Source organism: Neobacillus sp. PVCKKU3 (assembly GCF_058323225.1).
This window is the reverse complement of sequence record NZ_JBLVQN010000019.1, coordinates 1-57,671: the sequence shown is the minus strand read 5'-3', so window position 1 is coordinate 57,671 and position 57,671 is coordinate 1. Positions and strand designations below refer to the sequence as shown.

General features: G+C 40.2%; 54 protein-coding genes and 4 pseudogenes. 38 read left to right on the top strand and 20 right to left on the bottom strand.

The window, feature by feature from the left end; genetic code table 11:
• Positions 1-273: 273 nt before the first annotated feature.
• The 9 genes and pseudogenes from ACNQGS_RS14385 to ACNQGS_RS14345 all read left to right on the top strand — a co-directional run bounded on the left by ACNQGS_RS14385 (position 274) and on the right by ACNQGS_RS14345 (position 7,817).
• On the top strand, positions 274-1,911 hold the full coding sequence (locus ACNQGS_RS14385) for an RNA-binding domain-containing protein (RefSeq protein ID WP_491487913.1): 1,638 nt from the start codon (positions 274-276) through the stop codon (positions 1,909-1,911).
• A 448-nt stretch (positions 1,912-2,359) separates the two neighbouring features.
• Positions 2,360-2,536, top strand: a complete 177-nt coding sequence (locus tag ACNQGS_RS14380; RefSeq protein WP_491487912.1) for an ATP-binding protein — start codon at positions 2,360-2,362, stop codon at positions 2,534-2,536.
• Entirely contained in the window at positions 2,484-2,948 is a 465-nt protein-coding gene (locus tag ACNQGS_RS14375; protein ID WP_491487911.1) for a transposase, read from the top strand. The genes ACNQGS_RS14380 and ACNQGS_RS14375 overlap by 53 nt, the downstream gene beginning before the upstream one ends.
• Before the next feature lie 295 nt (positions 2,949-3,243).
• Complete coding sequence (locus tag ACNQGS_RS14370; protein ID WP_491487910.1) at positions 3,244-3,402, top strand: hypothetical protein; 159 nt, start codon at positions 3,244-3,246, stop codon at positions 3,400-3,402.
• A gap of 46 nt (positions 3,403-3,448) precedes the next feature.
• Positions 3,449-3,571, top strand: coding sequence for a hypothetical protein (locus ACNQGS_RS14365; RefSeq protein WP_491487909.1), 123 nt, complete (start codon positions 3,449-3,451; stop codon positions 3,569-3,571).
• Positions 3,572-4,503: 932 nt separating this feature from the next.
• Positions 4,504-4,650 (top strand): hypothetical protein, encoded by a 147-nt coding sequence (locus ACNQGS_RS14360; protein ID WP_491487908.1) that lies wholly within the window; start codon positions 4,504-4,506, stop codon positions 4,648-4,650.
• A gap of 404 nt (positions 4,651-5,054) precedes the next feature.
• Positions 5,055-6,589, top strand: a pseudogene (locus tag ACNQGS_RS14355) (YifB family Mg chelatase-like AAA ATPase).
• Positions 6,590-7,141, top strand: a complete 552-nt coding sequence (locus ACNQGS_RS14350) for an REP-associated tyrosine transposase (RefSeq protein ID WP_491487907.1) — start codon at positions 6,590-6,592, stop codon at positions 7,139-7,141.
• A 118-nt stretch (positions 7,142-7,259) separates the two neighbouring features.
• A complete protein-coding gene (locus tag ACNQGS_RS14345; protein WP_491487906.1) occupies positions 7,260-7,817 on the top strand; it encodes a DUF7713 domain-containing protein in 558 nt (185 codons plus the stop codon).
• Positions 7,818-8,050: 233 nt separating this feature from the next.
• Here ACNQGS_RS14345 and ACNQGS_RS14340 read toward each other — a convergent pair whose 3' ends face one another.
• From ACNQGS_RS14340 to ACNQGS_RS14280, 13 genes and pseudogenes are all read right to left on the bottom strand, one after another.
• Complete coding sequence (locus tag ACNQGS_RS14340; RefSeq protein ID WP_491487905.1) at positions 8,051-9,181, bottom strand: Fic family protein; 1,131 nt, start codon at positions 9,179-9,181, stop codon at positions 8,051-8,053.
• A gap of 813 nt (positions 9,182-9,994) precedes the next feature.
• On the bottom strand, positions 9,995-10,246 hold the full coding sequence (locus ACNQGS_RS14335; RefSeq protein ID WP_491487904.1) for a helix-turn-helix domain-containing protein: 252 nt from the start codon (positions 10,244-10,246) through the stop codon (positions 9,995-9,997).
• Between the two features lie 399 nt (positions 10,247-10,645).
• Positions 10,646-11,965 (bottom strand): replicative DNA helicase, encoded by a 1,320-nt coding sequence (gene dnaB, locus ACNQGS_RS14330; RefSeq protein ID WP_491487903.1) that lies wholly within the window; start codon positions 11,963-11,965, stop codon positions 10,646-10,648.
• Positions 11,966-12,142: 177 nt separating this feature from the next.
• On the bottom strand, positions 12,143-12,469 hold the full coding sequence (locus ACNQGS_RS14325; protein WP_491487902.1) for a replicative helicase loader/inhibitor: 327 nt from the start codon (positions 12,467-12,469) through the stop codon (positions 12,143-12,145).
• Positions 12,459-13,196 carry a conserved phage C-terminal domain-containing protein gene (locus ACNQGS_RS14320; protein ID WP_491487901.1) on the bottom strand — a complete coding sequence of 246 codons (738 nt, stop codon included), beginning with the start codon at positions 13,194-13,196 and terminating at the stop codon, positions 12,459-12,461. The genes ACNQGS_RS14325 and ACNQGS_RS14320 overlap by 11 nt, the downstream gene beginning before the upstream one ends.
• A gap of 173 nt (positions 13,197-13,369) precedes the next feature.
• The gene (locus ACNQGS_RS14315) at positions 13,370-13,705 is read right to left on the bottom strand and encodes a helix-turn-helix domain-containing protein (RefSeq protein WP_491487900.1); all 336 of its coding nucleotides are present in this window, start codon (positions 13,703-13,705) and stop codon (positions 13,370-13,372) included.
• Between the two features lie 50 nt (positions 13,706-13,755).
• Complete coding sequence (locus ACNQGS_RS14310) at positions 13,756-14,325, bottom strand: competence protein ComK (protein WP_491487899.1); 570 nt, start codon at positions 14,323-14,325, stop codon at positions 13,756-13,758.
• Between the two features lie 672 nt (positions 14,326-14,997).
• The gene (locus tag ACNQGS_RS14305) at positions 14,998-15,480 is read right to left on the bottom strand and encodes a sigma-70 family RNA polymerase sigma factor (protein WP_491487898.1); all 483 of its coding nucleotides are present in this window, start codon (positions 15,478-15,480) and stop codon (positions 14,998-15,000) included.
• A gap of 346 nt (positions 15,481-15,826) precedes the next feature.
• Positions 15,827-15,964, bottom strand: coding sequence for a YvrJ family protein (locus tag ACNQGS_RS14300; protein ID WP_464567868.1), 138 nt, complete (start codon positions 15,962-15,964; stop codon positions 15,827-15,829).
• A 117-nt stretch (positions 15,965-16,081) separates the two neighbouring features.
• Positions 16,082-16,300 carry a DUF2922 domain-containing protein gene (locus ACNQGS_RS14295; protein WP_491487897.1) on the bottom strand — a complete coding sequence of 73 codons (219 nt, stop codon included), beginning with the start codon at positions 16,298-16,300 and terminating at the stop codon, positions 16,082-16,084.
• A gap of 146 nt (positions 16,301-16,446) precedes the next feature.
• Positions 16,447-16,665: a DUF1659 domain-containing protein gene (locus ACNQGS_RS14290; RefSeq protein WP_213146163.1), complete on the bottom strand. Its 219-nt coding sequence runs from the start codon at positions 16,663-16,665 to the stop codon at positions 16,447-16,449.
• Between the two features lie 117 nt (positions 16,666-16,782).
• Entirely contained in the window at positions 16,783-17,724 is a 942-nt protein-coding gene (locus ACNQGS_RS14285; protein WP_491487896.1) for a hypothetical protein, read from the bottom strand.
• A gap of 577 nt (positions 17,725-18,301) precedes the next feature.
• Positions 18,302-18,410, bottom strand: a pseudogene (locus tag ACNQGS_RS14280) (TetR-like C-terminal domain-containing protein); the annotation flags it as partial.
• 187 nt (positions 18,411-18,597) lie between these two features.
• Between ACNQGS_RS14280 and ACNQGS_RS14275 the strand changes: the two are divergent.
• The 16 genes and pseudogenes from ACNQGS_RS14275 to ACNQGS_RS14200 form a co-directional block, all read left to right on the top strand.
• Positions 18,598-19,368 (top strand): DeoR/GlpR family DNA-binding transcription regulator, encoded by a 771-nt coding sequence (locus tag ACNQGS_RS14275; RefSeq protein ID WP_491487895.1) that lies wholly within the window; start codon positions 18,598-18,600, stop codon positions 19,366-19,368.
• A 380-nt stretch (positions 19,369-19,748) separates the two neighbouring features.
• Entirely contained in the window at positions 19,749-21,104 is a 1,356-nt protein-coding gene (locus ACNQGS_RS14270; RefSeq protein WP_491487894.1) for an ABC transporter substrate-binding protein, read from the top strand.
• 135 nt (positions 21,105-21,239) lie between these two features.
• The gene (locus tag ACNQGS_RS14265) at positions 21,240-22,127 is read left to right on the top strand and encodes a carbohydrate ABC transporter permease (protein ID WP_491487893.1); all 888 of its coding nucleotides are present in this window, start codon (positions 21,240-21,242) and stop codon (positions 22,125-22,127) included.
• Positions 22,124-22,960 carry a carbohydrate ABC transporter permease gene (locus tag ACNQGS_RS14260; RefSeq protein ID WP_491487892.1) on the top strand — a complete coding sequence of 279 codons (837 nt, stop codon included), beginning with the start codon at positions 22,124-22,126 and terminating at the stop codon, positions 22,958-22,960. Before ACNQGS_RS14265 ends, ACNQGS_RS14260 begins: the two co-directional genes overlap by 4 nt.
• Positions 22,961-22,983: 23 nt before the next feature.
• Positions 22,984-23,985, top strand: coding sequence for a Gfo/Idh/MocA family protein (locus tag ACNQGS_RS14255; RefSeq protein ID WP_491487891.1), 1,002 nt, complete (start codon positions 22,984-22,986; stop codon positions 23,983-23,985).
• Between the two features lie 106 nt (positions 23,986-24,091).
• The gene (locus ACNQGS_RS14250; RefSeq protein WP_491487890.1) at positions 24,092-25,075 is read left to right on the top strand and encodes an aldose 1-epimerase; all 984 of its coding nucleotides are present in this window, start codon (positions 24,092-24,094) and stop codon (positions 25,073-25,075) included.
• 75 nt (positions 25,076-25,150) lie between these two features.
• Positions 25,151-26,056 (top strand): ROK family protein, encoded by a 906-nt coding sequence (locus tag ACNQGS_RS14245; protein WP_491487889.1) that lies wholly within the window; start codon positions 25,151-25,153, stop codon positions 26,054-26,056.
• Between the two features lie 29 nt (positions 26,057-26,085).
• Positions 26,086-27,249, top strand: coding sequence for an SIS domain-containing protein (locus ACNQGS_RS14240; RefSeq protein WP_491487888.1), 1,164 nt, complete (start codon positions 26,086-26,088; stop codon positions 27,247-27,249).
• An 82-nt stretch (positions 27,250-27,331) separates the two neighbouring features.
• Positions 27,332-28,510: an N-acetylglucosamine-6-phosphate deacetylase gene (gene nagA, locus ACNQGS_RS14235; RefSeq protein ID WP_491487887.1), complete on the top strand. Its 1,179-nt coding sequence runs from the start codon at positions 27,332-27,334 to the stop codon at positions 28,508-28,510.
• Entirely contained in the window at positions 28,507-29,445 is a 939-nt protein-coding gene (lacC, locus tag ACNQGS_RS14230) for a tagatose-6-phosphate kinase (protein ID WP_491487886.1), read from the top strand. The genes nagA and lacC overlap by 4 nt, the downstream gene beginning before the upstream one ends.
• A gap of 12 nt (positions 29,446-29,457) precedes the next feature.
• Positions 29,458-30,450 (top strand): tagatose-bisphosphate aldolase, encoded by a 993-nt coding sequence (gene lacD / locus ACNQGS_RS14225; protein ID WP_491487885.1) that lies wholly within the window; start codon positions 29,458-29,460, stop codon positions 30,448-30,450.
• 190 nt (positions 30,451-30,640) lie between these two features.
• Positions 30,641-31,156: pseudogene (locus ACNQGS_RS14220) on the top strand (ATP-binding protein); the annotation flags it as partial.
• A gap of 191 nt (positions 31,157-31,347) precedes the next feature.
• Positions 31,348-31,854 carry a transposase gene (locus ACNQGS_RS14215; RefSeq protein WP_491487884.1) on the top strand — a complete coding sequence of 169 codons (507 nt, stop codon included), beginning with the start codon at positions 31,348-31,350 and terminating at the stop codon, positions 31,852-31,854.
• Positions 31,855-32,162: 308 nt separating this feature from the next.
• Positions 32,163-32,483 (top strand): hypothetical protein, encoded by a 321-nt coding sequence (locus ACNQGS_RS14210; protein ID WP_491487883.1) that lies wholly within the window; start codon positions 32,163-32,165, stop codon positions 32,481-32,483.
• 28 nt (positions 32,484-32,511) lie between these two features.
• Positions 32,512-33,918 (top strand): amidase, encoded by a 1,407-nt coding sequence (locus ACNQGS_RS14205; protein WP_491487882.1) that lies wholly within the window; start codon positions 32,512-32,514, stop codon positions 33,916-33,918.
• Between the two features lie 465 nt (positions 33,919-34,383).
• Positions 34,384-34,476 (top strand): annotated as a pseudogene (locus tag ACNQGS_RS14200) (DUF7713 domain-containing protein); the annotation flags it as partial.
• 845 nt (positions 34,477-35,321) lie between these two features.
• Here the strand turns inward: ACNQGS_RS14200 and ACNQGS_RS14195 are convergent.
• Positions 35,322-36,140 carry a M55 family metallopeptidase gene (locus ACNQGS_RS14195; RefSeq protein WP_491487881.1) on the bottom strand — a complete coding sequence of 273 codons (819 nt, stop codon included), beginning with the start codon at positions 36,138-36,140 and terminating at the stop codon, positions 35,322-35,324.
• 153 nt (positions 36,141-36,293) lie between these two features.
• Here ACNQGS_RS14195 and ACNQGS_RS14190 point away from each other — a divergent pair, with 153 nt between their 5' ends.
• From ACNQGS_RS14190 to dat, 8 genes are all read left to right on the top strand, one after another.
• Positions 36,294-37,304 (top strand): asparaginase, encoded by a 1,011-nt coding sequence (locus tag ACNQGS_RS14190; RefSeq protein WP_491487880.1) that lies wholly within the window; start codon positions 36,294-36,296, stop codon positions 37,302-37,304.
• Between the two features lie 41 nt (positions 37,305-37,345).
• Positions 37,346-38,962, top strand: coding sequence for a glutathione ABC transporter substrate-binding protein (locus ACNQGS_RS14185; RefSeq protein ID WP_491487879.1), 1,617 nt, complete (start codon positions 37,346-37,348; stop codon positions 38,960-38,962).
• Positions 38,963-39,023: 61 nt separating this feature from the next.
• Complete coding sequence (gene gsiC / locus ACNQGS_RS14180) at positions 39,024-39,944, top strand: glutathione ABC transporter permease GsiC (RefSeq protein WP_378584572.1); 921 nt, start codon at positions 39,024-39,026, stop codon at positions 39,942-39,944.
• Between the two features lie 17 nt (positions 39,945-39,961).
• Positions 39,962-40,867, top strand: a complete 906-nt coding sequence (locus tag ACNQGS_RS14175; protein ID WP_378584574.1) for an ABC transporter permease subunit — start codon at positions 39,962-39,964, stop codon at positions 40,865-40,867.
• Positions 40,868-40,885: 18 nt separating this feature from the next.
• On the top strand, positions 40,886-41,878 hold the full coding sequence (locus ACNQGS_RS14170) for an ABC transporter ATP-binding protein (protein WP_491487878.1): 993 nt from the start codon (positions 40,886-40,888) through the stop codon (positions 41,876-41,878).
• Complete coding sequence (locus ACNQGS_RS14165) at positions 41,879-42,850, top strand: ABC transporter ATP-binding protein (RefSeq protein ID WP_491487877.1); 972 nt, start codon at positions 41,879-41,881, stop codon at positions 42,848-42,850.
• 30 nt (positions 42,851-42,880) lie between these two features.
• Entirely contained in the window at positions 42,881-44,623 is a 1,743-nt protein-coding gene (locus ACNQGS_RS14160) for a sigma 54-interacting transcriptional regulator (protein ID WP_491487876.1), read from the top strand.
• 127 nt (positions 44,624-44,750) lie between these two features.
• Complete coding sequence (gene dat / locus ACNQGS_RS14155) at positions 44,751-45,608, top strand: D-amino-acid transaminase (protein ID WP_491487875.1); 858 nt, start codon at positions 44,751-44,753, stop codon at positions 45,606-45,608.
• 114 nt (positions 45,609-45,722) lie between these two features.
• Here the strand turns inward: dat and menC are convergent, their stop codons facing one another.
• From menC to ACNQGS_RS14130, 5 genes are all read right to left on the bottom strand, one after another.
• On the bottom strand, positions 45,723-46,835 hold the full coding sequence (gene menC, locus ACNQGS_RS14150; protein WP_491487874.1) for an o-succinylbenzoate synthase: 1,113 nt from the start codon (positions 46,833-46,835) through the stop codon (positions 45,723-45,725).
• Between the two features lie 3 nt (positions 46,836-46,838).
• Positions 46,839-47,984 carry a M20 peptidase aminoacylase family protein gene (locus tag ACNQGS_RS14145; RefSeq protein WP_491487873.1) on the bottom strand — a complete coding sequence of 382 codons (1,146 nt, stop codon included), beginning with the start codon at positions 47,982-47,984 and terminating at the stop codon, positions 46,839-46,841.
• 17 nt (positions 47,985-48,001) lie between these two features.
• On the bottom strand, positions 48,002-48,799 hold the full coding sequence (locus ACNQGS_RS14140) for a MurR/RpiR family transcriptional regulator (RefSeq protein WP_491487872.1): 798 nt from the start codon (positions 48,797-48,799) through the stop codon (positions 48,002-48,004).
• Positions 48,800-48,818: 19 nt separating this feature from the next.
• Positions 48,819-50,240 (bottom strand): YfcC family protein, encoded by a 1,422-nt coding sequence (locus ACNQGS_RS14135; RefSeq protein WP_491487956.1) that lies wholly within the window; start codon positions 50,238-50,240, stop codon positions 48,819-48,821.
• Positions 50,241-51,304: 1,064 nt separating this feature from the next.
• A complete protein-coding gene (locus tag ACNQGS_RS14130; protein ID WP_491487871.1) occupies positions 51,305-51,832 on the bottom strand; it encodes an NUDIX hydrolase in 528 nt (175 codons plus the stop codon).
• A gap of 460 nt (positions 51,833-52,292) precedes the next feature.
• Here ACNQGS_RS14130 and ACNQGS_RS14125 point away from each other — a divergent pair, with 460 nt between their 5' ends.
• From ACNQGS_RS14125 to ACNQGS_RS14110, 4 genes are all read left to right on the top strand, one after another.
• Positions 52,293-53,060, top strand: a complete 768-nt coding sequence (locus ACNQGS_RS14125; protein ID WP_491487870.1) for an IclR family transcriptional regulator — start codon at positions 52,293-52,295, stop codon at positions 53,058-53,060.
• Between the two features lie 100 nt (positions 53,061-53,160).
• Positions 53,161-54,171 (top strand): 2-keto-3-deoxygluconate transporter, encoded by a 1,011-nt coding sequence (kdgT, locus tag ACNQGS_RS14120; protein ID WP_491487869.1) that lies wholly within the window; start codon positions 53,161-53,163, stop codon positions 54,169-54,171.
• 51 nt (positions 54,172-54,222) lie between these two features.
• Positions 54,223-55,143 (top strand): dihydrodipicolinate synthase family protein, encoded by a 921-nt coding sequence (locus tag ACNQGS_RS14115; protein WP_491487868.1) that lies wholly within the window; start codon positions 54,223-54,225, stop codon positions 55,141-55,143.
• 383 nt (positions 55,144-55,526) lie between these two features.
• The gene (locus ACNQGS_RS14110) at positions 55,527-55,766 is read left to right on the top strand and encodes a hypothetical protein (RefSeq protein WP_491487867.1); all 240 of its coding nucleotides are present in this window, start codon (positions 55,527-55,529) and stop codon (positions 55,764-55,766) included.
• Positions 55,767-55,834: 68 nt separating this feature from the next.
• Here the strand turns inward: ACNQGS_RS14110 and ACNQGS_RS14105 are convergent, their stop codons facing one another.
• Positions 55,835-56,773, bottom strand: a complete 939-nt coding sequence (locus ACNQGS_RS14105; RefSeq protein WP_491487866.1) for a LysR family transcriptional regulator — start codon at positions 56,771-56,773, stop codon at positions 55,835-55,837.
• Between the two features lie 116 nt (positions 56,774-56,889).
• Between ACNQGS_RS14105 and ACNQGS_RS14100 the strand changes: the two genes are divergently transcribed.
• A complete protein-coding gene (locus tag ACNQGS_RS14100) occupies positions 56,890-57,666 on the top strand; it encodes a class I SAM-dependent methyltransferase (protein WP_491487865.1) in 777 nt (258 codons plus the stop codon).
• Positions 57,667-57,671 lie beyond the last annotated feature (5 nt).

Here is a 57,671-nt window from a genome sequence, read left to right as displayed (position 1 = left end):
AGATAAAAAACATAGTTTTGAGAAACAAAAATATTATAGTTGTTTTACAAATTTGATTGATTTTCAATAAGAACAGTCTTCCGCAAACGGCCAGATTGTGGAAGAAAAGTTCAAGAAATTTATTGGTAATTCATTTAAAGGTTGTTTGGGATTAATTGGACTGAACCGTACCATAAGTAAATGAGGTTTTTATTTATTGTGTAGGTAAGTATTATTTCTGTTTTGCCTTCTAAACTTGATATAATAATTATATCAAGTTAGGAGGTGTATTTAGTGGATATTAAAGAAGTAATACTACAGGGAGAAACTAAATATGTAGAGTTTAAAAGTTGGGTTAAAGCAAATAAGAAAGAGCTATTGAACATCATAACAAATGAAGCGGTAGGTTTTGCCAATACAGACGGTGGAATTATATTAGTCGGTGTCGAGGACAACGGCGAAGTAACCGGATGCACTGATTACGATGAACAGAATATTATTGAGAGCATATATGACAAGACTATACCAAAGCTGTTTACCGATATTGAGGTAATTAGAATTGATGCTAAGGATATTTTAATAATAACAATTCAAAAGTCTCCTGAAATTGTAGCTACTTCAAAGGGGGTTGTATTTAAGAGATTAGGGAAAAATACAAAGCCATTTTATCCATCAGAATATACATCAAACAATATAAAAGGATATAAAGGCGACTACTCCGCTAAAATTATTGAGCCTTCTTCTAAAAATGATATTGACTTTACTGAAGTGGAACGATTAAAGCTAAAAATACAATCCCGTGACAAGGACTCTACTTTATACCAATCAGATAATATTACGTTTCTAAAGGATTTACGATTGATAGATGTTGTAGGTGAAGATATTCACTTAACAGTAGCAGGATTATTGTTTATCGGAACTAAAGAAGCAATTGCCAAGTATATGCCACAAGCAGAAATAATTTTACTTACATATAATGATGGGCATACCGAATATAGTAAGCGACTTGAGTTAAAAATGCCTTTGATTCAATCCGTAGATAGAATTCAGCAGTTTTTTGAAGATAGAAATGGAATAAGGAATATTCAAATGGGGCTATTTAAATTAGAAGTTCAAGACTACCCTATTAATGTTTTTCAAGAAGCGCTACTTAATGCTATCTCACATCGGGATTATGAAAGTAATTCTTCAATATTTGTTAAATTTTATCCTAATGAAATAATTATTGAAAATCCTGGCTCATTTCCAACTGGGGTTGATAGTACAAATATTATTACGCATCCTTCCTCACCGAGAAATAAATTGATTGCTGAAACACTTCAAAAACTAAAATATGTACAACGTTCTGGGCAAGGTGTAGATATCATATTTAAGGATATGCTTTCTTTAGGAAAATCAGCTCCAGAATATAATTTGTATTCTGAAGCAGTAAGTTTAACTTTAAGAAGCAGTTTGGAGGACATAGAATTTCTGAAGTTTATTACTAAAGAGGAAGAAAATAATGGCGAATTTTCAGTTTCAGAAATCTGTATTTTAAAATACGTTAAATCTAATAAAACCATTACGCTAGGAAAGGCTGCCGAGGTGGCACAAATTACAACTCAATCGGCGGTTAATGTTTTAACCAAGCTTTGTCAAAAAAGAAATATTCTGCAAAGGGAAGCAAGAAATAAATATATGTTTACTCATCGAGTATACGAAGGTTTAGATGATAATATTGAATACACAAAAGATAAGGATTTTGATGAAATACAAGCTAAAACAATGATTATTGATTATTTGAATAAAAATGGTTTGATTACTCGCTCCGACGTGGAAAGATTATGTGGATTTTCATCTACAAGTAGTAAACGTATTTTACAGCGTTTAAGGGATGAGGAAATTATTGTTTTAGAAGGAAGAGCAAGAGCAAGTTATTATAAGTTGAAATAATATGGACCAATAAGTGGATTAATACCACAAGATTTGGACCGATTCTGGACCGATAAATTAGGGTTTGGACCGATTCTGGACCGATAAATTAAAGTTTGGACTGATTCCGGACCAATAATGGACTGATACAATAAAGTTTGAACCGATTCTAAAAACAATTTCAGATGATTACCAGATTGCAGAAAACCATAGCTGCGTAAGGAAGTTATAACGTTTAATTAAAACCTCATTTAGATACGTGACGGTGAACCGTATCACAAATAGTGGTAAAACAGAAAGCAGATAATGTTCTTAATAAAGAGTGGCTAGAGAAGATATAGAAAAAAGACAGGGTAACCTGTCTCAGGCTGTCGACAAATCCGAAAAACTTCGGGTTTGCCGGCAGTCTTTTTTGTATAATTAAGGTATCGAGATTTTTATGGGGTGAATGAAATGCAAAAATACACAGATGAATCGTGACCAGATAGAAATGATAGTGCGACAGCCAATGGAAAGCGGACGTATTACTATCAATCGGGCCAAACAATCTGTCACCTATCCAGCTAACTTTGTTCTAATTTCTGCTCAAACCCATGTCCTTGTGGATACCAGGGCTCTTCCCGTCATTACTGCGTATGTACTCTAATTGTGCTTTTTGTTTTATGACAAATCACTATCACCTACTTTTGAAAACGGAAGTGGTATCTATTTCTAAAATCATGGGGATCTTTAATAAACGCTATACTGATTATTTTAATGGACGATACCGCCATGTAGGACATGTTTTTCAACAGCGATTTAATAGTTCCCCTGTTCCATATCCACAGGATCTTCTCCAAGTAAGTAAATATATCCACCGCAATCCAATCAGCACCAAGAAGCCAATGGTAGTCCGGATGGAATACTACCCTTACAGCAGCTACAAATTTTACAAAAATGTCAAACTATTACCCTTACCATTTCTGAACCTCCATGACCTGCCAAAGAGCTTTATCCTGCAAACTCAGAAAACGATTGAATATTATTGCGAGTTTGTTGAGGAGGAACAATATTACTAAACAAGCTGTTAATTGGAGATTTTCTGGAAGGTGCCTGTCACTCAATGTCATTTTTTAAAACAATCCTTCCCAATTATAAATTTAGTATGGCGAATAATTATTTACTTATGTACTTTAGTCAGTTTCCTTTAACTTCCACTATAAAGGAAAAAACTTTTGAAAAGACTAGTGTATGAAAACAGCTCTAAACGCTTCAAAACGAGGATGTAAATCAAGGATAATGAAGAATTTGGCCACAAAAGTCTGAATTAATAATTGCGTACTAACACAGTTTTATAAAAGGAGATGGCTAAACATGAAAAGTAAGAACAGGAATAGAAATACTGAGCCTTTTATCGCTCCGGGAATGGATGACAGCGAAGAGCTGGAGCAGGATGCTACCAAAGCTGAGATTGAAAAAGGCGAATATACACGTGTGACTACACTTTCATTTGACGAAGTAGATCCAAGTTGAGAATGATAAGTGCCCAAGCATACTTATAATTATGGAGGAATAATGAATGACTGAGCGAAATCAATCTGCCATTGATCAGGGGCGTAACAAAACAACAATGGCGTTGAAGCAGCAGGAGATGCAACAAAAAATGCAATGGATGCTGTTGAAGATGCTGGAAAAGCTATAGTGGACAGTATTTCGGACGTAATTAAAGATGTTACAGCAAGATGATTGTTATATGTCTATATAGTAATAATTAAGCAAAGTAGAACGAAGAATTGGTTTGAGCGCAATCCACTGTCACCACCCGAATAATCTTGTTTCACAGGTTTGTTCCAAACTAGAGACTGGGTGGTTTGTTTACCATGTAAATGTTGAATATTACTGCCCGAACCACTACAACCCGGAAACAGATTACGTGCAATTTGGGCCGAATATGAACTAATAAACCAGTTTTACTGGAACACTCATTTCTCTTTCTTATATCCAAAAATCATCAACATCTAAATCTTTGTAATGTTCCACAAACTGGCTATAGTGTTTAAGAATAAATTTCTCGGCTTCTTCTTTACTTGTAAAACATTCACAACTCCATAATCGAAATAAGATGCTCTTGCCCCAAACAAGATAAACTTTAATAAGTACACCTCATTTAAAACTTGAATCCAAGGTTGTTGTTATAAACCCCTTAAAGACAATAAAAGAAAATTTTAATCATTAATTTTATCCATCCAAAGAAAGAAATCCATAAAGGTATGCTCAAAAATGTACCTATCAAAAAACCCCTAAAAAAATATCCATTTTGATTAGATAACAAAATACACACCGTCCTTAAATAAGAACATAATATTAATTATTCGTTCTTAATTAAGGAATACCTTTATTTTTATACTTCTTTGTGATTTCTTCCGAATATGCATTAAGTTGAATTACTTTTAATGATGTTATAGATAAATTCCGGTGCCTGTCACCACCCGAAATCGCCCGAATTTTGTCGAAGATTGATAGATTTATTTGTGTGAGTAGAGTGATAAAATAGAGTTGCAGCTGAATATTGTTAGGGTGGATTGGTTGTCGATCTTCTTTTCCTGCATTTATTGGGGAAGGGAGGTGATAATCATGGAAACTGTTCTTGAATTCATTCGTGAAATTCTGAAGGGAATCGTGCGGGAATTTACGGCGCATTTCTTTCGGAAAAACTTCCTAGAAAACAAGACACCACCCTCGCGCCGTCGCAAGCAAAAGGGTGGTTCGCAAAAAGAATAGACACTGACAACCACCACCCTGACGGTAGCAGTTGCAGGGAGAAGTGTTAGCAGCACTTCTCTTTTTTATTATATATCTATTATAGACAAAAATATTCCCATTTGGAAGGACGAAAGCAGAACTTTCGGTGCCTGACACCGCCCGATAAATATTTAATATTTGTCGGAGTTTGTGGTTTGGTGTTTGTTTTTTAAAAAGACTTTTTGTTGTTTTATCAAATTATGAAGGATTAGCAAAGTTTTTGTAGAAATATTTAAGAGAATTTCCAGTTCAAGCCAATGTATGTTTTTTACTCTTCTATTTCCACCGTTGATTCAATATTTCCTCATAAATCTTTTAATATTCCTAGTTTACTGTTTAAGTTATATCCTATTATTTATATAAGCTTTTTAGGAGGTTTTTTTATGACTGTTAAAGTATCGAGCATAGGTTTAAAAGGGCTCGAGGGCTATCTTGTTCAGGTGGAGGTGCGGATAACACCTGGTACGGAGTCGATGGTCATTGTTGGCTTGCCGGATGCATCTGTAAAGGAATCGAGAGAACGGGTAATCGCCGCACTGAGTCATTTTGATATGGATATCACTGACCAGAAGGTGGTGGTAAATCTATCTCCGGCTGAAGAGAAGAAAAATGGGCCACTTTTTGATTTGTCTATCGCGATTGCAGCTTTAAAGGAATTGAATGTAATTAAAGGAGTAATACCGATTGAAACGGCCTTTATCGGTGTCTTGTTCCTGGATGGAACCATTGTAAAAGCGGAGGGGATGTTGCCAGCTTTGGTATCAGCGAAAGCATTAGGGCTAAAACGGGTATATTTTCCCTATGATCCTGCTATACCCGTTCATATGCTGCAGGGCTTGGAATGTATTGTTGTTAGCATATTGAAGAAGCCGTAAATCACCTAGAAGGGCAAGAAAGTTTTTCTCTCCTTCCCAAACTAGCGCCGCACAGCCAAGAACCACTTTTTCCAAACCCGCCACAGAAAGATTTCTGTCATGTCATTGGCCATGAGCAAGCGAAACGAGCGTTAGAAATAGCTGCTGCCGGCGAACATAATGTGCTAATGAGCGGTCCTCCCGGCTGTGGAAAAAGCTTGCTGGCTGAGTCTTTCCCTTCCATTCTTCCTGCCCTTACCAATCAAGCCCAGCTGGAAGTCCTCAGTCTTTATCAGCTTGCAGGAGAGAGAAAGATATTTCATCAAACAGTCCCATTCAGATATCCACACCACTCTGCCTCATCCGTTGCCATTATTGGCGGCGGTTCGACTCCCCGGCCTGGAGGAATTTCCCTTGCACATCACGGAGTTTTATTTTTAGATGAGATGGAAGAGTTTCCTAAAAAGACACTTGATATGTTGAGGCAGCCACTTGAGACAGGAAAGGTGACAATCAGCAGAGCCCATTCCACCGTTACCTATCCGTCTTCGTTTCTATTAATTGGTGCTATGAATCCCTGTCCTTGTGGGTATCTGGGTTCCAACAGCCATTACTGCACCTGTACTGATAAACAAATACAAAGCTATCGAAATCGCCTATCTGGGCCGGTCTATGATCGGATTGATATACTATTGACTTTGCAGTCTGTAAATCTAGATCAGAAGGCAGGACTTCAGGAAACATCCGAGAAAATTCGAATGCGGGTCGAACAAGCCCGTACACTTCAATATAATCGCTATAAAATGGAAATGTCGAATGCAAAAGTCCCATTTGAAATTCTAATGGAAACAAGTCCGTTAACAAACGAGCAGCAAAAAACGTTGACAAACGTTGCTGTGAAGCAAAATTGGAGCAATCGAGTTCAAATCAAAATTATCCGTTTGGCCCGTACGATATCAGACCTTAAAGAGGAGGATGTTATTAGTGATTCAGCTATCTGGGAAGCGATGACTTTAAGACGATGGAGTTTGAACAAATCATATGCAATTGCGAGGGAAACGTAAATGTCACGGGAGAAAAGAATTTGGTTACCAAACCACTTTTACCACATTGTCTGTAGAGGCAACCGTCGCGACCCGTTGTTCCGTAATGCCTCCGATTTTGAAGCCTTTTTCCACATCCTCAGGCAACTCCATGAAAAGATTCCCTTCGAAATCGCCTCATATTGTTTGATGACCAACCATTATCATTTACAAATGCGCTCAAAAGAAATTCCGTTTTCAAGATTGATGGCACTCATTAATAAGAGGTACGCCAATTACTATAATACAAAATATCACTTAACCGGCCATGTTTATGAAAAACGCTATTTTGATCAAATGATTGACGATGAGGAAGGGGTGTTGGAGGTCAGCCGATACATTCATTTAAATCCGGTAGAAGCCAGGATGGTCAGAAGGCCGGAATTTTATCCGTGGAGCAGCTTTCATTTATTTATGTACCATAACTCCCAACCGCCAAGTTTTATGAATATGGATAGTTTATTAAACTATTACGAAGGAACAATGGAGCAAAAGCGGGAGAAGTATTGTCTTAGTTTGTTTGCAAGACAGTGACGGGTACATGCAAGTAAACTTTCCAGTTGATTATAGTCCTGTATTGAATCCTATGGTGTATTAAAGAAAACAGCAATCATGATAAAATATAGTCAAAAATGGTGGTGGATGTATGATTTTGTGTGAACGATGTGAAAGTAATGAAGTAAAAATTCATTTAGCGATGGAGCCCGCTACTCTGCATTTATGTAATGATTGTTATAACCAAATGATGGCGGAGGAGCTTGAAGTAGACTTAGATGAGTTGATAGAAACTTTCTCACTGAAGGATGGTCAAGGTGTCATTCGTACCTTTCATGTGGACCGACGATTACATCCAATAGGAATTTATTTGGAAGCCTCGGAAAACATAGAATTTGGTTATAAGTTTGCTGTACATGGTGAATTAAATTGTAACCAACCAGAACTGCTTAACAAATTAATAGAAAAGGTACGAAAAGGGATCAGAGAGCAGCACGTTAAAGCAGGCGTTTTTCCTAATGGACAGGCATACAATACCGTGATCAATGATCAACTCAAAGGTCTTATAGAGCATGATGAAACTTCTGAAGGAACCCCACTAGTGATTATTGATGGGAAGCCCTTTTCATGGGAAGAGGTCGGCAAGATGATTATGTCGTACGAAGGCTTTCAGATAAAAATAGAGATGTGTGATATGACGGATGAGTTGGAGTAAGGTGAGGGAAAAAAATCCCCCTCCTTTATTAATAAAAAAGGTGGGGATTTTTAATTGACAAAGACTGTTGAGTTTTGTTTTTCAAAAACTTTACATTCTACTTGACGGTACATTTCTCTTAGGTGTCACTGAATTTGGCAGGGCTGTCACTTTTTCATGGCTGTAACCTTTGTCAAACCCAAATAGGGCAAATGACTGCGATTTTCCGAATCCATCATTTCAATTTTTATCAGTTAATCACGTAATATTCTCATCAAATCGTAGTTACGGTACTTCTTATTCCTTTTAACTTCAGGATCAGAAAATAATAATTTTTTTTCGGCTAATGAATTTAATGCGTTCCTTGCGGTATTGGGTGATAATCCAAGTTTGTTTCTTACCATGACCGTATTTGTAAAAGGATCGGAAAATGTATATAGCCATACTTTTTTTTCAGATTCCGTTTCACATTGGGTTAATCCATGTTTTGCCAGTTGTTCGGCATCATCCAATTTACGATGGATTCGTTCCGCCATCCGGTTACATGCATGTAAGAAAAACAAAATCCAATCTCCCCACTGAGGATTCTTTCCTCTTACACCATTTAACATATCGTAGTAGCGAGGCCGCTCCTTCTCAAGTTCTTCGCTTACAAAGAAAAAGGGTTGGGTAATAATCTTGGACTGAACTAAGTTTAAAACTATTAAAATTCTGCCTAAACGTCCATTACCATCTAAGAATGGATGAATTGACTCAAATTGAGCATGTATAATAGCTGTTTTTATTAAAGCATCGGCATTCTCTGTAAAAATATAATCGTCCTTCTTTAAATGACTAACGGGTAATGGTTCATTATAAGGATGCCGATTAATAAAATACTCAAGATTTTGCATGTATTCATCAATTTTGTCCGCAGATATTGGAATATAGGATGCATCTTCCATACGGTTAGAAGGGCCAATGAAATTTTGTATTTTTCGAAATTGACCAGCAGCTTGTGTAGATCCTCTTGCCCCGACCATTAACATCTCGTGAAGTTCTTTTATTAATCTTGAGGATATCGGATATCCATTCCTAATTCGCTCAAACCCATCCATTAGGGCCTGATGGTAGTTTTGAACTTCGATAATTTCCCAACGGGGGTTTTTATCATTCTTCTCTTCAACCATATCAGTAAATGTCACCTGGGTTCCTTCGATCCTTGTTGATTCTACAGATTCACTTAATGAAAGTATTTGAACCAGCGCTTGGCTAACGACAGAATGACGAAACTTTTCTTCTAAACGGCCAAGTTTATTGTTAACCTTTGCAAGCAACTCCATAATTTTTAAGGCATCAGTAGTATTGACACCTATTGGAAGTTTGGAAATTCCTTGTTTGACCATTTTTAACTCCCCCTTTTTAAATTATTAATTTAATTTAAATACAATTGGAATATTAGCGCAAAAATATAAAAAAAATGATTTAATTTATTAACATTATATCCTACATTTAATGTTTTAGACACAACTAGTTTTATATAAATGTGAAAGTGAATTAAAAAATAGAAATAATGAAATGAAAGATGATTTGGACTAGATGAGGGAGGAGGGGGATAGAACAACTCAAGATTCATTATGATTCTTATTAAAAGCTTGAGTCCTAAGAATTCCTCACTCCTCTGCTGTCAAAATCAATAAAGATCCAATTGAAGCAAAGGTTCAGACAGATACTAAACAAACGTTTAGGTAAATGACAAAATTTTTTGCGGGATTGGGAGTAAAAGTCTATTAAATCAGTAGTTTTTTAGTTTTTAACCAAACGTTTGAGTGGGAAAAGTAGAGTTGAGTTAGATGGAAATTTAGCAGATTTCCGAGTTTGTGATAAACATGCCGGAAATGAACCACAATAATATGGCAAAATTCATCAAATTTTTCACAAGAATAGGGCCAGAAACGTTGATTTATCAACATCTAAGGGTAATCCAATCAAACGTTTGTCTGACCGACAAGCATTTTGGTGTTAGACGAAGAAGAAATCCGCCAGCAGCAAGGCTTTCAATCGGTTTACACAAACGTTTGATTAGGTTGCACAGGAGCAACATTTTGTTGAAATCAATCGAACAATCACTGTTGTGAACGATAACTTCCTATTAAGATTGTGGAGTATGTGGCGGTTCTCTTGTGATGAAACAAGAAAATCGCCACTATGTCACGGGGCTAATCTGAATCATCCTCTTCAGAAGTGTTATAATCCTCTAATGCTTCACGGACCTCTCTGACAAACTCATCAGGCTGAATTTCCAGCACTCTTGAGATTTTAAAGACTGTATCCAGAGAAGGTGACTTTTCATTCCTTTCGAGATCCCCAATATAGGAGCGATCCAAACCGGATTCAAATGCAAGTGTTTCTTGTGATAGCCTTTTGGCTTTGCGCCGTCGTCTTAATACTTCACCTATGTAAATGGCCAAGGAAATTCTCCTTTTTAAGACCATTAGATAATTAGATGAAATATCACTCTACAGGCTACAGTCCGCATTTGGACGTTGTTCGAAAAAATAATTGAAAAAGAGATGCGAGGGGGCTATTTTTCCTGTCCCACGGCATCATGATTACCAAATTTGTCACAATGATAATGACCTTGTTTGTTTAATTGTATTTGGTGGAAAGGAGGGGAATCCCGCAAGGGATGAATGCGGGACACTAACCCCTCTTTTTCTGCTGGCATCATGAATCGTGTGGCTGTTCGGATTTCTTGCGGAGACACTCGGTCATGAATGTCAAACATTGTACAGGACAAGCCAGGTTCACGCCGCCACCCTGAGTTCCTTATTAAAAAAAGCCCTTCGCTCTTCGATCTTTGTCCTTCGTTATGTTTCCAAATGGGTGAACAGCCCATATTCCTTGTGGAAGGCGAGTTCGATAGTGCCAGTGGGGCCATTGCGGTGCTTGGCGAGTATGATTTCGATTTTGTTCCGGTACGGTGAGTCTTTGGTGTAGTAATCATCGCGATATAGGAAGGCAATCAGGTCGGCATCCTGCTCGATTTGCCCGCTTTCGCGCAGATCGGAAAGAACCGGATGCTTGTCGTGGCGGCTTTCGACGCCTCGGCTCAGCTGGGACAGGGCGAGAACGGTCACGTTCAGTTCCCGCGCCATGGTTTTCAGGGCTCTTGAGATTTCGTTGATTTCAGCTTGGCGGTTTTGCCGGAAGCTGCGGTCGCCTTCAATCAGTTGAAGGTAATCAATCACGACGAGGATGCGCTGTTCTTGGCCGTATTCCCGCCGCGCTTTGCGAACCTTTGACCAAATATAAGGCATGTCCATCCCAGCTTTGTCAAAAATATGGAGATTCAGTTTGGACAGCATGCCGAGGGTATCGGTAAAATGCTGCCAGTCTTCCTCTTGAAATTCCTGCTTTGGGTTCTTCATTTTCCGGCTGTCAATCAAACCAGTGAATCCGGCCATCCGCTTCAACAGCTGCTTTTTGGACATCTCGAGGGAAAAAATCAGGCTGATGTCCTGTTTGGCCGCATGGTGGGCCACATTCAAGGCGAAGGCTGTTTTCCCCATACTCGGGCGGGCGCCAATGATGATCAGGTCGGATTCCTGGAAGCCGCCGGTGAGCATGTCTAGATTGGGAAAGCCGGAAGGGATGCCGACAATCTCGCCCCAATCCTTTTCACAATCCATGAACAAATCGACCAAGGACGGGGTAATGCTGCCTGTATCTTCGTCTGTGAGATGGTCATCAATTGCCATTAGCTCTTGAATCCCATTATGGATGGTCTTTCGGATGTCTTTGCCGTTTGCCTGTTCGATGAGGCGGGAGGCAATTTGAATCGTCTTTCTTTTTTGCGCATATTCTTTGACCGTTTGCTCATAAAAGTGAAAGTTTGCGGTGGTAGGCACGCTCCCGGACAGTCGATTCAAATAGCTAATTCCGCCAATCCACTGCAGGCGGTCAGTGCCAAGCTCATCAATCAGAGAAATATAGTCAACCGGCTTTCCCTTTTCATCAAGACTACGCATCGCCGAATAAAGCCTCCTCAGCTGCGGAAAATAAAGCTGCTCCGGAAGAATCGTCGTCTCCTTCACCAGCCCATTATCCATAAAAAGCGCCCCAACAAAAGCCTCCTCCGCCTCCTGACTGAAACATGACGGTTCTTGTGTTTGTGTTTGATTAATCATAATCGTGCCTCCTATCGGTGATGCATGGGGACGGTTCTCGTGCATCACTATTTCGTAGTAGTGACGAACTGACTGGGGCTGCTCCCGAGTTGAGATTTGCGCGCCCGTCATGATTTTTTGATAAAGGGGGACGGTGACATGCCCGTTCCGACAGGGACTTTGAAGTCTGCTGACCCACTACCTCTGAATTCCCAGAATGGCCCTCATGCTGGCCAGTTCCCGCTGGATCACTTCTTCACTCGCCAGCTTTTGCCTGGTGGATATGATGAATCTGGTCTCCATAGCATTAGGGACGGTCATGGCGACGGACGATTTTGGCAATAGGTCGGCGATTTTGGGCGGGTAGGGTGATTCTTTTACGAACGAAAACAGTCTTTCCTGCACGATGCTGTGTTCATAGCTTTTGAGCACTTCATGCCACAGGTTCACCTTTTCCTGATTGACGATAAATTGGTCGTAGAAAGTGTTGATTGCCTTTAATAGCTCAAACGTCTCACGCTTCATCATCTAAATCGAAGTCCTCCTCGCTAAGGGTCTGTTTGATGCTGGTTTGGCCCCTTCGTTTTTCGAAGAGGGGATTCGCTTGCAGCTTTTGGTTGAGATAGGATTCAAATTTGGTTCCAAACAATGTTTCCGGTCTCAGGTATGTACTCATATGTGGATCATCGAGCCATTGTGAGGTCTTTAAGTCGATGACTTTCTTAAAGTCCTCCACGGTAAAGCCTTCTCGTAATCTTGCTTGAATCAGCTGGTTTGTTTTCTTTGTTCCTGATTTGTAGTTGGCACCGGTTTTGGTGTTGAGGTAGTCGACGATGTCGACAATAGGTTTTTTCTCTGTTTTAGTCTCTGTCGTAATCTCTGGTATTGCTTGGGTCAGACTGGCTTCTTCGATGGTCCAGTCTGACTCTTCCGATGGGTCATTTTGGTCCGACGATTGGCCAGAAGCTGCGAGGGGGTCAGCCTGCAACGTTGGTTGGCCGGATGTTGCAAAGAGTTCAGCTTGAACCTGTGATGGGACGGATATCGGCATGGAGTCCGCTTGAACCTGTGTTGACCGGTTTGTGTCGCTGGATGCTAGGCCTTCCTCGAGCGATTCCAGTCGTTGATAGTCGATTGTGTACCATTTGGTTTTATCCATTTTTAGCTTATTCCAATTGGCCGAGATCAGGAAACCCTGTTCTTCTAGCGACCGAATGATGCGTTTGAGAGTAGTGGTTGACCAGAAAGGCATTTGTTTCTGCCACTCTTTATAGGAATTGTAGATCCATTTGCGCCCCTCAATCACATGGGAACTAGTCTGGAGCCAATAGTGAATCTGCTGGAGCACGATGGATTCGTTCAGACCCATTTTGACAGCGAGGGAAGGGATGATCATGATGGGCGCTTCGTTAATCAATAATTTCGTCATAGATTTTTTCCTCCTGTGTGGTGTGAACCAAATCTTTGGTCACAAGGACAACCCCCGTGTTTCAGGCCGAATTTTGAGGCAGAAGAACCGTCCCCGTGCATCACACCTGAGTGCTCTTCTATTTTTCTTAGTAATTCTGAAGGCATCAGTTCGAGTCCTTTTGCTAGGGCACAGATGGTATTAAAGCCTGGTTTTTTTCGTTCTCTTTCTAGTGAACTGATATAGGAAGTTTGTAGTGAGCAGCGAAAGGCTAGTTCCTCTTGGGTGAGATCCAGGTCGTCCCGCAATTGTTTTAGGACCTTGCCATAATAATAATTAAATGAATTTTTCAATTGACATTCTCCTTTGAACCATGAAGTTGTATTGTTAGAAGTTTGGTAGTTTAGTTATTTTCCAAGGTGTCAAAATTGTATTTTCCGGATTTCTCAATGGTTAGTTGATGGCCCTTCGGTGGGGTGTGTTCATAGATGCTGGTATCTGGCTGGTGGCCTCGTTTGGTTGAAAGACGGATTAATTGCCTGGCTTTTTCAATTTTGTCATTAAAGGCTGCTAGCTTCGAATCTACTACAATCGAATAGCCGTTGCTTAATTCGACGACTGTTTTGTGGCCATTGGCAGTGGCGGTGGTTTTTACAATATGCTCCGGGTTAAACCACATGCAATCCGCCTTTTTAGGGGATGTGGTTGGAAATAGGCAAATTCCCAAATACGGGTTCACAATAATGGGGCATTTGGACTTCTTGTCGAGAACCATTTTGGCTCCCGTAACGGCGCCCCTTAAATCAAATCCTATGTATGTCAGAGTATCATCCAATACCTGCAACGGGGCTCTGTCGACAAGAAACGCCGAAGTACCGGCCATGACCCGCGCGCACAGCTTTCCGAATCGATTATATTCCCCCAACATCAAAATCATCTTCTTCTCAATGAAATAGTTTTTTTGCTCTACCAACTGATCATCCACTCCTTAAAGGTATGTGACGTGTGACAGGTGAGGCATGGGGACGGTTCTTATGCATCATTTGCTTGGATTTTGTGTGACACCTCCATTTCTGCTCTGCCCTTTTTGGTTAAGATTTATCAGGAAAATACTATTCTCATATGACTAATATGTAAAATAATGGTTGTTTCTATTTGATTTTATTAAATAATATATTTGTAAACGTTACCACGTACTAAAGTACAAATTTCGCTATAATTCGACCTTATTCTTGACGAAATTTTGACAATGTGGGGGATTAGGACTTCTCTTAAGTAATATTTTTTTACAAAAGTTATTCTAAGATGAAAGTTCGTTGTTTATTGCTATTCTTCGTGTCCATGATTCTAGCACTTTTAAGATATCGGGTTTGGCAGAATTAGTCGAATCGCCTCATTTCCAATTTGGAGCGAATTTAGGGTAGGAAAATGCGATTTTTCGCTTCAAATTGGAAATAAGGAGGGGGTTTTCGTGATTTTCGTACCAATTTGATAGTTTTTTAGTTGGGGAGGACAATGGTAAAAGAGAGGGGGAAATTCGAGATAAGAAACCGTTCATCCGTAACTAAGAAGGAGAGGGAATAGGGATGATTCTCTCTCCATGATTGGTGTTGTCTAAAGATATCATTGCCTAATGTCTTGGAGGTCAGTTCATGATTAAATCTTTCAATCTCTTCCGCGAACCTTCCCGCCATTGCTTGACTGCTGATACCGTTACACCTTCTCTTTCGGCAATTTCCTTGACGGATAGCCCAGTAATGAGAGTGTACTGAAGCCATTTCCGCTGATTCGGGGTCAGTTTTCCCGAATAGGATAATAGGATTTCTTTTTCTAAATATTGATCTGGCCGGCCAGATGCTGCGGTCTCCCAGAATTCCTCCTCTGGACAGAAACTTCTTTCCTGGGCTTTCGTGATTTTTCCAAGCTCGCTCAGTAGGCAGCCTTTAATATACGTATAGGCATAGTTTGTAAAATTCCCTTTTTTGGGGTCAAATCTTTGGCTGGCCTCCCAAAGGGCAATGAGACCTTGCTGATAGAATTCATCCAAATTATTGTAGAGATGAAGAGAGTGCATGATCTTATGGATCATTGGATTGTATTGTTCTGCTAACTGATCGAAGCTTTCCAACGGTGGGTCCTTTCAGGAAAGCGCGCTTATGCCTCTGTATTCCCGGGTATCTCTACCATAACGGGAATTGCTTAGTTCATCGAATGACCAGAATTCAAATTTGGTGCGAAAAACGGCTCCAAAACGATTCATTTGGCTTCTAAAAATCAAATATGAAGCCGATTTTTAGAATTTGGAGCGAATCTTATAAGAATTTAGAGAATAAAAGGGGCATTACTGGTGTGCCTCGCCTAAAACAGTAAAAGAAGTCATTGGCTGAAGGGAAAACAAAAAAATAAAGCCAACTATCTAAAAAAATTAGTAGTTGGCTTTCAGCATGTATGGGTCCTGGGTGGCTGCATTACCATCATCCCTTCATCCGCTCAGGCAGACTCTGTATCGATTCGACGACTAAATCTAGCTTAGATTCTATTCGATATAGCAGATAGAGGGTCACAACGATAGGGAAACCGACCTCATTGATAAATGAGATGATTTGTTCCACGGCAAATTCTCTCCTTTCCGAATCATATAGTAAGAGGCCGGCTTCGCTTAAGAATCCGGCCACCGCCTTAAACGTATTGGTTAAACTAGGTTGCCCAGCAAATTCACTACCTAACTATTAAACAATTTCATACTCTACTACATTGCGGTCAATCACTCTTGCCCCTTTTGAGGACACATATCTACCGCTGGCCGATGTAAATACATCCGCAGCAATGATCTGTTCCATCGCCTGCTTGACAGCAGCCTCATCAACCGGCTCCTTCGGATTATCCACCGCAATACGAGCGGTCTTGCCAAACTCAGTGCCAAACACCAATTCCAATGTCTTTGCCATTCTATTCACCTCCTTTCTTTGAGGCATGGGGACGGTTCTTTTGCCTCATTTTCAAATACTGCTTACCTCCTATTTAGATTTGCAGCTTGGTCATTTTATAACCTCAGCTATTTTGATGCATTAGAACCGTCCCTCTGCATCATTCGTTACGCCGTTAGTTCTGTGCTGTCGCTGCGTTCGACCTTGTTTAGCGGGTCATTACATAAAGCAGAAATGGCGGTTGCCACCTGGAATAACTGGTCAACAGTTGATTCCATTTTGATGTTGCTAAATGTTTTGGTTTTTAAAACAGGATTTCCCTGCTCGTCCAGATCCACCTGGAATGCCAAGCGAAGTTTTGAACCTTCTAACAATGCTTGTGCCATTGTCCCTCACCTCCTTTCACCCTTTATTTATAGTTTTTGGAGGGAAAAGGACAGGGTGAGGAATATTTTTTTTTGAAAATCATCAAGGCAAGATCAAGAACAAGATTGAGTGGGAATTCAAGATAAATGATTGAAATTGCCCATAATATTGGCTGTTAACCACTCAAACACAGGGTTCATACTGGGTGCAACTCTCCGAGAGTTGTATGCCGACTCTTTATCCTCAGAAATCATTTCATTTAAATCCTCATAAAAAAGGCTTCTTTGTTTTTGAAAGGCAATCCCATAAAAATAGGCAAGCGGATTTTTGATAGACTGTGTGAACTTTAGTTTCCGAACCAGTTGTTTAAAGGATTGGATGGCAACATCCAGAATGCGTTCCAATTTATCCTCGCTGTTATTGCGATAAGCAGCAATTTGTGCCATTCTCCAGTACTCTTCAATAGTACTTGCCTCTTGAAAAAAGCACCTTACCAGCTGAACAAAGGCTTGAGGTATATTGTCGCTTACAAAGGTATGGTCCAATTCCTGCTGATTTTCGTTTGTTTTGATGCATGGGGACGGTTCTTTTGCCTCATTTTTTTGTTGTAATTCAGACGCGTCTTTACGTTTATTAATCTTTTGATTATTGGTTTTTAAAAGATCAATGGTTTCTTTATGGTGGTTCATTTTTGTGGCAGTGGGTGGTTCATTTATTGGAAAACGGTTAAAGACATAGAGGTTGCTCGACTGGGAACCGTTTTTGCGTTCAGTTTCATAAACAGTAAGGATGCCAAGCTTTATTGCTTTTTGGATCATCCGTTTAAACGTAGAGCGGGAAATGCCGTTTTGGTTGTATTCCTCATGTATGGCCTTTAACATTGTCCCGATTTTGGCATTGGCCACCCCTGGAATCTTGGCAGCAAAGCGTGCTAAGCGCTTTAGGCCGACTAATTCCCCTTTGGAAAAGTCATGCTTGTGCTCCAACAGCCACATTTCGAAATGAGTATTAAATTCCTTCAGACTACTAAACTGAGAATATTCTTCAAATTGAACAATTTCCCCTGATTTTAAATTCATATAATTGCACCACCCTTTTAACCCTTATTTAGGGAATAATGGGCGAAAAGGACAAGGTGGGGAGTGACAAATCTGTGAACAGTGGAGTGATGTGATGCGTAGGGATGGTTCTCGTGCATCAATTTTTGGAATGCTGGGAGTGATTACACTCTGAGGATTAGGACGGGAATTTGAGTTTTGCCTACGCGACAGGGGAGGACTGGTTCTCCAAAGTCCGGAAGCATCCCGAAAGGGATTGTGGGTTTACAGAACTAGCTTTAAAGCGAAATGGCGGTTTAGCTACCTCAAAATATCCAAAATTCTCTAGTTAAAGTTGTCCAGGATATGCTAAACAATTGACCAATCTGAAAAAATCCTGTTTTTAGAACAGAGATGGTTCATAGTTTATCGGTATAGAATGTGACAAAATGTTTTTTTCTTTTGAATTATTTCTTATAGAAAGGATGGATTTATACTAATATTTATGCTTTTTTTGGAGTTGAGTTATTGAACAAACTGGGGAGATTAGTAAAACAAGCATATATAAATAAAAGGGCAATACCTGTTTTTTCTAAGGACACTGTCCCTTTTACTTTGACTAATCTATTTTTTTAACCCCAGCGGCCAAGAAAGGGTCCATTAATTGTAATTGTTGTTAGGATTCGAGCCATTTCTTGGGGAGATTCTTTCCTGCCACTATCTAACCATTATTGAATCTGTTTTTCTTTCAATGGGCTTTTTCAGTGTTCTTGAACCTTTCCTCTGGGAATCCTTACCGAATATCTTTAATGGATTAATGGAAAATTTTAAAATTGGTTACGAAATACTTTCGATTTGGTTTATTTTTAGATATGATATGTTAAAAGGGAGATCACATTAAAAAGGGGATAAAAAATGTTTGACTCAAGTGTAATAGAAAGAAGACAAGCTATTTACGATTTAATACAAGAAAAGGGAAAAGTAAAGCTACAAACTTTATGCGATCAATTTTCTGTTAGTGAAGTTACTATTCGAAAGGATTTAGAGAGTTTAGAAATGGAAAATCTGATCAAAAGGGTGCGAGGAGGAGCAGTATTAACTAATGGTACTGTAACGGAAACGTTTTTTTCAGATAAGTTATCACTGCATCAGGATGCCAAAAAGGCTATTGCCAAAAAGGCTGCATCCATTGTAAATGATGGTGATGTGGTGATGTTAAGTGCAGGATCAACTACTACGTTTATCGCAAGAGAATTGGTAAATAAAAAAAATATTACCATCGTAACAACCGCTATTAATATAGCAAATGAATTAGCTGGTTATGAACATATAAACATTATTCCTGTTGGCGGAGTAATTAGACCAGGATCATATGCAATGGTTGGAAATATTGCGGAGCGGGCATTACAAACTCTTAATGCTGATATAGCTTTTGTTGGAGCGGATGGAGTAGATCTTCGGTTTGGGTTTACCACGCCAAATATCATGGAGGCTCACACAGATGCAGTTATGTTAGAGAGATCTGTTCGTAAAGTGATTGTTGCAGATGATAGCAAATTTGAGAGAACAGCTTTAAGCCAAATTGTTAGCATTGATAAAATTGATTCGTTAATAACCAATTCAACAAATAAAAAAGACTTTATTGAATTAATGGAAAAATTAGGTGTGAAAGTTTTAGAAAGTTAAATTATAAGTTTTTTACTATTCTTCTGAAAATTATTTAAATTACATTGACAATAAAAAGATTTTGAAATAAAATCGAAACATAAACATAATATATTTTAAATAAATACGAAATGTGATTTTAAGTGATTACTAAATAGGTTGGAAAGCAAAGCATAAAACCAGACTACTACGCTTGATAATGAACTCACAGCACCTAATATCATTTGAAGGGGAAATCTGGTTTGGCGGGGTAAAATTGCAAGCGCTTTATAGGCGGAAATGGAGCTTGTTAAATAGTTGATAAGAAGTACTTTGTAGGGGTTTTTTATATTCTTGTTAGTTTATGTTCCTATACTAAATTTATATAGATAGGTTTGTAATTCGACATTTTATAAGGGGGTATGGTAATGCAAAAAAGACGGAATAAGAGTATGACGGGGCTAATGGCCCTATTTATGAGTGCCAGCATTATTGTTGCCGGGTGTTCTAATCAATCTTCCACTCAGGAAAAAGGGGACAGTAAGGGGAAAATTAAATTAACATTTGAAACATCTGTTTATGCAGAGGCACCACATAAGAAGGCGCTAGATCAACTTATAAGCAAGTATAATGAAAAGAATCCTAACGTAGAAATTACCGTTCATGGTGCTGACTATGAAAATTTTTGGAACAAGTTGACTACTGAAGTGGTTTCAGGAACGCAAGGAGATATTGTTCAAGTATATCCTGAAAATATTGCTACCTATAATTCCTTGGTAGATGGTGGAGCGTTCGTCAAATTAGATGATTATATTAAAAAGGCAAATCTTGAAGATAAATTAGTTGGGCAAGAACTTAATAAGATAGATGGATCTTATTATGCTGTTTCAAATTATGCTTGGGGAACTACAGGAATATTTTACTGGAAATCTATGTTTGAAAAAGCGGGAATTAACCCAGATGAAATTAAAACTTTAGAGGATTTAAAAGCTGCAGCTTCTAAGTTAGGCGGTAAGAATCAATATGGGTTTGCTAGTGTTGTAGGGTCTCATCCATTCGTTTCATCTGAGTGGTATCGTTTAGTAGCAAGACCTGTTTCAAATGGAGTCTATTTTCCTAATGGAGAAACAGGACCATATGAGCCTCAGAAAATTAATGTTAACTCTAAGGAAAACGTATGGGCTGCGAAATGGTGGCAGGATTTTCTAGCTGATCCAAAAATAACACCGCAGGGTACAAGGGATAAAAAAGTTGGAAGAGAAATATTCTGGAACAAAGAAGCAGCGATGAATATGGACGGCCCATGGTTTATTGGAATGACTAAAGAACGAGATTCCTCCTTAATGGAAGACCTAGGAGTGATTCCGCAGCCAGTTGTTGAATACGAAGGAAAAGAATATAAGCCTAACCCAACGATGTATCCATTAGTGGCTATGATCTCGAAAAAAACAAAGCACGCTGACGAAGCTTGGAAGTTCCTTGAGTGGATGGCAAGCCCAGAAGCACAAGAAATTATTAATGTTTCAGGGATGATTCCTAGTAATAAAGAGTATGTAGCTACGGATAAGTATAAATCTGAAAATCAATTGGCATATAAATTTTTTGACTTTTTGGAAAATAAATATGGACAACCTGTAATGGATCCGCCAATTCCACAACAAGGGGAGTTATCACAAATTATGCTAAATGCAGCACAGGATATGTTTGTTGGTAATAAGGACGCAAAGAAAACGTTGGATGATGCAGCTAAACAGATGGAAAAGGTAATGGAAAAATAAGGTGGATTTCACTAATTACCCTAGGGGAAATTCCTCTAGGGTATATATTTAACATTTCTATATGTAAATGAAGATAATCGTACACAGATAATAAGTACATATTCTCAAAAGAATTTCCGCTAAGGAGGTGGCAAAATGATATCACATTTTAGAAAATATACAACTGCCTATCTATTTATCTCTCCTTTAATGATAGCTGTTTCAGTTTTTCTATTGTTTCCTATTATTAAAGCCGCTATTATGAGCTTTCAATATTGGTATCTTACTAAGCCTGTTGGGGGAAATCCCTTTGTTGGTTTTCAGAACTACTATGAGGTAATGAAGTATGATTATTTTTCAAGCTCGGTAATCATTACACTTGCCTATATTGTTGTGACAGTCATTTTTAGATTTTTCCTTGGTTTAGGAGTGGCCGTATTATTAAATCAGGAATTTAAAGGGAGAAGCCTTGTACGGGCTTTAGTTATTATCCCTTGGGCTATACCAGAAGTTGTTACTTGTTTAGTGTTTATACTAATGTTTGATCATTCATACGGAATATTCAATGACATATTAATGAAATTACACGTTTTGACAAGTCCAGTTGCCTTTCTTGGGAATGAGGATACGGCTTTGTGGTCAGCGATGCTCGTTAATATTTGGAAGGGTTTCCCGTTCGTAGCCATAATGCTTTTAGCTGGTTTGCAAAGTATTCCTAAAGAACTCTATGAGGCAGCAAGAGTAGATGGAGCATCTAATTGGAAACAATTTACTCATGTTACACTACCTATGCTAAAACCAGTGTCTGTAATTGTCTTTTTACTATTAATAATATGGACAATTAAGGACTTTGCCATTGTCTACGTATTGACAGGCGGAGGACCAAGTAGAGCTACTGAAATCTTTACTATCTTTATCTATAATACAGCATTTAAGAATTTCCAATTTGGTGAGGCTGCTGCCGGCGGTATGCTTCTAATGATAATTTCTATTTTATTTACCATTCTTTATTTTAAAGCGACAAAAGGAGGGGAAAATCAATGATTATAAAAAAATCATTTGTGATCTATTTTTTCGTCCTCCTTATTTTGATTTTTACTCTTTTTCCGTTTTTCTGGATGATCGTTACATCATTAAAGACACCGGATGAGATTTATAGTAAACCTCCAACTATTATCCCTCACGTTTTAAACTTGGGTGGGTATATCTCTATGTTAAATCCTAATGCAGATGCCAACCTTAATTTTATGAATTGGTTCTGGAATAGTACGAAAGTATCGTTATTAACAACATTATTTTCCCTGATTATTTCTGCTTTGGGGGGATATGGGTTATCTCGTTTCCGTTTTAAAGGAAACATGTCTGTTGGTTATATTATTTTAATTACACAGATGTTGCCAGGGTCACTTTTAATTATCCCACTTTATATCATTATGAAGGATATGAATCTATTAAACTCGCATTTAGGATTAATCCTTGCTAATACAACCTTTGCTCTGCCATTTTGCACATGGATGATGAAAGGCTACTTTGATACTGTTCCACCATCATTAGATGAGGCCGGCATGGTAGATGGGGCAAATCGATGGGTCATATTTAGTCGAATCATCCTTCCATTAACTCTGCCTGGATTAGTGGTAACAGGAATCTTTGCCTATATAACTAGTTGGAGTGAATTCCTATTCGCTTATACCTTCTTAAATGATTATGACAAATGGACATTATCCGTTGGTATTGCAAGTTTTCAGGGACAATATGTGGTCAACTGGGATTATTTAATGGCAGGATCAGTATTCACAACACTGCCTATCGTTATTATCTTTTGGATATTCCAGAAGTATTTATTAAGCGGAATGACAGCAGGTTCAGTTAAGTAATTAAACTCAAGGAGTGAAATTAAATGATTAAGTTTGGAATTGTCGGCATGGGGATAAGAGGAAGTCTTTTTGCAGAAACAATTGAACAAAACCCTTATGCACAATTAGTTGCTGTAAGTGACGTCCATGAAGGATCTTTGGAAAAGGCAAAAGATCGATTTAATACAAAAGGGTATCTTGATGTAGAAGACATGATAGCATCTGAGGAGTTGGATGGACTAGTAATTGCTACTCCTGATTTCCTTCATTACAAGCCAGTGATGCTTGCTGCAAAAAAAGGAATTCATATTATGGTTGAAAAGCCATTTTCGACTAGCATTGAAGAAACAGAAGAGATGTATAAAGCTGTAAAAGAAGCGAATATCAAATGTTTAATCGCATTTGAAAATAGATGGAATTCTCCTTTCGTTACTGTAAAGGAAGCCGTAAAAAACGGAGATATTGGAAATATAATAACGATAAATTCACGTCTTAATGACACTATCTTTGTACCAACTCAAATGTTAAAGTGGTCTAAAAATTCTAGTCCGGGTTGGTTTTTGTTCCCACATGCAACAGACATTGCTTGCTGGTTAAAAGAAAGCAAACCTACTCAGGTATATGCTGTTGGGACAAAAAAGAAGCTGATTTCAATGGGCATTGATACTTATGATTCTATACAAACAATTGTCACTTTTGAAGATCAAACCCATGCTACATTTACCACTAGTTGGGTATTACCGGAATCGATGCCATTGATCTACGATTTTAAGTATGAAATTATCGGGGAAGATGGGGCTCTTTACGTGGATTTATCTGACCAAATGGTGAGAAAGGCAGGAGCCGTATACCAGCATGTCCATACTTTAGGTACACCGATAAATAGTCAATTAACGTCAGCACCAAGTTATATGCTGAATTCGTTTATAGACAATATTCGCTTGGATACAGAGCCGACTGCAACAGCTGAGGATGGACTACTTAATACTCGACTTGTTCACGCCATCCACAAGTCTATTGAAACAGGAAGTATTCAATCTGTATAAGGTACAAAAGGGTGTCCTCTTAAGTGGAGTAAGTGGGATACCCTTTTTACTAAATATTCGATTGAAAGTATAACGATTGAGGATGTTTAGTGAGAGGAAGAAAAAGATGAATACATATGCTCAAAAGTGTAATTTTCTTGATCAGGAGGCAATTCGTGGTGGAAATGATTATCTAGAAATAATCATTGTCCCGGGGTGGGGGAGCAATGTCATATCTTTATTTGCCAAAGAAAAAGAAACACAACTATTAAGGGTTCCTGAAACAGCTGCTCATTTTTATCAAGAACCAATGTTATATGGAATACCTATCTTGTTTCCGCCGAATCGAATTAGTGATGGGACTTTTACATTTAGAGATAAAACATATCTGTTTGATATTAACGATATTGCCACTAACTCATCTATTCATGGGTTTGTACATTCAGAGAAATGGCGAATAAAAAGGTATTTAGCTACAGAAAAAAATGTTGTTATTGAAACAGAATTTGATTCTATGGATTTTCCTCATATTCAAAGGCAGTTCCCGCACCATTTTAAGTTGGGGATGACTTTCATCATAGAAGGGAGAACTTTTCGTAAGCAAGCCACGGTTGAGAATCTAAGCCCAGAACCATTTCCTTGGGGATTAGGATATCATACTACTTTTTCTCTGCCTTTTATAAAAGAAGGCGAGAAAGAACAATGCTCTTTCTCGCTTACCGTGGATAAAAAGTGGAGACTAAATAACCGATTTTTACCTACTGGGGAATTAGAACCTTTGGAAGAACACAATAGATTGTCGGATATCGCTTTATATGGACAGGTTTATGATGATGTTTTTTTATCCTCTGTTGTTCAAGGGGGAAAAAATGAGGGATCTCTTAGGGATAACAAAATAGGAATTGAGCTTACCTACCAATGTGATGAACATTTTAAAACTTGGGTTGTTCATAACGGGAATGGAAACCAGGGGTACTTCTGTTTGGAGCCTTATACATGGGTAACAAACGCACCTAATCTAGTGCCTCCATCTTATCTAACAGGAATGCAAGTTATTGAACCAATGGAAAAGAAATCTATCGAAAGTGACATTACTATAAAAAGTTTCTGATAGTTAAGTTACCATGTGAAATAGAACCCCGTTTGCTTCAAAAGGTTCAAATAGAGTGGTAGAGGTGCAAATGTAATGAAAAAAGCAATTGGTATTGATATTGGAGGGACCAAGATTGCAACGGGCATCGTTTCGGAAACAGGGGAGCTCGTTAAGCGGGCCGAGGTCAAAAGCGATCCTTCGGATAGAGAAAAAATGTTTGGCAGAGTCGTAGAAGCAGTTGAACAAGTTTTACAAGATTCCTCTTTTGCCCTAACCGACATTGCCGGCATAGGCGTAGGGGTCCCCGGCAAGGTGGATCAGGATCGGGGGGTGGCGGTTTTTCAAAACAACTTGCCGTGGTCCCAATTTCCGTTAGCAACCCGCCTTCGTCAGCATTTTGGACTCAAGCGAGTGATAATCGACAACGATGTCTACACTGCGGCGTTTGCCGAATGGATGGCGATCGGTGGAAACAGAGAGGAAACGTTCGTCTATGTAACGATCAGCACGGGTATCTCCTGCGCAATCGTTCATCAAGGTTCTTTTTTCAGAGGAGCAGGGTTTGCCGGCGAAATTGGCTTAATTCCAATACCCTCCAAATTCGCTGAATCAAGCTGGGGCCGCCTGGAAAAATTAGCGTCCGGACCAGCGATTGCCCAATTAGCCGAAAAGCAATTGCGGATGTCCCCACTGTCGACAAAGGACGTTTTCGACCGGTATCGGGCTGGGGTAAGTGAGTACCAGGTGATTGTCGATGAAGCGACAGATAATTGGGCCCAAGGACTTTACTCGATTTCCAGTCTACTAGACCCGCATCAAATCGTCTTTGGCGGCAGCGTGATTGCTAACAACCCGTTCCTCTTGGAAATTATTAAAGAAAAACTGAAAACCTATCAAATTCCTGAACAGCAGCATCTATTAAATCGGATGTTAATCAGCACGATTAAGCAGGATAACGGTGTCGTTGGTGCAGGCCTGCAGGTGTTTGAGGGAATCTAATCGTGATTATTAAAAAAGGAGTGTCGTGAATGTTTATGTTAAATAAGGAACTATTAGTGCCGTTAGGAGCAGAAATTACCACGGCGGAAATCAAGCAGCAGCCGGATCTATGGGGCGAAACGTTTGCCCTCTATTCGGAGAAAAGAGAGCAGATTGCCAGCTTTTTAAAGGACATCATGGAAAGGCATGAGCGGGTTCGGGTGATTTTTACAGGAGCAGGTACTTCTGCATATGTCGGAGACACGGTTATCCCTTATTTAAAGGGGCAAATCGATGAACGTAAGTGGGATATCCAGGGTGTTCCAACCACTGCCATCGTCTCCAATCCTTATCAATTTTTGAAGGCGGATATCCCGACCCTGCTCGTTTCTTTTGCAAGAAGCGGCAACAGCCCGGAGAGTGTGGCGACCGTGGAACTGGCGCAGCAAATCGTTACGGATCTTTACCAAATCACGATTACCTGCTCGAAAGAGGGGAAGCTTGCACAACGGGCTGTGGGAGATGAGGAGAATCTACTATTACTAATGCCTGAAAAATCGAATGACCAGGGCTTCGCGATGACCGGCAGCTACACTTGTATGGCGTTGACGGCTCTGCTCATTTTCGATTCCCTATCAGATGAAGAGAAGGGCAAGGTTGTTCAAATGATTCGCCGTATGGGTGAAAGTGTCATCAACCGGGAAGCGGAAATCGAAAAAATGGTGGGAGTCGACTTTGAGCGAATTATTTATCTTGGTTCCGGGGGCTTTGAGGGGCTGGCTAGAGAAGCGCAATTGAAAATTTTGGAGTTGACAGCTGGGAAAATTGCTACTGCTTATGATTCATCGCTCGGATTCCGCCACGGTCCGAAGTCATTTGTTAATGAAAAAGCCGCTGTATTGGCCTTTGTTTCCAACAATCCTTATACCCGTCAATATGATTTAGATATGTTAAATGAACTGCAGTACGACCAGATTGCAAGCCTGGTTTGTGCGGTCTCTGTAGACGGGCATAGTAGTTATTCGGGCCATTCCTTCTTATTTAACGGAGAGGCTGCTGATGTGCCAGACGGGTATTTGTCTCTGCCGTTCGTGATGGTCGGACAGACAATCGCCTTGTTTACGTCAGTAAAAGTCGGGAATAAACCGGATACTCCGTCGCCGAGCGGTATCGTTAACCGCGTGGTAAAAGGGGTCACCATTCACGAATACTAGTAAATCCAATCCAAGGAAAGGGTGCTGGTGCCGCACGCTATTGCATTAATGCCCTTTCCCGTATCCAAACAGAGGTGCAGGTATGGAACAATTTATTTATGCAGATCGATTTTTTCTCGAGGAGGGCGTGGCCGGGCCTGGTTATCTAGGAATTAAAGGTGGGAGGTTTTCCTATTTTTATCACAATCTCCCCGATTCGTCGGCTCATGTCATGGATTATTCCGGTTATTGGATTGCACCGGGGCTGGTGGACACACATATTCATGGTTTCCGCAACCATGATGTTATGGATAATGACCTTGAGGGCTTGAAGGCAATTTCAGAAGGTCTGCTCTCGTGTGGAGTGACCTCGTTTTTGCCGACTACGTTAACCGCTTCTCCCGAGTTGTTAACCGAAGTGGCAGCAATGATTGGTGAAAACTATGGGAACGTCACTGGTGCGAAGATTAAAGGGATTTTTCTAGAAGGGCCATTTTTTACTGAAAAACATAAAGGGGCGCAAAATACGAAATATTTTCGTGACCCTTCCGTGGAATTATTGGAAACCTGGCAGCAGCATTCCCGCCATTTTATAAAAAAAATTGCCTTGGCTCCGGAACGAGAGGGGGCCGTGGAATTTATTAAACATGCCATCAGTGATGGCGTGCAGGTGGCACTGGCCCATAGCGATGCGACCTATGAAGAGGCGAAACGGGCTGTGGAGGCGGGCGCGTCGGTCTTTGTTCATACTTTCAATGGCATGAGTGGGCTGCATCACCGCGAGCCGGGTATGGCCGGTGCGGCGATGAGCCTGCCGAATGTGTTTGCCGAGATTATTTGTGACGGGCACCATGTCCATCCTGCGGCGGCTCAAATCTTAATGAATGCCCGTGGCCGAAAGGAAACAGTCCTCGTGACCGATTGCATGATGGCGGGCGGCATGCCTGATGGCCGATATCAGCTTGGTGAATTCCCGGTCAAAGTGAAGGATGGGGCCGCCCGATTGGAGAGCGGCAGCTTGGCGGGCAGTATTTTGCAATTAATTGATGCGGTAAAAAATGTCGTTGACTGGGGAATTGCGCCTCCGGAGGAAGCGATTTATATGGCCAGCACCGCAGCGGCAAGAAGCGTGCAGCTGGACGAGGAATGCGGCCGGATTGCTGGCGGACTTGATGCCGATTTTATTGTGCTGACCCCTAAACTGGAGCTGATGGCAACTTATCTTGATGGTATTTGCCGATATCAAGCGGAAAACTTCAGGGAGAAAGAGGGAATACGATGATTTTAGCGGTAACAATGAACCCATCTGTGGATATTTCTTACCCCATTTCTGATTTTAAACTGGATGATGTCAACCGTGTCGATAGGGTTCGTAAAACCGCTGGTGGAAAAGGCTTAAATGTCGCTCGCGTCGTGAGGGCAATGGACGAAGAAGTTCTCGCGACAGGCGTGCTAGGCGGAACGCTCGGCAGGTACATTGTGCAGGAATTGACGAAAGGCCAGATTAATAGTGACTTTTTAAATGTAAATCAAGAATCAAGGAATTGTATTGCGATTCTCCACGATGGTAAGCAAACGGAGATTTTAGAATCAGGGCCAACATTGACGGCTGAGAATGGGGAGGCCTTTCTAGTCAAATATGAAAGATTGCTATCTAAGGTTTCATTGGTGACCATCTCAGGCAGTTTACCTAAGGGATTGCCGTCTGGTTTTTACCGACAAATGGTAGAGATTGGCCGGGAAAAGGGGATTCCGGTCATTGTTGATACTTCTGGGGAATCGCTGCGACAGGTTTTATTACATAAGGTTAAACCATTTGCGATTAAGCCGAATATCTCGGAGCTGTCACAGCTCCTCGGCTGTGAAGTGGAACAAAGTACCAGCAGCCTGAAGAAGGCGATATCTGAAGAGATGTTTCAAGGGATCGAGTGGATTGTCGTTTCGTTGGGCGGGGAAGGTGCCTTTGTCAAGCAAGGTTCCAATTTTTACAGAGTTACCATCCCTGCAATCGACGTGGTGAACCCTGTCGGATCTGGTGATGCCACGGTAGCTGGATTGGCTGTTGCTTTGAAGGAGAATCTCTCAATTCAGGATGTGCTGAAAACGGCCATGACTACTGGGATGTTAAATACGATGGAGGAAGCGACAGGTTTTATTGATAAGACGAAATTTAGCCGTTTTTTTGAGTTAGTTCAGGTTGAAAAAATAGATTCATAGAGGTGATTGTATATGTTACAACTAACAAGCAACAAACTTGCAGCTCTTAAACGTTTATCGGATAAAAATGGGATTATCGGAGCATTGGCGATTGATCAGCGGGGTTCTTTGAAGAAAATGATTGCGGCTGGAAGCTCTGCTCCTGTCGGAGATGAGGGTATAATCCGCTTTAAAAAATTAGTTTCTGAGGAGCTGACACCCTATGCAACTTCGATTCTATTAGACCCGGAATATGGGCTTCCTGCTGCGAAAGCCCGCCATCCAGAGGCAGGATTATTAGTGGCCTATGAAAAAACAGGCTATGATGCGACAGCTGTGGGCCGCTTGCCTGATTTATTGGAGGAATGGTCGGTGAAACGCTTAAAGGAAGCGGGAGCCGATGCGGTGAAGTTTTTACTGTATTACGATGTGGATGAAGATGAAAAGATTAATGAGTATAAGCATGTGTATATGGAGCGTGTGGGTTCCGAGTGTGCGGCTGAGGACATTCCGTTTTTCCTCGAGATTGTCACCTACGATGCCAACATAGATGATGTGAAAAGCTTAGAGTATGCGAAAGTGAAACCGCATAAGGTCATTGAGGCCATGCGGGAATTCTCTAAGCCGAATTATCAAGTGGATGTTTTGAAGGTTGAAGTTCCTGTTGATATGAACTTTGTCGAAGGATATACGGATGGGGTGACTGCCTATAGCAAGGAGGAAGCAGCTGGTTATTTCAAGGAACAAAGTGAGGCGACCGAGCTTCCGTTTATCTTCTTAAGTGCGGGCGTGAGTTCGGAATTATTCCAGGAGACATTGAAATTTGCCAAGCAATCCGGATCCACCTTTAATGGTGTTCTGTGCGGTCGTGCCACTTGGAAGAACGGAGTGGTTCCATTTGCTGAGAATGGCGAAGAAGCAGGACGTTTTTGGCTAAAAGATACTGGCAGTAAAAATATTCAAGAACTAAACGAGGTCTTGAAAGAAACAGCAAACTCGTGGTTAGAAAAAATTGAACGGAAATAAGAGGGAAATGGGGACAAGTCTCAATTTCAGCAAGTTTAATAGAGAATGACAGTGAAGAATTGTCTTCCTGTCATTTTTTTTAATTACTTTTCTTTTTACTATAATATCCGTGGTCTATCAGTTGGGGAGAGAGGAACTTCCTTTTGTGAAGCAGCCACCAATTAGACATCCGCATTAATCTGCTTCTGCTGCCTCACTACTTAGAGGAGGGACGTATCCGAGACCTGGAGAAGTCTCATTGGCCCATTATGGCATTTTATTTCTTGATGAAATGGGGGAATTTTCGAAGAAGACAATCGATATGCTGCGGCAGCCAATGGAAAGCGGACGTATTACTATCAATCGGGCCAAACAATCTGTCACCTATCCAACTGACTTTGTGCTAATTGCGGCGACAAACCCATGTCTTTGTGGCTACCAGGGATCCTCCCATCATTGCTGCGTATGTACTCCTAAGCAGATTGCCTCTTACAAACAGCGGATTTCAGGACCAATTATGGATCGGATTGATTTTTACCTGACATTACGAAATGTATCCTTTAAGCAGGAAAATAGAGTGGAAGAAAGTTCCCATTCTATAAAAGAGCGGGTAACAAAAGCGCGAGAACGCCAATATGAACGTTATGGGGAAAGAATCTTAAATAATCGTGTCCCATTTCAATTAATCCAAAGCAAAAGTCCCATCACCAGCGACCAATTGGGTTAATTACATCAAGTTTGCTGGGATAAGTGGAGTAATCGTACTCAGGTGAAAATCATCTGAATAGCCCGCACGATTAGCGACCTTCAACTTGAAACCAAAATATCAGATCACTCTTTAAAAGAGGCAGTACAATGGAAGATACAATCCCAAACTGAAGCTGTGCAGCCAGTCGGAGTTTGATAAGGGGAATCGCCATGGGGAGAAAAAGACGAGAGTGGATTCCGCATGCCTATCACCATATTTATTCAAGAGGAAACAACCGGCAAAACATCTTTTGTGATGAGACTGATATGCAAGAGGCTTTCCGGATATTAACAATGATCCATAATGAAACACCGATTTCCATTTGTGCTTTTTGTTTTATGACAAATCACTATCACCTACTTTTGAAAACGGAAGAGGTATCCATTTCTAAAATCATGGGGATATTTAATAAACGATATACGGACTATTTTAATGGGAGATACCGTCATGTAGGACATGTTTTTCAACAGCGATTTAACAGTTCCCCTATTCCATATCCCCAAGATCTTCTCCAAGTAAGTAAATATATCCATCGAAATCCAATTAGCAGCTACAAATTTTACAAAAATGCCAATCTAATACCCTTACCATTTCTGAACCTTCATGACCTGCCAGAGAGCTTTATCCTACAAACTCAGAAAACGATTGAATATTATTGCGAATTTGTTGAGGAGTAATAATTTTAATAAACAATCTGTTAATTGGAGATTTTCTGGATGGTGCCTGTCACTCAATGCCCACTAAATTTCTGCATCATCCCGGAAAGGAAGGCAAGTAGCGTTACTCCCTTTTTTAAACCCCCACTTTAATAGGTGCGAATTATTTTTTGCATAAATAGAGAATTGACCAAGAAAGGTGAGCCAAGGTATTAGAGAAGACTGGTTCAAGGACAAACCAAGGTTCCTTTTTCAAAAATATAAAGGTAAAAGCTCTGTGAAATATTGTAAAATAGTAGATGGCGCTTTCTATAAAAGGAGGGCTGTTTATGCTGGCGGAAATTAGGGGGAAGATTAGTCGTTCAGGTTCTAATTTAACAGAGCGTTTGGAGGATAATTTAACAGGTAATGTGTTTGGTGCTTTGCGCTATGTTCCGTTCTCGGCAGCCTTTGGCAAGGTGCTTGCGGAAGGAGTGTATCCTCCGTCGCTTGGAGAAAAAATAGGCAAATTTGATTTCGACTTTTGGGCGGATAAAGTGGAATTTTGGCCGTATGACCGCGAGGGTGAGATTGATGCCTTGATAGAATTTGAAAATGCCATTCTGGAATGTCAACTATGTTCTTTGTTAAACCAGGTCAACGGCAAGTAAAAATTGAGTTAAAAAGGATGGGTGCATAGTGGATATTGTTTCTACCTCATTATTGTTTAAAAATAAAGAATTGTCCCCTGTTGAATTAGTCAAGAAAACGTTAGACAAAATCTCGGAAGAAAATCCGAAGAATAATGCCTTTATTACAGTTTGCGAAAAAGAATCATTGCAGGCTGCAAAAGCATTAGAAAAAGAATTACTCGCAGGGGAAATAAGAAGTCCGCTCCATGGCATCCCCATCGCTGTTAAAGATTTAATTTTTACAAAAGGGATTCGCACAACCATGGGGTCGAAAGTGTATGAGCAATTTGTCCCCGATGTTGATGCAAGAGTCGTTCAAAAATTAAAGAATGCAGGAGCTATTATTATTGGGAAAACGAATACCCATGAATTTGCCTATGGCCCGATTGGCGATCGTTCTTATTTTGGTCCATGCCGTAACCCGCATAATTTAGATAAAATTACTGGAGGATCTAGCAGCGGATCGGGTGCAGCAGTAGCTTCTGGGATGGTTATGGGTGCTTTAGGGACGGATACAGGTGGTTCCATTCGGATTCCAGCAGCTGCCTGCGGAATAGTTGGAATGAAACCAACCTTTGGATCGGTAAGCAAAAAAGGAGCTTTTCCTTTAGCCTATACGCTTGATCATATTGGCCCTATGACCACAAATGTGAGGGATAATGCATTAATGCTGAACATACTGGCTGGCTATGATGCCGAGGATCCCTATTCGTTACATACGGAAAGCAGGGACTATTCCAGTCTAATCGGTCATGGCGTTAAAGGGAAAGTGATTGGCATCCCATCTGTTTATTTTGAAATGATTGATGAAGAGGTGCATGCAGCGGTCATGAATTGTATTCATCTTTATGAGCAGGCAGGAGCGGTCATCAAGAAAGTGGATATTCCTAATATGACTAAAGTGGCAAAGGCCCAGCTTGTGACGATTCAATCGGAAGCAGCGGCTGTCCATGTTGATACTTTAATTCACCACAAAGATGATATTGACGATGAAGTTTATGAAAGATTAGTAGCAAGTCAAGCAGTCAAAGGCTTTGAATATGTTCAATCTCAAATGGAAAGGAAGCAAATCATTGCAGATTTTAATCAAGTCTTTGATAAAGCCGATATCTTATTGACACCTACCCTGCCCATTCTTCCTACGGATATTGGGCAGCGTGATGTTGTTATACGAAATCAAACCGAGGCGGTCCGCCACGCATTGTTAAGGTTAACATCGCCAACAAACTATACGGGTAATCCATCATTATCTGTTCCGTGTGGACTGTCATCTAGTAAACTTCCAATTGGTGTCCAACTAATCGGAAAACATGGTCATGAAGCTGAATTATATCAATTTGGGTATGTTTTAGAGCAAATATTGAATAAGGCTCATTTTTCGATGCATGGGGACGGTTCTCTTGCTTCAATTTAGGGAAAATGGGCTATGGTGCCTGTCACCACCCGAAATCGCCCAAATTTTGTCGAAGATTGATAGATTTATATGAGTGAATAGAGTGATAAAATTGAGTTGCAACTGAATATTGTTAGGGTGGTGGTTGTTGCTCTTCTTTTCCGTTTCGGGAAGGGGGTGATAATCATGGAAACATTTCTTGAAATGCTACGAGAAATCCTTTAGGGAATTGTGCGGGAAACTACTGCATTTTTCTTTAGGAAAAACCTTCTAGAAAACAAGAATACCACCCTGCGCCGTCGTAAGCAAAAGGGTGGTTCCCGCAAAAACTAAAACATAGACAACTACCACCCTGACGGTAGCAGTTGCTGGGAGAAGTGTTCGCGCACTTCTCCTTTTTATATATACCCATTATACACAAAAAGATTCCATTTTAAAAGAAGGTGAGTCTAGTGCTCTGTCAACACCCGATTTGATGGGAAGCCCTTTTCTTGGGAGGAAGTTGGCAAAATGATTATGTCGTACGAAGACTTTCAGATAAAAATAGAGATGTGTGATATGACGGATGATTTGGAGTGAGGTGTGGGAGTCGGGGGTGATTTCATCTTAAGTCTTTTTACAAGACTTCGACACTCTGCTGCTGCCAAAATCAATATAAATCCAGTTGAGGGGAAGATTCTCGCCGTTACTAAATAATCGTTTGGTTAAATGACAAATTTTTTACCGAAATTGAGAGTAAAAGGTTATAAGATCGATTGTTTTTTAGCTTTTAACCAAACGTTTAAATGGGAAAAGCAGTGGTAGACAATGGTGAAAATTAACGATTTCCTGAGCTTGTGATACACGTGCCAGAAATGAACCGCCGAAATCTGGCAGCATTCATCAAAGTTTTTATGAGAGTAGAAGCATAAACATTGAATTAACAACGTTGTGGCACAATTTACGCAAACGTTTGTCTGAACGACACGCATTTTTGTGTAAGCGGAAGAAAAAGTCCGCCAGTGGCAGGACCTTGAATCAGTTTACATAAACGTTTATTTAGGTTGCACAGGAGCAACAATTTGTTGAAATCCAACGAACGAGAGTAGTTGTGAACCATAACCGTAAATAGATTTTATAGAGAATGAGGGCGGCTCTCATGTGATAAATCATGAAAGCCGTCCCGATATCTGAGAGTTAATCTGCCTCATCTTCAAAATTTTTATAATCCTCTAATGTTTCACGTGCCTCTCTTACAAACTCATCAGACTTTATTTCCAGCGCTTTTGAGACTTTAAAGACTGTATCCAGGGAAGGCTACGGAGTTTCACACTAGAGTACTTAAACGCATAAAGGAAGAAACATTGTTATTTCCTTGTGGTTGCTTCAGTGGAGCAATACAAATTCATTAATTGACTTACTAACTTATATTATCCAATACTATCCTATTGCAAAGCCCCGGCTATCGCTATTAGGCTTCGAATATACCGAAAAGCAGTGATAAAATCATTCGTCTCAAAACGATGGGTTTTTGGATTTGTCTTCTCTACGATTGGCAAAATTCCTGCAGCATCTGCTAATCCCGAATTTAGATAGGAAATTTCAACTACAAATGGACCTTGCATTAATACAGGTTTGATTTCTGGAATACGTGAAAGAGATTCCATGGTCTTTTCTCTTATTAAATCCCGTGCTCTTTGTGGACTTAAATTTCGTGCAGATTGCCGGTTAATAGTACGTTTTACGATTGCAGTTTCAATTCCAGGAATGAAACCCGTGGCCTCGCTAGCTATATGTTGACATCCTGTAACAAGGACAACAGGTACACCAAAATATCCAGCAATCCCTGCATTTATTGCGAATTCTCCCATGTCTTTATTATTAATTTTTATGTTTTCGATGACACCTCCATGAAAGGTATGATTCAATATACCGTCATTTCCCATTCTTGAATGGTAACCTAAAAAAATGGCAGCATCATAATTTGAACTAATTCCTTCCATCATCGCAAGAGGTTTTGGAGAACCAGTAATATATTCAGCAGATTGGTGTATAGCCTCTGGAATTAAATTACGCATCGTCCCATGTGAATCATTTACAACAACTTCTGTTGCACCTTGGGCTAATGCTCCGTCTATACACGCATTTACTTCTTCCGTCATTAATATTCTTGCCCGGTCGTGTTCCCGTCCATCGCGTGAAGTATGCTCGCGGTGAACAACTCCAGCAACACCTTCAATATCCGCAGAAATAAAAACTTTCAAACTTAATCCCTCCTAATTAAACCTATTAATTATATTTCCTTTTATATACTGTGCTTCCTACTTTCGTAAAAATAGGTTGAAATAGGTTCTTAGCTGTAATATACTATAACAAAAGATTCAGAAAAGTACAACAAATAGAAAGGGTGATCGATTTTGTATCCTATTAAACTAGTAGATGTATATCGAGGAAACAGAGTGGAAAGTTCACATTTTGGACATATAGCCGTTGTTGACTCAGAAGGTAAATTACTTTTTTCAGCTGGCAATCCGTATCGGGTAACTTATGCCAGGTCTTCTGTTAAGCCGCTGCAAGCAATACCAATAGTAGAAACAGGGGCTGCAGACCATTATGAGCTAAGTGAACAGGATTTATCGTTATGCTGTGCCTCACATAGTGGGGAAGCCCAGCATACCGATCGGGTACTGGAAATTCTCGGAAGGGCGGGTATTAAAGACTCTTCTTTGCAATGCGGCACACATATTCCTCATGCGCACGATACATACAAGAACTTGATTGCAGCCGGAAAAGAACTCACGCCTTTATATAACAATTGTTCAGGAAAACATACCGGGATGCTGATTACAGCTAAACACAATCATGAGACGCTAGAGGACTATTATTTACTTAGTCATCCCGTACAGCAAAGAATACTGAAAACGCTATCCGAGGTAACGGATTTCCCAATTGAAAAGATTGAAATGGGAGTAGACGGATGCGGCGTTCCCGTGCATGCCTTGCCACTGGAACGATTGGCTTATGGATTTGCAAGAATGGCACGGCCGGATTCATTAGGGGAAGACCGAGCTAAGGTGGCTAACCGGATTACTGCTGCCATGATGAAATATCCGGAAATGGTTGGAGGCACAGGGCGTTTTTGCACCGATTTTATGAAGGCAGCGAAAGGCCGTTTATTTGGCAAGGCCGGGGCCGAAGGAGTCTATCTGGCAGGCGATAGAGTAACTGGCCTTGGAATTGCGATAAAAATAGAAGATGGGAATGGGCGTGCAGTCTACCCGGCAGTTATTGAGACGTTAAGACAGCTTGGTTTCTTGGAGGAGGAACAGATTAACAGCCTCATGCATCACTATCGTCCTGTATTAAAAAATGCCCGCCAAGAGAATATTGGCGAACTGGTTCCATCATTTACGTTGCAAACGTGCTAAAGCACTATTGTAAAAAAAATTTTTAGTAAGGGGGAAACGATTTGTTAAAGAAAAAATATCTATCTGCTTTTCTAACCGCTTTTATTGCATTAATTTTGGTACTAGCAGGATGCTCCGGAAAATCTAGTACGGATGCAGACAAAAAGACCAAGACAGAGAATAATCCTAAAGAGCAGCCGCTTGCGAAAAAGGAGGGTAATTCCCTAACCATTGCAGTTTCGGCTAACCTTATCAGCATGGATCCGCAAGATACAAATGACACATTGTCAGGATCCATCCAATCGACTATGTTAGAAGGACTTGTTGGTTTTGACAAGGATATGAAAATGATTCCTGTATTAGCAGAAAGCTACGAAGCTAGCGATGATGCAAAGGTATTCACTTTCAAGCTAAGACAGGGGGTCAAGTTCCATGACGGTACCCCGTTTAATGCAGAGGCTGTAAAAGTAAATATTGACCGGGTAGCAAATCCGGAGAACAAATTAAAACGTTACAGTATGTTTGAGCTTGTTGAAAAAACAGAAGCAGTTGATGAGTACACATTCAGAGTTACATTAAAGGAACCATTTGGTGCCATGCTGAATAACTTTGCTCACCCAGCTGCAAGACTCATGAGCCCTGCGGCTATTGAAAAGTATGGAAAAGATGTAGCTACTCACCCAGTCGGAACGGGTCCGTTCAAATTTGCTGAGTGGGATCAAAGTGATCACTTATCGGTTGAAAAGAACCCAGACTATTGGCAGAAAGGATTGCCAAAAGTGGACGGTATCAAATTCAAGCCTGTACCTGAAAACGGTGCCCGTGTAGCCATGCTGCAAACAGGTGAAGCTGATTATATTTACCCGATCCCTACTGAACAAGCGGAATCGATAAATGGAAAAGATGGAATCGTAGTAGAAAATAAGCAATCCATTGTGGCGCGCTATATGACGATGAATACTACGAAGAAGCCTTATAATGATGTGAAGGTACGTCAAGCTATTAACTATGCCATAAATAAAGAAGCATTTTTAAAGGTAGTTTATAGTGGATACGGCAGCAAATTGGATTCTATTATTCCGGAAAAGCTTCAATTCTATTCTAAACAGACGCCATATCCTTATGATCCCGAAAAGGCTAAAAAGTTGTTGAAAGAAGCAGGATATGAAAATGGTTTTGAAACGACGATATGGGGCGCAAATAGCTCGACTACAATGAAGGCTATGGAGTTCATCCAACAGCAGCTATCACAGGTAGGCATCAAAGTAAGTGTTGTTCCAATGGAGTCCGGTACACTCTCAGATAAAATTTGGAATGTTCAAAATCCAAAAGACGCTGAAGTGGAACTCTATTATGGCGGCTGGTCTTCTTCCACAGGGGATGCGGACTGGGGAATCCGTCCATTGTTAGCTGGACAATCTGCACCTCCAAAATCCTATAACACTGCCTATTATGAAAATAAAAAAGTAGATGAATTGATTAAGGCAGCACTACAGACAGCGGATTCAGGAAAACGCAAAGAGGCCTATGCTGAAATTCAAAAACTCGTTTGGGAAGATGCACCTTGGGCTTATTTGGTTGTCGATGATACGATTTCAGGGAAAAAGAATTACGTAGATGGTATTTACTTGCTTCCTGATGGGGCGATGAACGCAAACAACGCTGAAATAAAAAAATAGAAAATAGTAGTGGGCGCTAATGATGAATTAGCGCTCACTATATATCGGAAGGAGGAGGGTTATGTTTCGTTATATTGTAAAACGCTTGTTGGGGGTTATCCCTACTCTATTCATTGTTTCGATTTTCATATTTATGTTTGTCCATATGATACCGGGCGATCCGGCACGGCTCGTAGCAGGACCTGATGCAAGCCATAAGGATATTGAACTTGTCCGTCAAGAACTTGGTTTGGATAAACCTGTCGTGACACAATACTTTACATATGTAGGAAACCTCTTTCAGGGAGATTTGGGTACATCTATGAAAACAAAGCGCCCTGTATACGATGAGATTGCCGTCAGATTCATGCCGACATTTTGGTTAACAGTTTGGAGCATGGTCTGGGCAATTGTATTTGGGCTGTTAATTGGTGTTATATCCGCAACAAAGAGGAATAAGTGGCAGGACTATACGGGTATGTTTGGTGCGGTATCCGGAATTTCGCTGCCATCTTTTTGGCTCGGTTTGATGCTGATTCAATTATTTTCGGTCATGTTAGGCTGGTTCCCGACAGGAGGAAATGACTCTTGGAAGAGCTATATTTTGCCGTCACTCACTTTGGGGGCAGGGGTAGCAGCTGTTATTGCTCGTTTTACTCGTTCTTCCTTGATGGATATTTTAAGAGAGGATTATATCCGTACTGGGAGGGCCAAAGGCCTTAAGGAAAATGCAGTAGTTTGGAAGCATGCTTTAAAAAATGCAATGATTCCTGTTGTGACCATGACGGGATTGCAGTTTGGGTTTTTATTAGGAGGATCCATTGTGGTTGAGACTGTATTCAGCTGGCCCGGCCTTGGCCGCTTGTTAATTGATTCGGTATCTTTCCGCGATTATCCATTAATTCAAGGTGAAATGTTGCTTTTTGCCTTAGAGTTTATTTTGATTAATCTGATTGTAGATGTTTTATACGGGGTCATGAATCCGCAAATTCGTTATGAGTAATGAGAGGGGGAAGAAAATTGGAAAATGGAACGATAGTTGTTCAATCGACTGAACAAGTTACCCATCAAGAAGTTGAAAAGGTACGAACCCCGTTTAAGGAGTTTTGGCGGAAATTTAAAAAACAGCGGCTGGCATTGGTTGCCGGATGTTTTGTTGGATTCCTCTTTATTATAGCTATTTTTGGCCCGATTATTACTCCCTATTCTTCGGTAGAGCCAGACTATGAAAAAATTTTAAGTCCGCCATCAATGGAGCATTTTGCTGGAACGGATGCTTTTGGCAGGGATATATTCAGCCGGATTATTGAAGGAACAAGAATTTCTCTTTTTGTTGGTTTAAGTTCCGTACTTGTGGGAGCTTTGGGAGGAACGGTCCTTGGTCTCATAAGTGGATTCTATGGTGGATGGATCGATAGTTTAATCATGCGATTTTGTGATGTGTTATTCGCCTTCCCGGGTATTTTGCTGGCAATTGGTATTATTGCCATTTTAGGACCAGGTCTGGGGAATGTTATCATTGCCGTAGCCATATTTGGCATCCCAACATTTGCAAGGATTGTTAGAAGCAGCACTCTTTCTATTAAAGCCACTGTATACGTTGAATCAGCAAGATCTATAGGGGCACCTGCTAAACGGATTATTTGGAAACATATTTTCCCAGGTACTGTTTCAAGTATTATTGTGTATTTTACTATGAGAATCGGAACATCGATTCTAACGGCTGCCAGTCTTAGCTTTTTAGGGTTGGGTGCCCAGCCCCCATCTCCGGAATGGGGTGCGATGCTTAGTTCCGGCAGGGATTTCTTAAATACAGCCCCGCATGTCACCATTTTTCCTGGCTTAGCTATTTTTATAACGGTACTAGCATTCAATCTGTTGGGCGATGGGTTACGAGATGCCCTTGATCCAAAGATGAAAGATTAAGAGACAGGGAGCGATTATATGAACAATAAGCTGTTAGAAATATCAAACTTAAAAACTTATTTTTTCGTGGATAATCGTCAGATACCTGCAGTTAACGGGGTCGATCTATATATAAAAGAGGGGGAAACACTGGGTGTTGTAGGGGAATCCGGGTGTGGAAAGAGCGTGACATCCCTTTCGGTAATGGGGTTACTTGAGCATACTCCAGGAAGAGTGGTAGATGGCTCCATTCGTTTCAAAGGGAAAGATATTTTGTCTTTGTCGGGAGATGAAATGAGAGAAATACGCGGCAATGAAATAGCGATGATCTTTCAGGAACCGATGACTTCACTGAATCCGGTCTATAAAATCGGCGAGCAAATTGGTGAGGCTGTTAAGCTCCATTTAAAATATGACAAAAAAAAGGCTAGAGAACATGTGATTAATATGTTAAAGCTTGTCGGAATCCCTCGTGCTGAGGAAATAATAGATGAATATCCCCATCAGCTGTCCGGAGGTATGAGGCAAAGGGTCATGATTGCCATGGCAATGGCATGCGACCCAACACTTTTGATTGCAGATGAGCCAACGACTGCTCTAGATGTAACGATTCAAGCTCAAATCTTAGAGCTCATGAAAAAATTAAAAAATGAAAAAGGGACAGCTATCATGCTCATTACGCATGATTTGGGTGTCGTAGCAGAAATGTGTGACCGCGTAGTAGTGATGTATTCCGGGAAAGTGGTAGAGGAAGCTGATGTCATAGAGATTTTTGAAAACCCAAAACATCCTTATACGCAAGGATTACTTAACTCTATTCCAAAATTCGGGCAAAAAACGACTAGACTTGATCCTATTCCTGGAAATGTCCCCAACCCTGCTAATATGCCGAAAGGCTGCAAATTTGCACCACGCTGTTCACAAGCAATGGATATTTGTAAAGAAAACGAACCGGATTTGCTGCAAGTTTCAAACGGGCATCAATGTCGCTGTTTCCTATATCAGAAGGAACTGACAAAGGGGGCAAAATAAATGGCAGAACTGTTGGTAGAGGCAAAAAATTTAAAGAAACACTTTCCTGTTAGAAAAGGATTGTTTGGGCAAAAAAAGTCATATGTTCGGGCTGTAGATGGAGTTTCACTTTCCATTCAAAAGGGAGAAACAATGGGATTAGTTGGGGAAAGCGGCTGTGGTAAGTCTACAACAGGCCGGATGATCATGAGGCTGCTAGCGCCAACTGATGGAGAAATTTGGTTTAATGGAAGAGATATTAGCAAGTTAAATGACAAACAATTACTAGAAACAAGAAAAGAATTACAAATGATTTTTCAAGATCCTTATGCTTCCCTAAATCCACGTATGAATATTGGGGATATTATTGGTGAGCCTTTAGTTATTCATGGCATGATGACAAAAAAAGAAAGAGAAAAAAGAGTGCACGAACTATTAGAATATGTGGGTCTTAGTTCGTATCAAGCAAACCGTTATGCCCATGAATTTAGCGGAGGACAGCGACAAAGAATTGGGATTGCACGTGCACTTTCCGTAAATCCAAAACTAATCGTAGCAGATGAACCCGTATCAGCATTAGATGTTTCCATTCAATCACAGGTATTAAACCTTATGCAGGATTTACAGAAGGAATTTGGATTAACCTATCTCTTTATTTCTCATGATCTGAGTGTCGTAGAGCATATTAGTGATCGTGTAGGCGTAATGTACCTTGGAAGAATCGTGGAAATTGCTAGCAAAGAGTCCATATACGCAAATCCATTACACCCGTACACTAAAGCATTAATGTCTGCAGTCCCTATTGCTAATCCGCGTATTAAAAGAGAACGAATTGTTTTGCAAGGAGATATTCCAAGTCCATCGAATCCCCCAACAGGATGTACATTTCATCCCCGTTGCAGTGCTTGTATGGAAATCTGTAAAACTGTCGTTCCAGAGTTGAAAGAAATTGAGCCAGGGCACTTTTCCGCCTGCCATTTATATAATCAATAATTGGCGCTTAAGAAGAAAGGAGTGAAAGTGATGCGGCCCAAAAAAGTGTTAACTATTATTTCCATTCAGGATGAATATCTGGCAATGGTTTCAAAACAAATGACAGAAATTGCTGGAGATTTAATCAGGATTCGTCCAATTTCGATTAAGAATTTATCCAGAGAGGAAATTTCAAAAGATGATATTGTTCTATTAGGGGCAAACTTTATTTTTCCGCTTGTTCGTCCCTTTTTGCCTGATGGAGTTAACTGTGTAATCGCCGAACGAGGATTTAATTATGTAAATATGGCTAAGCTGCTTTCATCTCCTAAAGGACAAAATATTTTAGTAGTAAACGACACAAAGGAAAACACAGATGAAACAGTTCAAGCACTTCAAGAGGCAGTGTTTGAGCATAACTATTTTGGCTATAATCCAGATTCAGGTATTCCTTTTAATATTGATTATGTAGTGACTCTAGGGGAGATGCAACTAGTTCCAGAGGGTGGATTTGAAGTAATCGATATAGGCTACCGGGTTCTCGCCTTGAAAACGGTTTTTGAAGTGTTTAAATTGCTTGGATTAGATTGTTCTCCGATCTTTTTAACCAATCGTTATATGAAATCCCTAGTCGCTTTATCTAATGAAACCAATAATTTGAAGACTTCTGCCTTCTTTAGTGAATGGGGAGGGCACGGAGAGGGAAGAACAGCCAAGTATTTTTTTGATGATGTGATTGCTAATAGCAAGGCGATGAAAGATACTTTATACATTGCAAAAAAGCTTGCTAAAATGGGTGAGCCTGTACATATTTTTGGGGAAACCGGCACTGGAAAAAGAATGCTCGCACAGGCCATTCATAACGATTCTTTCATGAAGGATGGACCTTATCTTAGTATCAGTTGTGCAGGATGGCCTCCAGATGTACTGGAAAGATATTTTTACGGAACAGAATTAGATGGGCAGATTTCTCCCGGCATTTTTGAAATGGCAAATGGCGGGACGCTGTGCATTGAAGATATTGATGAACTGCCTATTTCCATGCAAGGTAGGCTTCTTCAAACGCTTGAGGAAGGCCAGGTTATTAGGTTAGGCGGGAAACAGCCAATTTCTGTCCAGGTAAGGATTATTACGATTAGTAATAATGATCTTTCATTGTTAATGGAAGAAAGTAAATTTCGTAAGGATTTATTTTATTATTTGGCTGTATTAACCTGTAAAGTTCCTTCTTTGTCAGAGAGGAAGGAAGATTTTGAGTCGCTCATTCAAACCTATCTTCAATCTCATTTATTTCATGAAAAATTGGCTATACCTCCTGATCTGATTAACCTTTTAAAACACTATTCTTGGCCTGGAAATGTAAAAGAATTATTCAATGCTGTTTCATACATGGCCTGCTTAGTGGAAAAGGAATTAACGCTGGAGTCATTGCCGTTTTATATTAAGGGCAGGCTTCAAAAAAATATAAAGGAATCGATTCCTTTGCAAGAAATGACTGAGAGTGAATTAAATGAACTTATATTAAATATTGAAGAACATGGATTCTTAGAAGAGAGCCTTGCCATACTTGAGATTTTTGAACTAGGTAAGAAACAGTGTGAATCCTATGGCCGGACGGTTGTTAAGGGAAGGCTGCAGGAAAATGGACTTACTCTGTCGGAACAGCAGTTGCGATTACGACTAGAAGTCCTTAACCAATTGGAATTGTTGAATGTTCGTCAAGGTCGTTCAGGAACAACCATTTCTAGAAAAGGTGAGTTATTTTTACAAATGATTCGTTTAAAAACAACTTGATTAAACAACATGAGCTTTTGTCATTAATGGATTTGGAAGAACTGCCACTGAAGGGAATAATGGAAGGGTCCGGGAGGCAATCCCTTACCACAAATTAATAGGGCATCTTCTTAAGGAGAGGGTAGAAATGATTTCGGCATATTTTAATGGGAAATTTGTTGATTCCAATGATCCGGTTATACCAATTGATGAAAGAGGCCATCAATTTGGTGATGGAGTATACGAGTATATCAGAATTTATAATGGAAAACCTTTTATGCTTGAGGAACATGTAGATAGATTATATCAAAGTGCATATGCTATAAAATTACAGATTGATCCTAATCGTGATGCCCTTAAAAATACTATGTTGAAACTTATTCAAAAAAGCGGCTTAACCAATCTAGATCTTTATGTACAAGTGACAAGGGGGATAGCACCAAGAAACCATCTATTTCCAGACTGCTCCGTATCTGTATCAATGACTGTTAAACCTTTTCGAACAATTCAAATGGGAGAAAAAGGAGCCGGCGTCATGCTGTGCCTGGATGAACGTTGGCAAAACTGTTACATAAAATCACTAAACTTATTGCCGAATATTTTGGCTAAACAATCTGCTTATGAGAAAGGATTTCTAGAAGCAGTTTTAGTACGAGATGGTAAAGTGACGGAAGGAACGAGTTCTAATGTATATATAGTAAAAAATTCATCCATCATTACAACACCACTTTCAAAACATATTTTATCTGGAATTACAAGAATGGCAGTAAAGGACATCGCAATAGAGACTGGAATTCCATTTATCGAAAAACAGTTCACCCCAGATGAAATGATCCAAGCAGATGAAATATTCATTACAAGCACATCATTAGAAATTATGCCGATTGTTCGAGTTGAAGATAAGGAAATTAATGGAGGGAAAACAGGGACTATTACAAGGACCTTGCAGGAACGATTTAAGGAGAGAATATTTAATTCTTCCCAGTCTAACTTTACTTCCTTGTAGAAGCGAGGGGGCGGTTCTCATGTTTGATTCCTACCCGATAGATTCGGGTGCCTGTCACCACCCGCAAATTGTCGAAATCTCCTCGACATTATCGGGTGGTGACAGGCACTGTTATCAAAAGCTAATCAAATTAACCAGTCTTTTCTTTAATTTATTCCGATCTACTTCATATCCGATTCCAGCGCCTGTTGGAACTTCGATGATTCCATTGTCCATGGTTACTTCTGGACAGATGATATCTTCATCCCAATAATGGTCAGAAGGTGCTGTATCACCAGGAATCGTGAAACCTGGCAATGAGGTAATATGGATATTATGGGCTCTTCCAATGCCGGTTTCTAGCATGCCTCCACACCATACCGGAATATTGTGGCTTTGGCATAAATCGTGAATCCTTTTTGCTTCGTGATGGCCGCCGACACGTCCAATTTTAATGTTTACAATGCGGCCGCTGCCCAACTCAATCGCTTTTTTAGCTGTTTCAAAACTGTAAATACTTTCGTCCAGGCATATAGGTGTTTGAAGCTGTCTTTGAAGTTTAGCGTGATCAATAATATCATCATGTGCTAATGGCTGTTCGATCATAATCAGATTGTAATCATCTAATTTTTTCAAATGTTCGATATCCTTAAGGGTGTACGCAGAGTTTGCATCTGCCATTAATGGGACATCAGGCAGCTTTTCACGTACAGCACGGATGTACTCAAGATCAGCACCCGGCGCAATTTTCACTTTTATTTTTTTAAATCCTTCATTAACATACTGCTCAACTTTATCGACTAAATGGGCAGGAGTTGGCTGGATTCCGATACTTTTGCCTACCTCTATTTCTTTCTTCAAGCCGCCCAGAACTTGGTGTAACGGTTTTTCGTTTTTCTTCGCAAAAACATCCCATATCGCGGTTTCAATCGCAGCTTTCGCTATATTGTTTCGTTTCACAAAATGAAACATATCAAACACTTCATCTGGATGGGCGATCTTTTTTTTTAGAATGGCAGGAATCAAGAATTTCTCCAACATATGTATGGCTGTCACAGTCGTTTCTTCATTATATTCCGGCACATCAAACGTTACGGTTTCTCCCCAGCCGGAGAGGCCGGATTGGTCAACCACTTCGACAATCCCGACCGTCTTCGATTGAATGGTTCCAAAGCTGGTTGTAAAAGGCGCCTTTAACGATACTTCAATAATATGCAGGTTTACTTTATCAATGCGTAGGGATTCCATTTCCTAATCCTCCATAGCGTGTATATTTAAGATTTCGTTAAAGATACTGACTCCATTCAATAAGGATTCAATCTCAAAATGCATATAAGGATGATGCAGACCTGGTGCTAAGTCACAACCTAATCCAATCATGGTTGCTTTTAAGTGCGGTTTATTTACTTTATAATAATGGAAGTCGTCCCCACCAGGAGTATTCACAGGAGGCGTTAATTTTTCACTGCCTAACACATTTTCAATCGCTTTGGCAGCAAACTCTTGTGCCCCTTCACTTGACTCTGCCGCGACAATTCCGTAATCGTTTGTAATCTCAATATTCGTTTGATAGATTACCTGTGCATTTTTAATAATCTCAAGCACAGCAGTATGCATAGTATCCATCAGTTCGTTTGTTTGTGCTCTCATATCGATGGCTAAAGATGCTTTTCCTGGGATAATATTTGTATTTTTGCCGCCAGCCAAAAATCTTGTTACTTTCGCAGAATGCGGAATATTGGGATCAAAATACAAGGAATGAAGTGCATTCATGATATAGGCGCCAATTTCAACGGCATTTTGGGTTAAATGTGGTCTGGCTCCATGGGCATCATCGCCGTTTATTTCAAATTCGATCGACCGCGTTGCACCGTGAACAATTGCTGGTGCTGCATATCCGGTTCTCATTTCTTGGATTGGACGGAGATGAATGCCATATAAATAATCGACGTCGTCTACGATGCCTTTTTCAACTAGTTTCAGCGCACCGGCCCCAACTTCTTCTGCCGGTTGAAAAATGAAACGGATGCCGATTTGCTTTTTCAGCTGTTCATTATGCTGGATACTCCATAAAACGCCTAAAACCATCGTCATATGGGCATCATGTCCGCATGAATGATTGGCCTGCATCTTTCCGTTTACTTCTTGATACAAGGCGTCCATATCGGCACGAATCGCAATAATCGGGCGATCGCCGCTAAAATTCCCGATATCACCAATCACACCAGTGCAATCATCGAAGCTGACGACCTGGTGGCAGCCTGCATCCTTTAAAATTTGTTCAATATATTTCGTGGTTTCTATTTCTTCCCAGCTTAGCTCGGGATTTTTATGAAGATAATCAAAAGTTTCCAGGATTTTTTCTTTTAATGTTTTTGGTAAAGTTGGTGTAGCCACCTTAGCCATCCCTTTCTTTACTTAATGTAATATTTTTTAATCGGATTCACTAATTCTACTTTTTCCATTCTTTTTGCGAGATGAAGAAGAATCGAATTTAACAGGGAAAAGGTAACGGGACCCTTTTCCAATATGGAGTTTTGCGCGATTTGGATGGACAGCACATAATCTCCCAAATGACTAATGGGTGATAGCACCGAATCGGTAATGATGATCACCGTATTCCCGTTTTCCTTTGCTTCTTCCGCAATTCTGATTGATTCAAGGGCATAACGGTAATAGGAGAAAATCACGACACAGTGCTCTTTTCCTTCTTTCATAATTCCGGTATCCGTTTCCGGGCGGTATAGCGATGTGTTTGATAATAAACTATTAAGAATAAACGAAAACCAGTGTGCGTATGAAAAAGAATGATAGTATCCTACAACTTTTATCTCTTTTGCTTTGATTAGCGTTTCAACAACTTGTTCCACTGTATTCCAGTCGATATTGGAAGATGCCTGCTGAATGTTTTGCGCATCTACATTCATAATGCTTTCAAATGAATTCTCATTTTTTTGAAAAAGCTCATCGGAATCCAATTTTAACGAAAGCAGTGAATGCTGGACATCCAGCTGTAATTCACGATAGCCGTGATAGCCAATCGCTTTGCAAAATCGGACCACCATTGTCTCACTAACATCCAGCGTTTCTGCATTTTTTTTCGCAGAATAGGTGGCAAACATAATCGGATTTGCCAGCAGTGCTTCTGCGATTTTTTTTAAGCCTTTTGTTAAATGAGGATAACTTTCTTTTGTGCGGTCGTAATAATTCATAATACACCCTCTATTTTAATTAGAATGGTCCCCAGTTGATTAAAACTCCGATGACAATCGTGATGAGTCCAATTATAAACCAGATGGCCACTAAAGGCAGTATGAATCGTACCCATTTTGTATAAGGAATACCGCTGGCAGCTAAAACCCCCATTAAAACTCCAGATGTTGGGTTAAAGCAGTTTACCACACCTTCACCAAGCATGATGGCTTGGATCATAACCTGACGTGTAATATGCATTAAGTCGGCCAGCGGCGTAAGAATTGGTACTAAGACAACGGCTTCTCCGCTTCCGGATGAGATAAAGAAATGTAAGAAAGCACTTAAGATATACATGCCAACTGCGCCAAATACCGGGTTTAAGCCATGCAACAAATTGGCAAGCGAATTAACGATCGTATCGAGCATATTCCCGTCTTGTAAGACAATCGAAATCGATCTTGCCATCCCCACAATGAGTGCACCATATATCAGCTTCTGACAGCCGCCGATAAAGGTTTTGGCAATATCGTTAATCTTCATGCCGCCAATGATTCCTGCGGCAACAGCAATGAAAATAAAGATAGCAGCCATTTCCACATCGGTCCAACCTAATTTAAAAGCTCCATACACATAACCAATTAGTGATAATGCTGTAACCGCTAAAATCAGTTTATGCTTCCAATGGAAGGTAAGTTTTTCCGGTTTTGCTGCTTGAATATTTTGGTCCGGAAACCACTCATCACCTAACAGACTTTTCTTAGTTTTCTGTAATCTTTTGGTGTAAAAGTAGAGGTAGCCAATGGTTGCTAACGTGAAAGCCAAGTAGTTTACAAGCCTGAGGCCCATACCAGAGAACATTGGAAGTTCTGCCATCTTTTGTGCAACCCCTAAAGGCGTAGGCGATAAAATGGTAGAGTTAAATCCTGAATAAGCACCTAAATAAATAATGGCAGCTCCAACCATTGCATCCCATTTAAGAGCTCTTGCAACAATTAGGCCCAGCGGAATAAAGCCGATAACAGAGTTCACAACAATCCCGGTCGTTCCTAAGAAAGAAAATAATAGGCCAACTACGGCAATAAATAATAATTGCTTGGTTTTAAACTTATCAACAACTGAATGGATGAGACTATTGACGGCACCTGTTTTTTCAAGAATAGCAAGCGTACCGCCTGTAAAGAGAACTAAAAAGATAATAGAAGCCGAGGCGGCCATTCCTGCTGGTATTGCTGAAAAGAATTTAATAATGCTGACCGGAGTTTGCTCAATACCGTGATAACTGCCCGGTATGACAGAAGTGATGCCCCCATTTTCCACTCTCTTAAATGCTCCTGCCGGGATGACATAAGAGGCAATAGCCGCAATCAGTGCAATTACAAACATCAGCACATAGGCGTCCGGCTGTTTAAACGTCTTTTTCTTTTTTTCTTCTAAAGCTGCTTCTGGACGTGGATTCATACTCAACCCGTGTTCCCCCTTTTTCTTTTAATGTAATAAAGGATTTAAAAAATTCTTAAATTAGTAACAATTATAATAAAGGATTTCCGTTATTTCAATAAATTTTGAATTAAATGATTTATTTTATAAAAAATTAGGGTGAAGGGACCATCCAGGGGGATTTCCGGTTTTTGATTTCGTGTTAAATAGTGCCCATCAAAAATTTTGCGTAAAGATTATACCCATAAAATGGCTAAATGCCCGACTAGCTCTTATCCGCTAGTCGGGCCAAATGATTGTTGGGTGACCATGGGGAGTTCTAGTGGCTTTTTATGGGGGAGCACCAAAAAAAGATCATGGAAGCCGTCCCTGTGGAATCTTTATATAAGATTCGACATTCTTCTGCTGCGATAATAAATATAAATCCAGTTGACGGTAAGGTTCATGTTGATACTAATCAATCATTTGGTTAAATGACAAAATTTTTTGCGGAAAAGCGATGAGAAAATGATTATATCCATCGTTTTTTTGTTTTAATCAAACGTTTATTTAGTAAAATCGGTAGTGAGATTTGGCGGAAATTAGGTGATTTCCGAGTTTGTGTTTCCACTGCCAGAAATGAGCTGTCTTATTTTGGCATCATTCATCAAAATTTTTACGAATAGGGAGCAGGATGTTGATTTATCAACGTTTTGGGGCAGTTTAATTAAACGTTTGTCTGACCGACAGGCATTTTTGTAAAAGTGGCAGTTTAATTCCTCTAGTGGCTAGGCTTTGAATCGGTTTAATTGAACAATTGATTAGGTTGGGCAGGGGCAACAATTTGTTGAAATTGATTGAACGATAATAGATGTGAACATTATTTTTGTGAGTCGTAGGGACGGTTGAGACCACTAAAAAGTACGGTTTTATTTAGAAAAGCGGATACTAGGGCGTTGATGACCTGATAGTCAGATTAGATATTACCTGTTAAAAAAGCTTAAGGATTAATAGATCCTCAAGCTTTTTTTTAATATAATCAGTGTTCAATGAAAGAGTATTTTGTACAGACGCTTCTGAGCTTAACAATAAGGTATTGTTCCCGTTTAATCCACAATTAGCTTATATCGCAATATAGCCGCCAGCCCTGCGCCGTGCTTGAATTCACCAGATTTAATTAGGTTATTTAAATCTTTCATCGAGATTTTATGTACTTCAATTTGTTCGCTGCTTTCCAGGTTTTGCTCCGTTGCTGTTAACCCTGCTGCTGCAAATAAATGAATCTCCTCGCTTGTAGAACCAGGAGAAGGGTAGAAGCTTCCTAGATCCAGCCAGTGCTCACCCTTGTAGCCTGTTTCTTCCTCTAGTTCCCTTTTTGCCGTTTCCAGAGGAGTAGGGTCGGTATCATCAATCATTCCCGCTGGCAGCTCCCATTGCCAGCTTTCCATGGCGTGGCGATATTGTTTTATACAGACAATTTCATTATTATCGGTAATCGGAAGGATGCACACACCTTTTGCAAAATCTATATAGGAAAACGCCTTTTCATCCCCATTTGGGAGAATGACCTGATCCTTTGTGATTTGAAAACGATCTACTTTTTCATTTGTAGAACTCTTAATCTTCCAAGACATATTATCCACCTCAAGTTTTAATCATTACCCCCATTTTACACGGATTCCACTAGAAAAAACATTTTTTCAAGATTAGGTAGTCAGATGACTAAACAGTTGGGCAGAAGTATTACATTTTTGAAGGAGAGAGAAGGGGGTGATTAATTTGAGTGCTGATAGCCTAAATTTCCCCGATTACCACTGAGGATTTATTTACTCCTATGTTATTAAAAAAGCCTTCCTTAATGGGGTTGTTGACAATCTAATAGGAGTTCCCAGCTGCGTAATTAAAGATCTCGCTGTCATATTTGTTATTTATGCAACGTGACAGGGGAAAACTAGAACACCGCCTTAAATTGTTTTCAGAAAATTTTTTAGAGTTAAAAACTTTATATACACAGATGAAAATAAGTGTGCTACAATAGGTTTAGTTAGAAAAACTTGGTTTAGTATAGTAAACCAAAATGAGAGGGTTTTCAAAATGGATAAAAAATATTGGGTTCCAGCCATAGAAAGAGCAGATAGCATTCTGAACATCATTGCAAACCAGCCCAATGAATACCGGTTGATTGATCTTTCAAATACATTGAATATCAACAAAAGCTCCCTTTATTCCATGTTAAATACCTTGGAATCATTAGGGTGGATTAAAAAGGAAAGGGATGATACATATTCTCTTGGAATGAGGATGGGAGTCTTAAGTGCCTTGTATTTTAGCCGGTTTGATCTTATTGCCACATTTTCAACGGAAGCGGTTTCGAGCGTGAAACAATTAAATGAAACTTTGCAGCTCTCCATTTTAGATGGTACCGAAATTTTGTATGTGGCTAAGAAAGAGGGCTCATCCCCTGTAAGACTTGCCACCGATCCGGGAATGAAATTTCCTGCACATGCGACTGCAATGGGGAAGGCCCACTTATCCAAATATAGTTTCGAGCAGCTGCAAGAGCTATATGAGGGGAAAAACCTAGACCCTAAAACACCTTATACCGTCACAACGTTGAGGGAGATGTGGGAGCAAATTATGTTGTTGAATGACAACGGTTACGTCCTGGAATGCCAAGAAGCGGTAGAGGGATTTGCCTGTGTGGCCGCGCCCATTAGAAATCATGAAAATGAAATCATCGCAGCAGTAAGTGTAACCATGCTCACCAGCAATTTTGAAAAAAAGCAAGAGGAAGCAAAGCGAGAAATTATCGATTTGGCAAGGCGAATTTCACTGAGAGCTGGATTTGTATCCCCTGCTTAAACACATTTTCCACCAGAGAAAATTTGGTGGGAGGTGTATGGTTTTATGAAAGGGTTTTCACTAACCTGTTGATAAAAAATATACGAGGGAGGCAATAAAAATGAAGATCATGAAAACCGTTGAAAAAATTCCTGGTGGCTTGATGGTTGTACCACTCTTTATGGGTGCTTTAGTTAATACATTTTTCCCTGACCTGGCGAAGTACTTGGGGTCATTTACTCTAGGCCTTACAACTGGAACGACCGTTATTTTAGCAGTATGGTTTGTTTGTTTAGGAGCTTCTATACAATTAAAGTCAACGGGTGTTGTGTTAAGAAAATCAGGAACGCTATTAGTCACAAAAGTCGGAACGGCCTGGGTTGTTGCTTATGCTTCTTCCCAATTTCTCGGTAATGGAATGATAGAATCAGGTTTCTTTGCAGGGCTTTCCACTCTTGCCTTAGTGGCTGCGATGGATATGACGAATACAGGATTATATGCTTCCCTTATGGACCAATATGGGACAAAAGAAGAAGCGGGCGCGTTTGTATTAATGAATATTGAATCTGGCCCTTTGATGACCTTGATTATTTTAGGAACAGCAGGAATTGCTTCATTTGAGCCTCACCTATTAATGGGGATTGTCTTGCCATTTGTTATTGGATATATCCTTGGGAATTTAGACAGTGACATTCGAGAATTCTTGAGCAGAGCAATTCCTGTATTGATTCCGTTTTTCGCTTTTTCATTAGGAAATGGCATTAAATTAACGGTTCTTGCTGAAACAGGACTGCTTGGCGTATTTTTTGCTTTAGCTGTTATTGTCATTACAGGGATTCCATTAATTATTACAGATATTTTCATTGGTAAAGGAAATGGCACGGCCGGGATTGCTGCTTCCAGTACCGCAGGGGCTGCTGTCGCCACACCGATGTTGGTGGCGGAAATCGTTCCGGAATTTAAAGCAGCAGCACCAGCAGCAACCGCTTTGGTGGCCACGGCCCTCATTGTTACGGCAATTGTCGTACCAATCATTACCGGACTGTATGCAAAAAATGTGAGGAAAATAAAATTTTTAAACAAGAGAATGGCAGCTTACGACCAAAGTGCCGTACTTAAAAAAGCAAATTAACGGTGCTGACCGCCAGTCTTATAAAATAAATAGTAAAAGGATGAGATGAAGATGTTTAAAGGTATTTTTACACCAATTATTACAATATTAGATGAAAGCGGAAAATTTGATTTTCCAAAAATGGAAGCACATATTGATCATTTAATTGATGGTGGAATCAATGGCATTCTGTTCTTTGGCAGCATTGGTGAGTTTTTTGCTTTCACCTTAGAGGAAAAAAGGAGACTCGTAGATTTTGCAGTAGAAAAAGTGAATAAGAGAGTTCCGGTGCTTGTGGGTATCGGCGGAACCAACATGGACGAAGTGATTGAATTAGGGGAGTACTGTAAGAATGCAGGCGCGGATGGCCTTGTGATCATTTCACCTTATTATTTTGGGCCAACGGAAGAAACAGCCGAAAGATTTTTTGGAAAAATTGCTGAATCAGTCGATTTGCCTATTATGTTATACAACTTCCCGGCGCGGACAGGAAATGACTTAAGTCCGGAATTGGTATATAAATTAGCGATGAAATATAAAAATATTGTCTCCATCAAAGATACCGTTGACAATATCAGCCATACCAGAAAAATCATCCAAAAAGTCAAATCGGCAAGACCAGATTTCACAGTGCTATCAGGATTTGATGAATATTATATCGTGAACCGTATTTCTGGCGGCGACGGGGTCCTAAGTGGATTAACCAATGTGGAACCTGAATTATTTGCCACTTTGCATAAATCCTATGAAAATAAAGACTTTGTCACTGTCGAAAAATGCGGCAGCCAAATAGCTGCCTTAATGCAGCTATACGATACTACCGACCTATTCATCGCAGCCATAAAAGGAGCAGTAAAAGCAAAAGGACTCGACATCACCCCATACACCAAAGAACCAGCCATACAACTAACACAAGAACAATATCAAAACATAAAAAACATCATTGAAGAGGCAAAAGTGAAGCATGGGGACGGTTCTTATGCATCAGTTTAAAATGAATGAGAAATTAGTGCTTAGTTCTTTCGGTAAATCGGAATAGAATACTAGAAAACCACCCGGGGCCCTAGGGGGAAAAGGGTGGTAATCGTACTACTTTGATGGTAGTGGTTTTAGTGAGAAGTGTTGAGCGGGCACTTCTCTTTTTTATTATTTATGGTCAAAATGTCTTTAATCTGTCTTCTTTAATGTGTGTTTTTTCAGTGGTCTCGAACCGTCCTTGTGGAATCTATCCAGCTATAAGCCCTACCTCAAATTCAATTTTTTTCAGCTTCCTTAAGCTACCCAAGGGAATTGACAAAGAATTCTTAGAGCCAGTAAATGATATGAGAAATGAATACGACCAAACTTTCAGAAGCCTTGTTGATAGGTAGGGAACTATGGACGAAGTAAAATATTTAATAGAGCACCAGGTAATTTTTCTGAATATCCACCAAATAAGACTGTATTCGCCAAAAGAACAGCAAGGTTTGAAAAATGAAGGTCTTCTAAGATGTGCAGTTAATCGTCCAAAACAGAGTGCATTTGGGGAAGATGCCTATCCAAGCATTGAAGAAAAGGCAGCAGCCTTGCTTAAAAGTTTAGCTTGGATTGGAGAACATATGGAGCCAGATTTTTAAAGGTGTACCATTCGGTGCACTTTTTTGCTTTTAAAATGACAACTTCTATAAGTTTACTTCTCCCATTTTTATGGTACCGGATTTTGCGATTCATACACGTCCATGAATGCCCTTGCCGCCAGACTTAAGTATCGCTCTTTCAAATAAGCAAATACCACTGTTCGAGTCGGGTGTGATTGGAGCGGAATATACAACGGATTAACATTTGCATGTTGCCGCATGACCATCTTTGGAACAATGGTCACTCCCAAGCCGGATGCGACTAGAGATTGAGCTGTCTCGATATTGCTTGTTTCGAAATCAATTTGCGGTTGAAATCCGCTGTCAGCACAGAGATCTAACACAATCCGCCGAAAGCCGAATCCCTGTTTTAATAAGATAAACGGTGAGCAGGACAACTCTGCCAAAGGAACTGTTCCCTCCGTGACTTGGTCATTTTCATCCGCGGAACGAACGAAATGACGGATTTGGTCCGACATCCAGTCTTTTTCTTCGCGTGGAACGGCAAGCAGCAATGGTTCTGTCAGCATCAGACGAGTAGCCAACCGGTTACTTTCTATCGGTAATGGTAAAACCGACAGGTCAACAACACCTTGAATTGTTAAATTCTCCAACTCCTCGGTTGATTCCTCAATGAGACGCACCTTCATTTGCGGGTATCGCTTCAAAAAGCTTTTTATTAGCAATGGCAGCACGTGACCGCCTGTGACGGCAGGCGCACCTATTGTAAATTCTGATCCGATGCCCTCGTTATTTTCGTGCATTTCGCGCAAAAGGTCGTCGTGCTGCCTTAAGATCTGTTGCGCTTTCTCAATGAAACGGATGCCTTCAGGTGTTGGAATGACTCGTCCTTGTCCGCGTGAAAACAACCGGACACCGATTTCCTTTTCAAGCTTTTGGATTTGCTGGCTCAGCGACGGCTGGGCGATATGTAAACTGTCGGCTGCTTTTGTAAAACTATTTTTTCGATAGATCTCCACTGCATATTGTAATAAGCGTATCTCCATCCATACCAACTCCATAGTTTAAATCTATGACTTTCATAGATTATATATCTTAGACGAATACGTGTCTAATCGATAATATACATATAAGAACAATAATTTCCAAGGGGGAATAAACAATGGCAGATGCGAAAAATACGGTCCAGCAACAATTTGCAAAAAATCCCGAGAAATACCGGGACGAGAAGCTGTTTGCTGCAGGCCAGGAACTGGACGTAATCGTTAAAGCAGTAACGTTAACAGGCAAGGAAAACGTACTCGATATAGGCACAGCTGCCGGGCATACTGCGCTTGCCTTTGCACCGTTCGTTAAGAAGTGCATGGGAGTCGACATCACGGAAGAAATGGTGAAGGTGGCGACTGATTATGCGAAGGAACGCGGTTGTGAAAATGTAGCGTTCCAGCAGGCAGACGCCGAAACTCTCCCTTTTCCTAATGAAATGTTTGATATCGTTACGTGCCGTTATGCAGCCCATCACTTTCCAAATGTACGAAAGGCAGTGAAAGAAATTTCTCGTGTTCTGAAGAAGGGTGGACATTTCTTACTTGTTGATCATTACGCCCCGGAGGACAAGGTCCTTGATCATTTCATCAACAGTGTAAATAAGCTCCGCGATCCGTCACAAGTGCGCGAAAGCTCCCTTTCTGAATGGCGGGAAATGTTTGCTGAAAACTCATTACATTACTCGGAGCGATTAAAGTGGAACTTGCCCCTTGAATATGCCAGCTGGATTGAAAGGGCAGGCACGCGAGCAGAAGCACAAAAAGAAATCATATCTATGCTCGAGAACGCCACGCCATTATGCCGGGATACATTTCATATTTCCTTCAATGAGGAGGGGGTTCCGCAGGATTTTTGCTTGAAAGCGGTGTTATTGCATGGGGTTAAAGGGTGAAGCAT

Coding starts and splice junctions, on each gene's coding strand:
- lacC (WP_491487886.1), top strand. CDS start 28,507: ATGATTTTAGCGGTAACAATGAACCCATCTGTGGATATTTCTTACCCC.
- ACNQGS_RS14265 (WP_491487893.1), top strand. CDS start 21,240: ATGATATCACATTTTAGAAAATATACAACTGCCTATCTATTTATCTCT.
- ACNQGS_RS14170 (WP_491487878.1), top strand. CDS start 40,886: ATGAACAATAAGCTGTTAGAAATATCAAACTTAAAAACTTATTTTTTC.
- ACNQGS_RS14275 (WP_491487895.1), top strand. CDS start 18,598: ATGTTTGACTCAAGTGTAATAGAAAGAAGACAAGCTATTTACGATTTA.
- ACNQGS_RS14100 (WP_491487865.1), top strand. CDS start 56,890: ATGGCAGATGCGAAAAATACGGTCCAGCAACAATTTGCAAAAAATCCC.
- ACNQGS_RS14375 (WP_491487911.1), top strand. CDS start 2,484: ATGTCCTTGTGGATACCAGGGCTCTTCCCGTCATTACTGCGTATGTAC.
- ACNQGS_RS14290 (WP_213146163.1), bottom strand. CDS start 16,665: ATGGCACAAGCATTGTTAGAAGGTTCAAAACTTCGCTTGGCATTCCAG.
- ACNQGS_RS14165 (WP_491487877.1), top strand. CDS start 41,879: ATGGCAGAACTGTTGGTAGAGGCAAAAAATTTAAAGAAACACTTTCCT.
- gsiC (WP_378584572.1), top strand. CDS start 39,024: ATGTTTCGTTATATTGTAAAACGCTTGTTGGGGGTTATCCCTACTCTA.
- dnaB (WP_491487903.1), bottom strand. CDS start 11,965: ATGATTAATCAAACACAAACACAAGAACCGTCATGTTTCAGTCAGGAG.
- ACNQGS_RS14320 (WP_491487901.1), bottom strand. CDS start 13,196: ATGCCTTTCTGGTCAACCACTACTCTCAAACGCATCATTCGGTCGCTA.
- ACNQGS_RS14350 (WP_491487907.1), top strand. CDS start 6,590: ATGTCACGGGAGAAAAGAATTTGGTTACCAAACCACTTTTACCACATT.
- ACNQGS_RS14370 (WP_491487910.1), top strand. CDS start 3,244: ATGAAAAGTAAGAACAGGAATAGAAATACTGAGCCTTTTATCGCTCCG.
- ACNQGS_RS14135 (WP_491487956.1), bottom strand. CDS start 50,240: ATGAATCCACGTCCAGAAGCAGCTTTAGAAGAAAAAAAGAAAAAGACG.
- ACNQGS_RS14130 (WP_491487871.1), bottom strand. CDS start 51,832: ATGTCTTGGAAGATTAAGAGTTCTACAAATGAAAAAGTAGATCGTTTT.
- dat (WP_491487875.1), top strand. CDS start 44,751: ATGATTTCGGCATATTTTAATGGGAAATTTGTTGATTCCAATGATCCG.
- ACNQGS_RS14360 (WP_491487908.1), top strand. CDS start 4,504: ATGGAAACTGTTCTTGAATTCATTCGTGAAATTCTGAAGGGAATCGTG.
- ACNQGS_RS14215 (WP_491487884.1), top strand. CDS start 31,348: ATGGGGAGAAAAAGACGAGAGTGGATTCCGCATGCCTATCACCATATT.
- lacD (WP_491487885.1), top strand. CDS start 29,458: ATGTTACAACTAACAAGCAACAAACTTGCAGCTCTTAAACGTTTATCG.
- ACNQGS_RS14365 (WP_491487909.1), top strand. CDS start 3,449: ATGACTGAGCGAAATCAATCTGCCATTGATCAGGGGCGTAACAAAACA.
- ACNQGS_RS14110 (WP_491487867.1), top strand. CDS start 55,527: ATGGACGAAGTAAAATATTTAATAGAGCACCAGGTAATTTTTCTGAAT.
- ACNQGS_RS14325 (WP_491487902.1), bottom strand. CDS start 12,469: ATGAAGCGTGAGACGTTTGAGCTATTAAAGGCAATCAACACTTTCTAC.
- menC (WP_491487874.1), bottom strand. CDS start 46,835: ATGGAATCCCTACGCATTGATAAAGTAAACCTGCATATTATTGAAGTA.
- kdgT (WP_491487869.1), top strand. CDS start 53,161: ATGAAGATCATGAAAACCGTTGAAAAAATTCCTGGTGGCTTGATGGTT.
- nagA (WP_491487887.1), top strand. CDS start 27,332: ATGGAACAATTTATTTATGCAGATCGATTTTTTCTCGAGGAGGGCGTG.
- ACNQGS_RS14240 (WP_491487888.1), top strand. CDS start 26,086: ATGTTTATGTTAAATAAGGAACTATTAGTGCCGTTAGGAGCAGAAATT.
- ACNQGS_RS14340 (WP_491487905.1), bottom strand. CDS start 9,181: ATGGTCAAACAAGGAATTTCCAAACTTCCAATAGGTGTCAATACTACT.
- ACNQGS_RS14160 (WP_491487876.1), top strand. CDS start 42,881: ATGCGGCCCAAAAAAGTGTTAACTATTATTTCCATTCAGGATGAATAT.
- ACNQGS_RS14285 (WP_491487896.1), bottom strand. CDS start 17,724: ATGAATTTAAAATCAGGGGAAATTGTTCAATTTGAAGAATATTCTCAG.
- ACNQGS_RS14250 (WP_491487890.1), top strand. CDS start 24,092: ATGAATACATATGCTCAAAAGTGTAATTTTCTTGATCAGGAGGCAATT.
- ACNQGS_RS14125 (WP_491487870.1), top strand. CDS start 52,293: ATGGATAAAAAATATTGGGTTCCAGCCATAGAAAGAGCAGATAGCATT.
- ACNQGS_RS14255 (WP_491487891.1), top strand. CDS start 22,984: ATGATTAAGTTTGGAATTGTCGGCATGGGGATAAGAGGAAGTCTTTTT.
- ACNQGS_RS14245 (WP_491487889.1), top strand. CDS start 25,151: ATGAAAAAAGCAATTGGTATTGATATTGGAGGGACCAAGATTGCAACG.
- ACNQGS_RS14140 (WP_491487872.1), bottom strand. CDS start 48,799: ATGAATTATTACGACCGCACAAAAGAAAGTTATCCTCATTTAACAAAA.
- ACNQGS_RS14380 (WP_491487912.1), top strand. CDS start 2,360: ATGAATCGTGACCAGATAGAAATGATAGTGCGACAGCCAATGGAAAGC.
- ACNQGS_RS14295 (WP_491487897.1), bottom strand. CDS start 16,300: ATGGCAAAGACATTGGAATTGGTGTTTGGCACTGAGTTTGGCAAGACC.
- ACNQGS_RS14115 (WP_491487868.1), top strand. CDS start 54,223: ATGTTTAAAGGTATTTTTACACCAATTATTACAATATTAGATGAAAGC.
- ACNQGS_RS14210 (WP_491487883.1), top strand. CDS start 32,163: ATGCTGGCGGAAATTAGGGGGAAGATTAGTCGTTCAGGTTCTAATTTA.
- ACNQGS_RS14105 (WP_491487866.1), bottom strand. CDS start 56,773: ATGGAGATACGCTTATTACAATATGCAGTGGAGATCTATCGAAAAAAT.
- ACNQGS_RS14260 (WP_491487892.1), top strand. CDS start 22,124: ATGATTATAAAAAAATCATTTGTGATCTATTTTTTCGTCCTCCTTATT.
- ACNQGS_RS14270 (WP_491487894.1), top strand. CDS start 19,749: ATGGTAATGCAAAAAAGACGGAATAAGAGTATGACGGGGCTAATGGCC.